Annotated in this window: 35 protein-coding genes and 2 tRNA genes (2 of these 37 only partly in view); 11 read left to right on the top strand and 26 right to left on the bottom strand. The window is 72.4% G+C overall.

The features are described from left to right. The 4 genes from OO60_RS08565 to OO60_RS08550 all read right to left on the bottom strand — a co-directional run. Positions 1 to 1,224, bottom strand: the 5' portion of a protein-coding gene (locus OO60_RS08565; protein ID WP_004560857.1) for an amidohydrolase. The gene continues 225 nt to the left of window position 1, outside the view; 1,224 of the gene's 1,449 nt are visible here — the first part of the coding sequence; its start codon is at positions 1,222 to 1,224; the stop codon falls past the left edge of the window. 312 nt (positions 1,225 to 1,536) lie between these two features. Beyond that, positions 1,537 to 3,096 carry an ABC transporter permease gene (locus OO60_RS08560; protein ID WP_033261153.1) on the bottom strand — a complete coding sequence of 520 codons (1,560 nt, stop codon included), beginning with the start codon at positions 3,094 to 3,096 and terminating at the stop codon, positions 1,537 to 1,539. Further along, positions 3,093 to 4,001, bottom strand: coding sequence for an ABC transporter ATP-binding protein (locus OO60_RS08555; protein WP_004561093.1), 909 nt, complete (start codon positions 3,999 to 4,001; stop codon positions 3,093 to 3,095). The genes OO60_RS08560 and OO60_RS08555 overlap by 4 nt, the downstream gene beginning before the upstream one ends. Positions 4,002 to 4,003: 2 nt before the next feature. Continuing rightward, complete coding sequence (locus tag OO60_RS08550; RefSeq protein WP_004561094.1) at positions 4,004 to 4,618, bottom strand: TetR/AcrR family transcriptional regulator; 615 nt, start codon at positions 4,616 to 4,618, stop codon at positions 4,004 to 4,006. Positions 4,619 to 4,854: 236 nt separating this feature from the next. Here OO60_RS08550 and OO60_RS08545 point away from each other — a divergent pair, with 236 nt between their 5' ends. Further along, a complete protein-coding gene (locus tag OO60_RS08545; RefSeq protein WP_004561095.1) occupies positions 4,855 to 8,088 on the top strand; it encodes a S8 family serine peptidase in 3,234 nt (1,077 codons plus the stop codon). A gap of 64 nt (positions 8,089 to 8,152) precedes the next feature. Here OO60_RS08545 and OO60_RS08540 read toward each other — a convergent pair whose 3' ends face one another. Beyond that, positions 8,153 to 9,310: an ROK family transcriptional regulator gene (locus OO60_RS08540; protein ID WP_004561096.1), complete on the bottom strand. Its 1,158-nt coding sequence runs from the start codon at positions 9,308 to 9,310 to the stop codon at positions 8,153 to 8,155. 97 nt (positions 9,311 to 9,407) lie between these two features. On the opposite strand from OO60_RS08540, the gene xylA reads away from it, so the two are divergent. After that, positions 9,408 to 10,556: a xylose isomerase gene (gene xylA / locus OO60_RS08535; RefSeq protein WP_004561097.1), complete on the top strand. Its 1,149-nt coding sequence runs from the start codon at positions 9,408 to 9,410 to the stop codon at positions 10,554 to 10,556. Positions 10,557 to 10,602: 46 nt separating this feature from the next. On the opposite strand, the gene OO60_RS08530 is transcribed toward xylA, so the two are convergent. The 10 genes from OO60_RS08530 to OO60_RS08485 all read right to left on the bottom strand — a co-directional run bounded on the left by OO60_RS08530 (position 10,603) and on the right by OO60_RS08485 (position 20,137). Further along, on the bottom strand, positions 10,603 to 11,604 hold the full coding sequence (locus tag OO60_RS08530) for a sugar phosphate isomerase/epimerase family protein (protein WP_004561098.1): 1,002 nt from the start codon (positions 11,602 to 11,604) through the stop codon (positions 10,603 to 10,605). Positions 11,605 to 11,626: 22 nt separating this feature from the next. Next, positions 11,627 to 13,000, bottom strand: a complete 1,374-nt coding sequence (locus OO60_RS08525) for an alkaline phosphatase family protein (RefSeq protein ID WP_004561099.1) — start codon at positions 12,998 to 13,000, stop codon at positions 11,627 to 11,629. After that, on the bottom strand, positions 12,997 to 14,124 hold the full coding sequence (gene eboE, locus OO60_RS08520; RefSeq protein ID WP_004561100.1) for a metabolite traffic protein EboE: 1,128 nt from the start codon (positions 14,122 to 14,124) through the stop codon (positions 12,997 to 12,999). The genes OO60_RS08525 and eboE overlap by 4 nt, the downstream gene beginning before the upstream one ends. After that, positions 14,121 to 14,972, bottom strand: coding sequence for a TatD family hydrolase (locus tag OO60_RS08515; RefSeq protein WP_004561101.1), 852 nt, complete (start codon positions 14,970 to 14,972; stop codon positions 14,121 to 14,123). Before OO60_RS08515 ends, eboE begins: the two co-directional genes overlap by 4 nt. Beyond that, the gene (locus tag OO60_RS48330) at positions 14,972 to 15,517 is read right to left on the bottom strand and encodes an EboA domain-containing protein (protein WP_004561102.1); all 546 of its coding nucleotides are present in this window, start codon (positions 15,515 to 15,517) and stop codon (positions 14,972 to 14,974) included. Before OO60_RS48330 ends, OO60_RS08515 begins: the two co-directional genes overlap by 1 nt. Next, positions 15,514 to 16,335 (bottom strand): sugar phosphate isomerase/epimerase family protein, encoded by an 822-nt coding sequence (locus tag OO60_RS48325; RefSeq protein ID WP_004561103.1) that lies wholly within the window; start codon positions 16,333 to 16,335, stop codon positions 15,514 to 15,516. The genes OO60_RS48330 and OO60_RS48325 overlap by 4 nt, the downstream gene beginning before the upstream one ends. Next, the gene (locus tag OO60_RS08500; RefSeq protein ID WP_033261221.1) at positions 16,332 to 17,159 is read right to left on the bottom strand and encodes an SCO3242 family prenyltransferase; all 828 of its coding nucleotides are present in this window, start codon (positions 17,157 to 17,159) and stop codon (positions 16,332 to 16,334) included. The genes OO60_RS48325 and OO60_RS08500 overlap by 4 nt, the downstream gene beginning before the upstream one ends. Continuing rightward, positions 17,156 to 18,265 carry an inositol-3-phosphate synthase gene (locus OO60_RS08495; RefSeq protein ID WP_033261152.1) on the bottom strand — a complete coding sequence of 370 codons (1,110 nt, stop codon included), beginning with the start codon at positions 18,263 to 18,265 and terminating at the stop codon, positions 17,156 to 17,158. Before OO60_RS08495 ends, OO60_RS08500 begins: the two co-directional genes overlap by 4 nt. Before the next feature lie 20 nt (positions 18,266 to 18,285). Next, positions 18,286 to 19,452: a Gfo/Idh/MocA family protein gene (locus OO60_RS08490; RefSeq protein WP_004562159.1), complete on the bottom strand. Its 1,167-nt coding sequence runs from the start codon at positions 19,450 to 19,452 to the stop codon at positions 18,286 to 18,288. 226 nt (positions 19,453 to 19,678) lie between these two features. Beyond that, on the bottom strand, positions 19,679 to 20,137 hold the full coding sequence (locus OO60_RS08485) for a MarR family winged helix-turn-helix transcriptional regulator (RefSeq protein ID WP_033261151.1): 459 nt from the start codon (positions 20,135 to 20,137) through the stop codon (positions 19,679 to 19,681). Positions 20,138 to 20,268: 131 nt separating this feature from the next. On the opposite strand from OO60_RS08485, the gene OO60_RS08480 reads away from it, so the two are divergent. Beyond that, positions 20,269 to 21,453, top strand: coding sequence for an MFS transporter (locus tag OO60_RS08480; RefSeq protein ID WP_004562163.1), 1,185 nt, complete (start codon positions 20,269 to 20,271; stop codon positions 21,451 to 21,453). Positions 21,454 to 21,476: 23 nt separating this feature from the next. Continuing rightward, positions 21,477 to 22,310 carry an aldo/keto reductase gene (locus OO60_RS08475; protein WP_004562165.1) on the top strand — a complete coding sequence of 278 codons (834 nt, stop codon included), beginning with the start codon at positions 21,477 to 21,479 and terminating at the stop codon, positions 22,308 to 22,310. A 65-nt stretch (positions 22,311 to 22,375) separates the two neighbouring features. On the opposite strand, the gene OO60_RS08470 is transcribed toward OO60_RS08475, so the two are convergent. The 3 genes from OO60_RS08470 to OO60_RS08460 all read right to left on the bottom strand — a co-directional run bounded on the left by OO60_RS08470 (position 22,376) and on the right by OO60_RS08460 (position 25,175). Next, the gene (locus tag OO60_RS08470) at positions 22,376 to 23,215 is read right to left on the bottom strand and encodes an SAM-dependent methyltransferase (RefSeq protein WP_004562167.1); all 840 of its coding nucleotides are present in this window, start codon (positions 23,213 to 23,215) and stop codon (positions 22,376 to 22,378) included. A 140-nt stretch (positions 23,216 to 23,355) separates the two neighbouring features. After that, the gene (locus tag OO60_RS08465; RefSeq protein WP_205624286.1) at positions 23,356 to 24,453 is read right to left on the bottom strand and encodes a sialidase family protein; all 1,098 of its coding nucleotides are present in this window, start codon (positions 24,451 to 24,453) and stop codon (positions 23,356 to 23,358) included. 296 nt (positions 24,454 to 24,749) lie between these two features. Next, positions 24,750 to 25,175, bottom strand: a complete 426-nt coding sequence (locus tag OO60_RS08460) for a helix-turn-helix domain-containing protein (RefSeq protein ID WP_033261150.1) — start codon at positions 25,173 to 25,175, stop codon at positions 24,750 to 24,752. A 153-nt stretch (positions 25,176 to 25,328) separates the two neighbouring features. On the opposite strand from OO60_RS08460, the gene OO60_RS08455 reads away from it, so the two are divergent. Next, the gene (locus OO60_RS08455) at positions 25,329 to 25,739 is read left to right on the top strand and encodes a hypothetical protein (protein ID WP_033261149.1); all 411 of its coding nucleotides are present in this window, start codon (positions 25,329 to 25,331) and stop codon (positions 25,737 to 25,739) included. A gap of 53 nt (positions 25,740 to 25,792) precedes the next feature. On the opposite strand, the gene OO60_RS08450 is transcribed toward OO60_RS08455, so the two are convergent. The 3 genes from OO60_RS08450 to OO60_RS08440 form a co-directional block, all read right to left on the bottom strand. Further along, a complete protein-coding gene (locus OO60_RS08450) occupies positions 25,793 to 25,957 on the bottom strand; it encodes a hypothetical protein (protein WP_156081299.1) in 165 nt (54 codons plus the stop codon). Between the two features lie 128 nt (positions 25,958 to 26,085). Then, complete coding sequence (locus OO60_RS08445; RefSeq protein WP_033261147.1) at positions 26,086 to 26,628, bottom strand: type 1 glutamine amidotransferase domain-containing protein; 543 nt, start codon at positions 26,626 to 26,628, stop codon at positions 26,086 to 26,088. An 87-nt stretch (positions 26,629 to 26,715) separates the two neighbouring features. Continuing rightward, positions 26,716 to 28,269 (bottom strand): SpoIIE family protein phosphatase, encoded by a 1,554-nt coding sequence (locus tag OO60_RS08440; protein WP_033261146.1) that lies wholly within the window; start codon positions 28,267 to 28,269, stop codon positions 26,716 to 26,718. A 139-nt stretch (positions 28,270 to 28,408) separates the two neighbouring features. Between OO60_RS08440 and OO60_RS44950 the strand changes: the two genes are divergently transcribed. Continuing rightward, entirely contained in the window at positions 28,409 to 33,103 is a 4,695-nt protein-coding gene (locus tag OO60_RS44950) for a HAMP domain-containing protein (RefSeq protein ID WP_051767663.1), read from the top strand. Here OO60_RS44950 and OO60_RS08415 read toward each other — a convergent pair. Next, positions 33,058 to 33,128 (bottom strand) — tRNA-Gly (locus tag OO60_RS08415). The two genes, OO60_RS44950 and OO60_RS08415, sit on opposite strands and share 46 nt — an antisense overlap. An 80-nt stretch (positions 33,129 to 33,208) precedes the next feature. On the opposite strand from OO60_RS08415, the gene OO60_RS08410 reads away from it, so the two are divergent. Together OO60_RS08410 and OO60_RS44945 are read left to right on the top strand one after the other, a co-directional pair. Then, positions 33,209 to 33,282, top strand: a tRNA-Pro gene (locus OO60_RS08410). Between the two features lie 68 nt (positions 33,283 to 33,350). Then, complete coding sequence (locus OO60_RS44945; RefSeq protein ID WP_156081298.1) at positions 33,351 to 35,237, top strand: pentapeptide repeat-containing protein; 1,887 nt, start codon at positions 33,351 to 33,353, stop codon at positions 35,235 to 35,237. A gap of 7 nt (positions 35,238 to 35,244) precedes the next feature. Here the strand turns inward: OO60_RS44945 and OO60_RS08400 are convergent, their stop codons facing one another. Then, on the bottom strand, positions 35,245 to 35,628 hold the full coding sequence (locus OO60_RS08400; protein ID WP_003089060.1) for a winged helix-turn-helix transcriptional regulator: 384 nt from the start codon (positions 35,626 to 35,628) through the stop codon (positions 35,245 to 35,247). Positions 35,629 to 35,676: 48 nt separating this feature from the next. On the opposite strand from OO60_RS08400, the gene OO60_RS08395 reads away from it, so the two are divergent. The 3 genes from OO60_RS08395 to OO60_RS44940 all read left to right on the top strand — a co-directional run bounded on the left by OO60_RS08395 (position 35,677) and on the right by OO60_RS44940 (position 37,924). Further along, entirely contained in the window at positions 35,677 to 36,468 is a 792-nt protein-coding gene (locus OO60_RS08395) for a Rossmann-fold NAD(P)-binding domain-containing protein (protein WP_033261140.1), read from the top strand. Further along, positions 36,465 to 37,259, top strand: a complete 795-nt coding sequence (locus tag OO60_RS08390; protein ID WP_003089062.1) for an alpha/beta fold hydrolase — start codon at positions 36,465 to 36,467, stop codon at positions 37,257 to 37,259. Before OO60_RS08395 ends, OO60_RS08390 begins: the two co-directional genes overlap by 4 nt. A gap of 122 nt (positions 37,260 to 37,381) precedes the next feature. After that, complete coding sequence (locus tag OO60_RS44940) at positions 37,382 to 37,924, top strand: Peptidase S53 propeptide (RefSeq protein ID WP_003089063.1); 543 nt, start codon at positions 37,382 to 37,384, stop codon at positions 37,922 to 37,924. A 52-nt stretch (positions 37,925 to 37,976) separates the two neighbouring features. Here OO60_RS44940 and OO60_RS08380 read toward each other — a convergent pair whose 3' ends face one another. From OO60_RS08380 to OO60_RS47715, 3 genes are all read right to left on the bottom strand, one after another. Further along, complete coding sequence (locus OO60_RS08380) at positions 37,977 to 39,545, bottom strand: carbohydrate-binding protein (RefSeq protein WP_003089065.1); 1,569 nt, start codon at positions 39,543 to 39,545, stop codon at positions 37,977 to 37,979. Between the two features lie 110 nt (positions 39,546 to 39,655). Further along, positions 39,656 to 48,172, bottom strand: a complete 8,517-nt coding sequence (locus OO60_RS08375; RefSeq protein WP_425304645.1) for an SDR family NAD(P)-dependent oxidoreductase — start codon at positions 48,170 to 48,172, stop codon at positions 39,656 to 39,658. A 23-nt stretch (positions 48,173 to 48,195) separates the two neighbouring features. Next, positions 48,196 to 57,671: the 3' portion of a type I polyketide synthase gene (locus tag OO60_RS47715; protein WP_051767656.1), read on the bottom strand. It continues 5,755 nt past the right edge of the window; only the last 9,476 of its 15,231 coding nucleotides appear in the window; its start codon lies beyond the right edge, outside the window — the gene reads right to left on this strand; it ends in the stop codon at positions 48,196 to 48,198.

Genomic DNA, 57,671 nt, shown 5'->3' with positions numbered 1-57,671 from the left:
CGCCGAGGCCATGCCGTCCCACGGGTCCAGCGGGGCCACCGGGGCGTCCGAGCCGAACTCCAGCCGGGCGCCCGACTCCAGCAGCGCGCGGTACGGGAAGGCCCGCTCCGTGCGCCCGTGCCAGTGGCGGTCCGCGACGTCGCGGTCGTCCGGCTGGTGGGCGGGCTGCACGGCCGCGATGATGCCCAGCGCGGCGAACCGGGGGACGTCGGCCGGGGCCAGCAGCTGGGCGTGCTCGATCCGGCCCGGGCAGCCGACCTGCTCGAACGCGTCCAGCGCGATCGTGTTCGCGTGGTCGCCGATCGCGTGCACCGCGGGCAGCAAGCCGTGGTCGAAGGCCCGCTGCAGCAACGGGATCAGCTCGGCGGGCGGGAGTTCGAGCTGCCCCGGGGAGTCGCTGCCGGGGTACGGGTCGTGGCAGTAGGCCGTGCGGGTGTTGAGGGAACCGTCCACGAAGAGCTTGAACGGCCCCACCGTCAGCAGCCCGCCGGAGTCCGGGAGGACGTCGCCCGTGCGGTGGCCGCGTTCGATGGTCTGGTCCAGCAGGTGCTTGGCGACCACGCACGAGATCCGCGCCGCCGGGGCGCCGCGGCGGGTCCAGTCCGCCACCGTGTCCGCGTACTCGTAGTCGACGATCTGCGTCACGCCCCGGGTGGCCGCCGCGGCCACGGCGTCGGCCACCCACTGGTCCTGGACGTCGATCGCCGCCGTCGGGAGCTGGGCCGTCGCGCTCATGCAGTCGCCCTCCAGCAGGACGCCGGTCGGGTGCTCGCGGCCGATCAGCTTCAGCGCCGCGGGGCTCAGCCACAGCGTGTGCAGGTCCGCGCTGAACAACGCGACCGCACGCCCGGGCAGCGCGCGCTGCAGCAGGTCCTTGTGCGGCTTGTCCGGCCACAGCCCGTCGCGGAACCCGGCGCCCACGACGAGTTCGGTCTGCGGGGCGGGTGTCGCCAGCAGGTGCGCGAGCAGCAGCTCGATGGCCTCCCCCGCCGAGCGCGCCGCGTCCAGGGGGATCCGCCGCCGGAACGTCGCCCACTGCACGAGGTGGACGTGCGCGTCGACCAGGCCCGGCAGCAACGTTCCCCCGTGGCCGTCGACGACCCGCGCCGCAAAACCCGTGGACCCGGGTTCGGTGATCGCGGTGACCCGGCCGTCGTTCACCCGGACGTCCGCGAGGTCGCCACCGAGACCCGGCCGCACGCGGCGCAGCAGGAGATCATCCATGCGGACAACCATGCCAGCCCGACCCGTCCGGGTGAAGCACGGCTTGAGATGAGGAATAGCTGGGTATTCCGTTAGCGTTGGAACAGATGGCAGCCGTCGCCCGCCGAAGGGTCAGGGCCGGTTCAGGAGCGCCGCCTTCACAAGCCGCGCAGGGTTCGACTCCCTCGGTTGCCACGCGAGCCTCGGGGCGAGGTCTGTCCGCGGAAAGCGCGGACCGGCCTCGCCCCGAGGTGTTCCCCGGGGGTCGAACCCCCGGACCCCCGCCAGGGGGGGCAAGCCCCCTGGACCCCCGGCCGTGGTTGCGTTTCGCGGTCATCCCACCGGGATGTCCCGCCGCCGCAAGGCGAACAGGCCGCCTATCACCGCCGCCGCCGCGATCAGCAGCAGCCAGAGCACCGGTGTGGTCGAGAACGGGCCGCCCGGCAGGCGCGGGATGTGCTGGAACGGCGAAATTCCCAGCACCACGTCGTTCCACCGCAACGCCGTCCCCACCAGCGACAACACCAGGAATCCCGCGAGCAGTCCCCACGCTCCCGCCGCGAACCGCGGGAGGACTCCGATCAGCGAAGCCGCGAGACCCGCGAGCACCCACACCGCCGGCAGCTGGGCCAGCGCCGCCGGGACCAGACCGGAACCGCTCCCGTACGCCAGGCCCGTGGCCCAGCCCGCCACCGTCAGCACGAAAGCCGATCCGAAGAACGCGAACGTCAGGTGGGCCAGCGCCCAGCCGACGCGCCCGGCCGCCGTCGCCAGGACCGGTTCCGCGCGGCCCGCCGTCTCCTCCGCGCGCAGCTTCAGCGCTGCCTGCACCGCGTAACCCGCCGCCGCCAGGCCGAACAGCGTCATCGTCCCCGCCAGGTACGCGTCCGTCACCGCACCGCCGCCGCCCAGGCGGGACAGCACCTCCGCGACCGCCCGGTTGTCCCGCATCGTCTCCGCGACGTTCTGCGCGACCCCGCCCATCAGCAGCCCGACCAGCGCCAGGCAGACGGTCCAGACCAGCAGCGTTCCCCTCTGCAGCCGCCACGCCAGCGCCAGCGGCGAGCGCAGCGATGCCTTGGCGCCGGAACGCCCCAGCCGCGCCGGCAGCAGCGCCGCCCCGAGGTCGCGACGAGCGGACAACCCCACCGCCGCCGCCACGAGCACCCCCGTCGCGAAGAGGCCCACCGCGAGCACCCACCACTGCTCGCCCGCGAACGGCCGCAGGCGGTGTGCCCAGCCGATCGGCGACAGCCACGCGAGCCAGCCCGCCGGGCTGCCGTCACCCGCCGCGCGCAGCAGGAACGCCAGGACCAGCGCGCCGATCCCGAGGCCGCGTGCGCCGCTCGCGCCCCACGTCAGCTGGGCGGCGACCGCGCCCACCCCGGCGAACACCCAGCCCGTCGAGGAAAAGCCGAGACCGAGCGCGAACGCACCGGCCAGCGGAACGCCCTGTGCGGCGACACCGAGCCCGGTCAGCAGGCCGAACACCAGGCAGGCGCCGCAGGCGGCGAGCACCGCCGCCGCCAGCCCGGCGTGCCGGCCGACGACCGTCGCGCCGGTGAGTTCGCGGCGGCCCGCCTCCTCCTCGGTGCGGGTGTGCCGGACCACGGTGAGCAGCGCGATCAGGCCGACGACGACCGGGACGAACCCGCACTGCCAGGCCAGCAGGTTCCCCACCGACGAACCGTACAGCGGGCCGTTGCGCACGACGAAGGTCGCGCTCGAGGCGTTGAGGTCGTAGAAGTGCTGCCGGGCCGCGGCATCCGGGTATGCGGCCTCGATCGACGACAGGTAGCCGACCGGCGCGAGCGCGAGACCGAGGATCCAGACCGGCAGCAGCCACCGGTCGCGGCGCAGCACCAGCCGCAGCAGCGCCCCGGTCCCGGTCATCGCGCCGCTCCGGCCGGCTCATCCTGCCGGTAGTGGCGGAGGAACAGCTCCTCCAGCGTCGGCGGACGGCTCACCAGGCTCCGCAGCCCGGCCCCGGCCAGGTGCCGCATCACGTCGTCCAGTGCCGGCTGGTCGACGGACAGGTGGACGTGCGAGCCGTACGAGCTCAGGTCGTGCACGCCGGGCAGGGCCCCGAGGTCCGCCGGCACGTGCGCGAGCGACGCGTCGATGGTGATCCGGCCCAGGTGGCGCAGCTCGTCCAGGGTGCCGGACTCGACCGTGCGCCCGGCCCGGACGATCGTGACGCGGTCGCACAGCGCCTCGACTTCGGACAGGATGTGCGACGACAGCAGCACCGTGCGGTCCCCGCGTTCGCGCTCCTCCGCGACGACCTCCCGGAACACCTCCTCCATCAGCGGATCGAGCCCGGACGTCGGCTCGTCGAGGACCAGCAGCTCCACATCGGACGCCAGCGCGGCGACGAGCGCGACCTTCTGCCGGTTGCCCTTCGAATACGTGCGGCCCTTCTTGCGCGGGTCGAGGTCGAAGCGCTCGACGAGGTCCGCGCGCCGCTTGGCGTCGAGGCCGCCGCGCAGCCGGCCGAGCAGGTCGATCACCTCGCCGCCGGTGAGGCCGGGCCAGAGCGTGACGTCGCCCGGCACGTACGCGAGCCGCCGGTGCAGCTCGGTGGCGTCGGTCCACGGGTCGCCGCCGAGCAGGGTGGCGTGGCCGCCGTCGGCCCGCATCAGCCCCAGCAGCACGCGGATCGTGGTGGTCTTGCCGGCGCCGTTGGGCCCGAGGAACCCGTGCACCTCGCCGGTGTGGACGGTCAGGTCGAGCCCGTCGAGGGCGCGCGTCCGGCCGAACGCCTTGGTGAGGCCGGCGGCGGTGATCGCTTCGGCCATCGTCAGTCCTTCCTTCGGTAGGCGGCCAGCGCTTCGCGGGCCTTCTCGAGAACTTCGGGCGTGGCGAGCGGGTTCGTGAACAGGTGCGCGGCGGCCGCCGACATCCGCAGCATCGCCTCGTTCGTGCCCGGCTCCTCGCCGAGCGCGCGGGCGACGTGGTCCTGCAGGATCATCAGCCCGCCGGTCATCGCGGCGAGCGCGGCGGCGGCGCCGCGCGCGTCGGGCAGGTCCATGCCCTGCTCGCGGAAATAGCGCTCGGTTTCGTCGACGATGCCGGTGAACTGCGCCTGGGCGGCGTCGGAGCCGTCGACCATGGCGCGGCCCAGGTACCGGCGGTACAGCAGCTGGCGGGCGTCGAACGTGGGCAGGAACCCGGGGTTCGCGGCTCCCTTCGCCAGCACGTCTTCCTTGAACCGCACCAGTTCGTCGAAGACGTGCGCGTCGCACGCCTCGCGCAGGCCCTCCTTGGACCCGAAGTGGTGGCGGATCAGGCCGCCCGACACCCCGGCTTCCCGTGCGATGTCGAGGATCGACGTCTTTTCCATGCCGCGCTCGGTGAAGAGCTCGATGGCGGCGTCGCGGATGCGGGCGCGCGCGGTGAAGTCTTCGGTGGTCATCCCGGTCCTATGCGTGCGTGTAGCTGACTACACGTGAATATAGTCCGCTATACGCGCGTATAGCAATGGTGAGATCTGGCGGCTCCCCAGGCGTTTCCGGTGACCGCCTAACCGCCGAGCCCGTTACTCCATTTGGCTCGCAACCAATTGCGGTCTTTGGGCTAACTGTCTGATTGCTGCCGAAGATCTCACCCTGTGTACTTCTCGGACGCATATCTTCACGAAGGGTCGTTTCAGTGACACAGCACAGATCGCGCTGGAGACGGCGGGCCGGGATCACCGTCCTCGCCACCGCACTCGGCGCCTCCGTCCTCGGCGTCGCCGTCCCGGTGGCTTCCGCCCAGCAGGCCCCGCCGACCAACGGCGCGGCCGACGGCAAGACCCTCGACGAGCACGACCGCGCGCTCGTCGCCGAAGCCGAAAAGGCCGGCAAGCCCGACGTCACCCTCCTGATCGCCGCGGAGAAGGGCCAGACCGGCACCGCGGTCGACGAACTCAAGGCGCTCGGCGGCGTCGTCCAGTCCACCGACACGAAGCTCGACTACGTCAAGGTCACCATCCCGCCGGAGAAGGCGGAAAAGGCCGCGAAGCTCAAGTCCGTCAACGCGGTCGACGTCGACGGCCTCATCGTGCGCGACGACCCGAAGCCCGACGGCGCGACCACCCCGCTGCCGCAGCCGGCCCCGGGCAAGAACACCCCGCGCGTCAACCCGTACCTGCCGACCGGGGACACCTACGCGGCGCAGTTCGGCCAGGTCCTGCCCAACTGGGACGGCAAGGACACCACGGTCGCGGTGCTCGACTCCGGCGTCGACCTCGACTCCCCCGCGCTGGCCACCACCAGCCACGGCGAACGCAAGATCGTCGACTGGTACAACGCCAACGCCACCAACTCCGGTGACGGCACCTGGGTCAAGCAGTCCACCCAGACCTACACCGGCACCTTCACCGCGAACGGCCGGACGTGGACGGCCCCGGCGACCGGTGGCCCGTACACCTTCGGCGTGTTCGGCGAGACCGCGGGCGACCTGGGCGCCGCGGACAGCGAGACCGGCGGTGACATCAACCGCGACGGCGACCGGGCGGACTCCTGGGGCGTCCTGCTCGACAGCGCGACCAAGGAGGTCCGGGTCGACCTCAACGGCAACGGCGACTTCACCGACGAGAAGCCGATGACCGACTACAACAAGAAGTACGACGTCGGCTACTTCGGCACCGACAACCCGGCGACCGACATCGCCGAGCGGATGGCCTTCGTGGTCCAGACCGACAAGCCGGGTTACGTCGGCATCGGCATCGCGGGCGCGGAGCACGGTTCGCACGTCGCCGGCATCGCCACCGGCAACGACCTGTTCGGCGGCAAGATGGACGGCGCGGCCCCGGGCGCGAAGGTCCTGGCGGTCAAGGTCTGCCTCACCGGCAGCGCCTGCACCTCCTCCGGCCTGATCGACGGTGTCGTCTACGCGGCCAGCCACGGCGCCGACGTCATCAACATCTCGATCGGCGGCCTGCCGGCCCTCAACGACGGCAACAACGCCCGTGCGGAGCTCTACAACCGCACGATCGCCGAGTACAACGTCCAGATCTTCATCTCGGCCGGCAACAGCGGCGCCGGGGCGAACACCGTCGGCGACCCGTCGGTGGCCACGGACGCGATCTCGGTCGGCTCGTACATCACCAAGGAGACCTGGCTGTCGAACTACGGCTCGGTCACCAAGAACCCCGAGTCGCTGCACCCGTTCTCCTCGCGCGGCCCGCGTGAGGACGGTGGCTTCAAGCCGGACATCATCGCGCCCGGCGCGGCCATTTCGACCGTCCCGCGGTGGGAGCAGCCGAGCCCGGTGGCCGGCACCTACACCCTGCCCGCCGGCTACTCGATGCTGCAGGGCACGTCGATGGCGGCGCCGCAGGCGACCGGCGCGGCGGCCTTGCTGGTGAGCGCGTACAAGGCGACGCACAACGGCCAGCGGCCGCCGGTGGCGCAGCTGCGTTCGGCGATCAAGTCGACCGCGCGGTTCGTACCGGGCATCGGCGCGTACGCCCAGGGCGCGGGCCTGTTCAACGTCCCGGCCGCGTTCGTCGCGCTGTCGCTCAACCCGAAGCCGGACGTCGTTTCGACGTCGGTCGAGGTGCACACCGCGCTGTCGGGCCTGCTGGCCAAGCCGAACACGGGTGTGGGCATCCACGACCGCGAAGGCGTCACCACGGGTAAGGCGTACACGCGCACCTACACGATCACCCGGACCACGGGCTCGACGCACCCGGTGCCGTACTTCGTGCGGTGGGTCGGCAACGACGGCACGTTCTCCTCGGGGTCGACGGTGGCACTGCCGCTGAACACCCCGGTGAAGTTCGACGTGAAGGTCAACCCGAAGAACGCCGGCGTGCACTCGGCCCTGCTCTACCTGGACAACCCGCTGACCATCGGCATCGACGTGCAGACCCTCAACACGGTCTTCGCGCCGCAGGAGTTCGTCGCCGGCAAGGGTTTCCAGGTCGACAACTCGGGCAAGATCGCCCGCAACCAGGCGACCAGCTACTTCGTGCGGGTGCCGCAGGGCGCCAGCGCGCTGAAGGTGGACATCGACGCCGGCGGCGGCGCCGCGGGCAAGGGCCAGGTGCGGTTCCTGCGGTACGACCCGACCGGTGTCCCGGCCGAGGCCAGCACCGCGACGACCGCGTGCTACCTGCCCGACGCGGGTGCGGGCTGCGCCGGCGGCACGCCGACCAGCCGGACCATCGCCAACCCGCTGCCGGGTGTGTGGGAGATCGTCGTCGAAGCACGCCGGACGTCCGATGTGGACGAAGCGGCGTACAAGCTGTCGGCGTCGGTGCTGGGCACGGCGATCTCGCCGAACCCGGACACGATCGCCTCGGCCACGCTGGGCACGCCGATCTCGCGGTCCTACACCGTGCAGAACACGCTCGGCGCGTTCACCGGCAAGCTGACCGGCGCCACGCTGGGCAGCGCGAAGACGCAGCGGCCGTCGATCGCCGAGGGCACGCAGCAGCAGTACCAGATCGCGGTGACGCCGGGTTCGACGTCGCTGACCGCCACGATCGGCAACCCCGCCGTGGTGGGCACGGACCTCGACCTGGTGCTGTACAACTGCACGACCGGTTCCTGCGTGCAGGCGGGCATCAGCGCGGACGGTGACTCCGAGGAGTCGGTGACCGTGCCCAACCCGGCGCCGGGTGTGTGGGTCGCCCTCGTCGACGGCTACGCGGTACCGGGCGGCACGACGGCGTACGACTACCTCGACGTGTTCACCAACCCGGCGTTCGGTTCGGTCGCGGTGACCGACGCGAACGCGCTGCGGGCCTCGGGCAGCTCGTGGACGGTCCCGGCAACGGTGACGGCCACGGCGGCCCCGGCGGCGGGCCGGACCCTGCGCGGCCAGCTGGCCGTGCAGACCGACACCGGCGTCACGGTCGGCACCTCGCTGGTGCAGATCACCGCGGTGAGCTAGCCGCAGGTCAGGTTCGGCGCAAGTTGTCGTGAGTGGTAAGGCGAGTTCTAACTCGCCTTACCACTCACGACGCCCGGGTGACGAAGGGTGCCGGGTCCGCCAGTACGCGGTGGATGACCCGGCCCGCCGCGCCGAGGGTGGCCGCGTCGCCGCCCAGGCGGGACGCCGTCAGGACCGGGGGTGTGCCGCGCAGGCCGCCGAGGCGGGCGGAAAGCACTTCGGACACCGGGCCGGACAACCACGGGTACAACGGCGTGAACACCCCGCCCAGCACGATCCGGTCCAGGTCCAGCAGGTTCACCGCCGACGTCAGCGCGATCCCGAGGGCGTGCCCCGCCGCCGCGCACGCCGCCAGTGCCGGGCCGTCGCCCCGCTCGAGGGCGGCGAGTAAAGCCGGGACCGAAGGGGCCTTTCCCGCCGCCAGCAACGCTTCCTGGCCCGCGTACGTCTCCAGGCACCCGCTGCCGCCGCAGCGGCACTGCACCCCCTCCGGGGCCACGACGACGTGGCCGAGCTCGCCGGCCAGGCCGGTCGCGCCCGAGAACAGGGTGCCGCCCACCACCAGGCCCGCGCCGATGCCGATTTCGCCGGACACGTAGAGGAAGTCGCGCTCGCCGTCGCCGTACCAAAGTTCGCCCTGTGCCGCGAGGTTCGCTTCGTTGTCCAGCTCGACCGGGACCGGCAGGCGCAGCAGGTCGGCCGGGCGGACGTCCTGCCAGCCGAGGTTGGGGGCGCTGAACAGCACGCCGTCGCCGACCGGGCCGGACACCGCCAGCACCGCGCCCGCCACCTCCAGCCCCAGCCGGTGGGCCTCGGTGAGCGCTTCGGTGGCCAGTGCCTGCAGTTCGCCCAGGACCTTCTTCGGCCGCGAGCCGCGGTTGTCGCGCTCGCGGCGGGCGGCGAACCGGACGCCGCCGGTGAGGTCGAGCACGCGCACCGCGAGGTAGTCGACGTTGATCTCCAGCCCCAGCGACGCCACGCGCGCACCGCTGAGCACGACCGCCACCCCCGGCCGGCCGCGTTCGCCCGGCCGCGCGGGCCCGATCTCCGCGAGCAGCCCCGCGTCCACCAGGTCGCCGACGAGCTTCGAGACCGTCGACTTGGTCAGCCCGGTGACCTCGGCGAGCGCGGCGCGGGTCAGCGGGCCGCCGCGGCCGACCGCTCCCAGCACGACCTCGAGGTTGCGGGCGCGCATTTCTTCGTGCCGCACGGCCTGGGTCATCGCGTCCTCCTGCGAAGCACTCTAACCGTCCCCCTTGACGCCCGGGACCCCGCGGCGCATATTTAGTCTACAACGTGAACTAAATGAAGGGACAGTCATGAGCGACTACGCTCCCCAGCCGGCCGACAAGTTCACCTTCGGCCTCTGGACCGTGGGCTGGCCCGCGGCCGACCCGTTCGGGGTGGCGACGCGGCCGCCGCTGGACCCGGTGGAGAGCGTGCACCGGCTCGCGGAGCTGGGCGCCTACGGCGTGACCTTCCACGACGACGACCTGCTGGCCACCGAACCGGACCGCGACCGGGCGATCGAGCGCTTCCGCAAGGCGCTCGCCGAGACCGGCCTCAAGGTCCCGATGGCGACGACGAACCTGTTCACCCACCCGGTGTTCAAGGACGGCGGCCTGACCAGCAACGACCGTGACGTCCGCCGGTACGCGCTGCGCAAGGTGCGCCGCAACCTCGACCTCGCCGCCGAGCTCGGCGCCGAGACCTACGTCGTCTGGGGCGGCCGCGAGGGCGCCGAGTCCGACGCCGCCAAGGACGTCCGCGCAGCGCTGGACCGCTACAAGGAAGGTCTGGACCTGCTCGCCGACTACGTCGTCGAGAAGGGTTACCACCTGCGGTTCGCGCTGGAGCCGAAGCCGAACGAGCCGCGCGGTGACATCCTGCTGCCGACGATCGGGCACGCGCTGGGCTTCATCTCGCAGCTGTCGCGCTCCGAGATGTTCGGGCTGAACCCGGAGGTCGGGCACGAGCAGATGGCCGGGCTGAACTTCGTGCACGGCATCTCGCAGGCGCTGTGGCAGGGCAAGCTGTTCCACATCGACCTCAACGGCCAGCACGGCCCGAGGTACGACCAGGACCTGATCTTCGGCCACGGCGACCTGAAGAGCGCGTTCTTCCTGGTCGACCTGCTGGAGAACGGCGGCTACGACGGCCCGCGGCACTTCGACTACAAGCCGCTGCGCACCGAGGACACCGAGGACGTCTGGGTGTCGGCGGCGGCGAACATGCGGACGTACCTGATCCTCAAGGAGAAGGCGGCCGCGTTCCGGGCCGACCCCGAGGTCGCCGAGGCACTGGCGGCTTCCCGCGTCCCGGACCTCTCGACGCCGACGCTGGCGCCGGGCGAGACGTTCGACGACGTCCTGAACGACGAGTTCGACCTCGACGCGGCGGCCGCGCGCGGTTACCACTTCACCCGGCTCAACCAGCTGGCCCTGGAGCACCTGCTCGGCGTCCGCTGACCGTCGTGAAGGGCACCCTCGAAGCCACGAGGGTGCCCTTCACCGGCTATTTCGAGGAGAAAGCCGCGTCGAACGCCGCCGCGGGCGGGGTGAAGTTGAGCTTCCGGACGAACTCCAGGGCCTCGGGCGCGCCGATCAGGCGGTCCATCCCCGCGTCCTCCCACTCGATCGAGATCGGGCCGTCGTAGCCGATCGCGTTGAGCATGCGGAAGACGTCCTCCCACGGCACGTCGCCGTGGCCGGTGGAGACGAAGTCCCAGCCGCGGCGGGGATCCGCCCACGGCAGGTGCGAGCCGAGCCGGCCGTTGCGGCCGTCGAGCCGCTTGCGGGCCTCCTTGCAGTCGACGTGGTAAATGCGGTCCTTGAAGTCCCAGAGGAAGCCCACCGGGTCGAGGTCCTGCCAGACGAAGTGCGACGGGTCGAAGTTCAGCCCGAACGCCTCGCGGTGCCCGATCGCCTCCAGGGTGGCGACCGTGCTCCAGTAGTCGTAGGCGATCTCGCTCGGGTGCACCTCGTGTGCGAAGCGGACGCCGACCTCGTCGAACACGTCGAGGATCGGGTTCCACCGGGTGGCGAAGTCGGCGTAGCCGCGCTCGATCATCGACGGCGGCACCGGCGGGAACATCGCCACCGTGTGCCAGATGGACGAACCGGTGAACCCGACCACAGTGGACACCCCGAGCTTCGCCGCGGCCCGGGCGGTGGCCTGCATTTCCGCCGCCGCCCGCTGCCGGACGCCCTCGGGCTCGCCGTCGCCCCAGATCCGCGCGGGCAGGATGGCTTCGTGCCGCTCGTCGATCGGGTGGTCGCAGACCGCCTGGCCGACCAGGTGGTTCGAAACCGCCCACACCTTCAGGTCGTACTTGGCGAGCGTTTCGAGCTTCGCGGGGACGTAGCCGTCGTCGGCGAGGGCTTTGTCCACTTCGAAGTGGTCGCCCCAGCAGGCGATCTCCAGGCCCTCGTAGCCCCAGCCGCTCGCCAGCCGGCACACCTCTTCGAACGGCAGATCGGCCCACTGCCCGGTGAACAGGGTCAACGGTCGTGCCATGTCCTGACCTCCTCGGTGAGATTCACCCGTTGCCGGCGACGGCGGCCGCCAGCAGCAGTTCCTTGACTTCGGTCGCGTGGAACTTCTCCCGGGCGAGCGCCGGGTCCGAGCAGAGCAGCACCGGCCCGTCCGCGGCCGAGTCGGGCAGCCGTCCGTGGCTGCCGCGCACCGGCGCGGGGTCGAGCGGGACCACCTGCATCGAATACCGCAGGCCGAGCTTCTTGCGGGCCAGCGCCGACGCCGCCTTGAGCTTGACCATCGGGTCGTCCGGGTCGAAGAACAGCTCGGCCGGGTCGTAGCCGGGCTTGCGGTGGATCTCGACGGTCTTCGCGAAGTCCGGCGCGCGGTCGTCGCTCAACCAGTAGTAGTAGGTGAACCAGGCGGCCGGCTCGGCGACGGCGACGAGCTCGCCCGCCCGTTCGTGGTCGATGCCGAGCCCGGCCTGCCCCGCCCGGTCGAGCACGACGTCCACTCCGGACAGTCCGGCCACGATGTCCCGCACCCGCGGGACATCCGCCGGGTCGGCGACGTAGACGTGCGCCACCTGGTGGTCGGCGACGGCGAACGCGCGGGACGTCCACGGGTCGAGGTACTCCATGCCCGCCTGGACGTACACGTTGAGCAGGCCCGCGCGGCGCAGTGCCCGGTTGACGTCGACCGGGCGGTTCGCGTTCGTGATCCCGTACTCCGACAGCGCGACGACGGTGTGCCCGCCCGCGGCCGCGAAGTCCAGCAACGGCTTCAGCGCGGTGTCGAGCTCGCGGGCGGCGGCCGCGGCCTGCGGCGCGTCCGGGCCGAAGCGCTGCAGGTCGTAGTCCAGGTGCGGGACGTAGACGAGGGTGGTGTCCGGCCGGTCCTGCGTCATGATCTGCTGCGCGGCGGCGATGATCCATTGCGACGACGCGATCGACGCCGTCGGGCCCCAGTAGGTGAACAGCGGGAACTCGCCGAGGCTGCCGACCAGGCGGTCGTGCAGCTGCGGCGGGTACGTGTAGGCGTCCGGTGACTTCTTGCCGTCGGCGTGGTAGATCGGCCGCGGGGTGACGGTGAGGTCGGTGTCCGCGCCCATCGCGTACCACCAGCAGACGTTGGCCACCCTGTGCCCGGTCTGCGCGCGGCGGACGGCGTCCCAGAACTTGTCCCCCTGCACCAGTTTGTTGTGCTGGCGCCAGAGGAACACCTCACCGAGTTCGCGGAAGTACCAGCCGTTGCCGACGATCCCGTGTTCGGCGGGCTTCAGCCCGGTCAGGAACGTCGACTGCACCGAACACGTCACCGCCGGGAACACCGTGTCCAGCTGCGCGGTGAACCCGGGTTCGGCCATCTTGCGCAGGTTGGGCATGTGCGGGAGCAGCCGCGGCGTCAGCCCCACGACGTCGAGGACGAGCAAACTCATGCGGAAACCTCTTCCAGGCCCAGGGTGGTCAGTGCGTGCCGGGTCCAGTCCAGCTCGGCCGCGATGCCCGCGACCAGCCCGGCGTCGTCGGCGGGCGCGTCCGGGAGCACCTGCCAGGTGTAGGTCTCGACCTCGACGTGGTCGGTGCGCGCGGTGGCGCCGCCGAACAGCTCGGCCAGCGTCGCGGCCAGTACCGGCCGGGTCGAGGTCAGCGGCGGCGCCGGGTCGGCGTGCAGCGGCACGTGGAAGTGCACCCGCCACGGTGCCTCCCCCGGCAGGCCGCCGCCGAGCGCGAGGTCGAGGTCGTCGGCGCCCGGCGGGGCGCCTTCGTTGCTCTGGTGCAGGAACCGCGGCTCCACAAAGGACTCCAGCGCCCGCCGGGTCGCCGGATCCTTCGGTTCGGCAGCCTCCAGCGCCGCCGACGCCTGCAGCTTGACGACGTCCAGTCCCGCGTCTTCGAGACGCCCCAGCGCGGCCGCCGGGTCCTCGAACCCGACCGCCAGGTGGCACGTGTCGAGGCAGACACCCAGCCAGTCGGTGTCCACTTCGGACAGCAGGGCCGCGGCCTGCGCGGTGGTTTCGATGGCGCAGCCCGGCTCGGGCTCGAACGCCACCCGCACCGGGCGGTCCTGCTCCGCCAGTCCCTTGGCCAGCAGGTCGAGCTGTCCGCCATCCCCCCGCCAGTCCGTGCGCCAGCCGAGCGGCAACGTCGACACGCTGCCGCGCACGGCGTCGTCCGGCAGCAGCTCGGCGAGCAGCCGCGCGAGGTCCAGGGTGTACCGCGTGCGTTCGGGCGCCGCCCAATCCGGCCGGTAGACCTTGTGCTTGACGACCGGGTCGTGGAAGCCCTGGTACGGGAACCCGTTGAAGGTGACGACCTCCAGGCCCCGCGCGGCGAGTTCGGCCTTCAGCTTCGTCACCGCCGCCGGGTCCGCGACCAGCTCGCTCGCCACCGGCCGGGCCAGCCAGAGGCCGAGCCCGAGCCGGTCCACGCCGAGGCGCTCCCGGACCGGCTCGCCGAAGCGGGCCAGCTGGGCGAGCACGCCGTCGAGGTCCTCCGCCTGGTGCACGTTGGTGCAGTAGGCGAGGTGGACGACCGTGCCGTCCGGGTGCCGGAACCTCATGCGCGGGCCCCCCGGAGGATCGAGTTGCCCGCGAATTCGGCCGCCGCGGTACCGGATTCCAGCGAAAGCCGCCCGCTCTGGCCGTAGAACTCGACCGGGTTGCGCCACAGCACCCGGTCGACGTCGTCGTCGGTGAACCCGGCGGCCAGCATCGCGTCGCCGGTCTTGCGGGTCTTGAGCGGGTCGCTCTTGCCCCAGTCGGCGGCGGAGTTGACCAGCACGCGCTCGGTGCCGTACTCCTTCAAGATCGCCACCATCCGGTCCTCGTCCATCTTCGTGTCCGGGTAGATGGAGAACCCCAGCCAGCAGCCGGACTCCTCGACCATCCGCACGGTCAGCTCGTTGAGGTGGTCGAGCACCACGCGTTCCGGCGCGATCCCGGACTCGCGGACGACGGCGATGCTCCGCTCGGTCCCGGCCGCCTTGTCGCGGTGCGGGGTGTGCACGAGCGCGGGCAGGTCGTGGTCGATCGCCAGGGCGAGCTGCGCGGCGAACGCCTTGTCCTCCTCGGCGGTCATCGAGTCGTAGCCGATCTCGCCGACCGCGACCACGCCGTCCTTCTCCAGGTACCGCGGCAGCAGGTCGAGCACCGGCGTGCACCGCGGGTCGTTGGCCTCCTTCGGGTTGAGCGCGATCGTGCAGTGGTGGGCGATGCCGTACTGGCTCGCCCGGAACGGCTCCCAGCCGACGAGCGCGTCGAAGTAGTCGGTGAAACTGCCGACGCTCGTGCGCGGCTGACCGAGCCAGAACGCCGGTTCGACGAGCGCGCGGACGCCGGCGGCGTGCATGGCCGCGTAGTCGTCGGTGGTCCGGGAGCTCATGTGGATGTGGGGGTCGAAGATGCGCATCAGGCGTCCTGTTCGGTCAGCAGCGGGAGGAGATCGGCGGGGACCTCGCGGCCGGCGGCGGTGCGCTCGGCGGCGAACGACCGCAGCATCCGCCGCAGCTCCTCGTCGGTCCGGCGGTCCAGCCCGGCCACCTCGGCCAGGGGGATGCCCATGAAGACGCACTTGAGGACGCCGTGGCGGTACGCGGCGGCGTCCAGGTGCGTGGCGGCGTACTCGCCCATCGCCGCGGCGACGAGCCGGGTGTCGTTGGTGCGGAGCGCGTCCGCGACCAGCGCCACCCCGGCGTCGCCGGTGTCCACAACGGACAGTCCACGGAGGGCGGCCCGTTTCTCCGCCGCGTCGCCGTAGCGGTAGAGGCCGGGCAGCTCCGCCGCGGCGCCCGGAGCGGCCCGCAGCAGGGCCACGCGGGCCACGTCGTCGACCGTCCACCCCGGCCTTTCCGACGGTCCCCGGCCGACCCGGCGGCCGACGGCGGGGAAGACCGTGCGCAACGCCGTCGCGTCGGCGGCCACCTTGGTCAGGGCTTCGTCGAGCCAGGCGGTCACGCGGCCACCGCCTGGCGCAGGAAGTCCAGAGACTCCCGGGCGATCCGGGGCGCCGCGTGGCTGTCCCGCGGCAGTTCGACGGCCACCAGCCCGCCGTAGGGCGCCAGCGCGGCCAGCACCGGCGGGAATTCGATTTCCCCGCGGCCGAATTCGAGGTGCTCGTGCGTGCCGCGGCGCATGTCGTCGATCTGGACGTTGACCAGCCGCGGCAGGGCGCGGCGGACGCAGTCGGGCACGGACGCGGATTCGTTGCACCGGCAGTGCCCGATGTCCAGCGTCAGCCCGAACCGTTCCGGATCGCCGAGCCGCCGCGCCAGCTCGAAGTAGCCGTCGAGGTCCTCGACGAGCATCCCCGGCTCCGGCTCGAAGCCGAGCCGGACGTCGTGCTCTTCGGCGGCCTTGAGCACGTCGGCGCAGCCGTCCACCAGGTACGTCCAGGCGTCCTCAGTGGACAGTTCAGCGGGCTTGTTCCCGCTCCAGAAGGACACCGCTTCGGCGTCGAGGTCCGCGGCGATTTCGACGGCCCTGGTCAGGAACTCGACACGGCGTGCGCGGCCGGGGTCGAGGAACGTCGGCGAGTGCTTGCGCCACGGGTCGAGCAGGAACCGCGCCCCGGTCTCGATCACGACGGCGAGGCCCAGCCGGTCCAGGTCCGCCGCGACGCCGGACACGCGCCGGGCGAGGTCCGGCCCGAACGGGTCCAGGTGCTGGTGGTCGAGGGTGAGCGCGACGCCGTCGTACCCGAGGTCGGCCAGCACGCGCAGGGCGTCCCCGAGGCGGTGGTTGGCGAAGCCGTTGGTGCCGTACCCGAACCTCATGTCGGCGACACCTTCCGGCCCAGCGCCCGCGCGAACGGGAACGCGGCGGCGACGGCCAGCGCCGAGCGCCACGCGCCGGTGCGCGCGATCAGCCCGGCCTGCAACGGGATCATGCCGTGGATCCCGGCCCCGACCGCGCGCCGGACCTTGCCCGCGGCCGGGTCGCGCACGGCGTCGTACTGCGCCCCGCCGGTGGTCACCGCGTAGGTCCCGAGCAGTGCCGAGGACAGCAGGCCGCCCCGGCCGGCCGCGATCCCCACGCCGGCCGTCGCGGCCAGGGTGGCCGCCGGCAGCGCGGGTTTCGCACCGTCCACTTCGGACCGCGAGAGTGCGGTGACGGCGTAGGTGTGCGCCCCGACCGTCAGCGCCGCGGCCAGCGCGGGCCGGGCCCCGCCCGCGCCGAGCAGGACGTCGAGGGTGCGGGCCGCGGCCATCGCGGCCGGCCCGAACACCGTCTCCTTGAGCAGGAAGTCGTACGCCCAGACGGTCGCGGCCAGCGGCACGGCCACCCGCAGCGCCCGCCGTCCGCCGGCGGCCGCGGCGATGCCCAGCCCGCCCGCGGTCAGCCCGGTCGCGACGCCGAGCGCGGTCGCCGGGGCCACCCGCCCGGACGGGATGGGCCGCTCGGGCCGCTCCATCGAATCGAGGTGGCGGTCGGCGTAGTCGTTGAGCGCCATGCCGGCCCAGTAGATGCAGACGGACGCGCCGGTCAGGGCGAGCGTGCGGCGGCCGAACGGCCAGCCCGCCGCGGCGGCCCCGGCGACGGCGTCCCCGGGCACGGTCAGCGCGGCGGGCGCGCGGACGAGTTCGACGAGCGCCTTCACCGGTGCGCCCACTCGCGCAGGGCCGCGTACTGCGACGCCAGGTCGTGCGGGCCGTCGCCCACGGGATCCTTGAAGAAGAAGCCGAATTCGGCGACCGGCCCGGCCACGCCGTCGCGGCACGCCTTGCCGGTCAGCCGGGCGAGGTCGAGCACGAGCGGCGCGGCGAGCGCCGAGTCGCAGCCCTGCCAGGTCAGCTGCAATGTCATCCGCGCGCCGAGGAACCCTTCGAACAGCACGTGGTCCCAGGCGGTCTTCCAGTCGCCGAGCGACGGCACGTAGTCGATGTGCACCTCGCCGTCGACGTCCCGGCCCAGGTTGCGCGAAAGCACCTGCTGCTTCGACGCGTTCTTGCTCGACGCCGCCCCGGGGTCGGCCAGCGTGGCGCCGTCACCGCCGCCGAGCAGGTTCGTGCCCGACCAGGCCAGCACGTTCAGCCCGCGCTGGGCGAACATCGGCGCGAGCACCGACCGCAGCAGCGTCTCGCCGGTCTTGCCGTCCCGGCCCGCGTAGGGCTGCCCGGTGCCGCGGGCGAGCTCGTCGAGCGCGGGCAGCCGCGCCCCCGTGGACGGCGTGAAGTCGACAAAGCCACAACCCGCGCGAAAGGCCGCGTAGGCGTACAGCGCACTCGGCGGCAGCACGTCCAGATCCGCTTCCATCGCGGCCAGTGACGCGTGGGCCGGGTGCGGCTCGCACGGCGGCTCGGTGGAGCTGACGTTCACCACGACGACGTGGTCCACCCCGGCGCGGAACTCGGCCAGGTCCGCGGCGATCCGGTCGGCCGCCGCGCGTCCGCCCCCGGACGGCGCCGGGCGCAGCCGGGCCTCGGCCGCCTCCAGTTCGGCCGTCACCGGGCCCGGCAGCGCGGCGGGCAGCACCCCCGCCGCCGCCAGCTGTTCCGCGCGCTTGACCAGCGGTGTGTCCACGACGTCGTGGCCCCCGAAGACCAGGTCCCCCAAGCCGGGCAGTGCCGCCCCGGCGAAGTCCGGCAGCTCGGTCACGCAGCCCGTGCGCGCGGCGAGTCCCGCGCGCAGGGCGGCGGCCCCGGCGATGGCCGTGGTGGCCACCGATCCCCGGGCGCCGATCAGCCAGACACCGATCTTCCCCATGTTTTCCCTCCGGTTTTCCCTCAGCCCGTGCCGTGTGCTCCGACGCGGGTCCAGACACTGCTCGCCGCGGCGCTTTCCTCGACCGCGGCGAGCACCCGCTGCACCTGCAGCCCGTCCGCGAAGGACGGTTCCGGGTCCTCGCCCGCGGCCAGCGCGGCGAGCAGATCACGCACCTCGTGGGTGAACGTGTGCTCGTAGCCGAGCCCGTGCCCCGGCGGCCACCAGGCGCCGACGTACGGGTGTCCGGGCTCGGTGACCTGGATCCGGCGGAACCCGCCGAGTTCCGGGTCTTCGGTGTGGTCGTGGAAGGCGAGCTCGTTCATCGCCTCGAAGTCGAACGCGAGGCTGCCGGCGGCGCCGTTGACCTCCAGGCGCAGCGCGTTCTTGCGGCCGCTCGCGAACCGCGTCGCCTCGAAGGTGCCGACCGCGCCGCCGTCGAACCGGGCCAGGAACAACGCGGTGTCGTCGACCGTCACCGGCCCGCGTCCGGCCCCACCGGGCAGCGGCCGCTCGCCGACGAACGTCTCGGTCAGGCCGGAGACGCCGGTGATCGCCGCTCCGGTGACGAACTGGGCGAGGTCGACCGCGTGCGCGCCGATGTCCCCCAGCGCCCCCGAGCCCGCCTTGTCCTTCCGCAGCCGCCAGACCAGCGGGAACTCCGGGTCGACGATCCAGTCCTGGAGGTACTGGGCGCGCACGTGCCGGATCTCTCCCAGCCTGCCCTCGGCGACGAGCCGGCGCGCGAGGGCGACCGCGGGCACCCGCCGGTAGTTGAAGCCGACCATGGACCGCACGCCCCTGGTCGCCGCCTCGGCCGCCGCCGCGGCCATGGTCTCCGCTTCGGCGACCGTGTTGGCCAGCGGTTTCTCGCACAGCACGTGCTTGCCCGCGGCGAGCGCGGCCAGCGCTATCTCCGCGTGCGAGTCGCCGGGCGTGCAGATGTCCACCAGATCTACATCGCCGGACTCGATCAGGTGTTTCCACTCCGTCTCCACCGAAGCCCACCCGAGCTTCGCCGCGGCGGCCTCCGCGGCCGCCCGGTCACGGCCGCAGAGCACCGCCATCCGGGGTGTCAGCGGGAGGTCGAAGGCCCGGTGCACGGTCCGCCACGCCTGGGAGTGGGCGGCCCCCATGAAGGCGTACCCGACCATGCCGATCCCGATCGTCGCGCCGCGGGTGCTGGTCATCGCGGATTCCTTTCGGTCCGATACCGGCGCCGGACGAGGAAGGGTCTGCCGGGCGCCGCCCCGGTTCGCCTGGTGGAACCCAAATTAGGTGCGGCGGAACAAGCGGGTCAACGAAGTCGAAGCCGCCACCGAACGAGATCGCCGGAAGCCCCTGTGGCGCAGGGGCTTCCGGCGATCCGGCGGCGAAAGGGTTTTCAGCTGTGACTTGCGTTCGATGCGGCCCAGGTCAGGCCGAGGCGCCGCGGAAGCTGAGCGTGCCCAGCGCGGCGACGAGCGGCGAGAGTTCCGGCAGTGTTTCCGCTTCGGCCAGGGCTTCCGCCAGCGCCGTGTCGTGCGTCGGGCGGGCCGCGGTCAGCAGCGCCTGGCCCGCCGGCGTCACCTCGGTGTAGATCCCGCGGCGGTCGTCCGCGCACAGGTACCGGGCCAGCAGGCCGCGGCCCTCCAGGCGGGTGACCAGCCGGGTCGTCGCCGACTGGCTGAGCACCACCGCGTTGGCGAGCTGGTTCATCCGGAGGTGGAAGCCGTCCTGGCGGGCCAGCACGTCCAGCACCGTGTACTCGCTCACCGACAGCTCGTGGTCGCGCTCGAGCGCGCGCTGCAGCCGGTCCTCGATCCGCGCGTGGAGCGCGGCCAGCGTCCGCCAGCCCTGCGCGCGGGCTTCGACGGCGTCGTCGTCCAGTGACACGGTTCACCCCTTCCCGGCTTGCGCGGGGAGCCCGCCAAGTCGCAAGCTTGTGCAATATACGGCGTCTGCAACTATCTCGGACGCTTGTAGTTGCCAACGCCCTCAGTCTACCCCGGAAAGAAGTGAAGTCCATGCCCGCCGCTCTGCTCGCACTGGCGATCAGCGCTTTCGGGATCGGCACCACCGAGTTCGTGATCATGGGCCTGCTGCCCGAGGTCGCAGCCGGCTTCGGCGTCTCGATCCCGGCCGCAGGCCTGCTCATCTCCGGCTACGCGCTCGGCGTCGTCGTCGGTGCCCCCGTGCTCACCGCGCTCGCCTCGCGGGTGCCGCGCAAGACCGTCCTGGTCGCCCTGATGGGCCTGTTCATCGCCGGGAACGTGCTCTCGGCGCTGGCACCGAGCTACGGACTGCTGATGACCGGCCGGGTCGTCGCCGCGCTGAGCCACGGCGCCTTCTTCGGCGTCGGCTCGGTCGTCGCCGCCTCCCTGGTCGCCCCGGCCAAGCAGGCCAGTGCCATCGCGCTGATGTTCACCGGGCTGACCGTGGCGAACGTCCTCGGCGTGCCCGCCGGCACCGCGCTCGGCCAGGCCTTCGGCTGGCGGTCGACGTTCTGGGTGGTCAGCGCGCTCGGCGTGGCCGGCGCGATCGGCATCCTCGCGCTGGTGCCGCACCAGGCCCCTTCGCCGGGCGCGGGCCTGCGCGGCGAGCTCGCCGTGTTCCGCCGCCCGCAGGTGTGGCTCGCGCTGGTCATGACCGCGCTCGGCTTCGCCGGCGTGTTCGCGTCGTTCACCTACATCGCGCCGATGATGACCGAGGTCGCCGGCTTCTCGAGTGGCGCCGTCACCTGGCTGCTCGTGCTCTTCGGCGCCGGCCTGTTCGCCGGCAACCTGCTCGGCGGGAAGGCCGCGGACCGCGCCCTCATGCCGAGCCTGTACCTCATCCTCGCCGCGCTGGCGCTCGTGCTGGTGGTGTTCGTGTTCACCGTGCACGCGAAGGTGCCGGCCGCGATCACCATCGCGCTGTTCGGCGCCGCCGGGTTCGCCACCGTGCCGCCGCTGCAGGCCCGCGTGATGGCCAAGGCCGGTGGTGCGCCCGCGCTGGCGTCGGCGGCGAACATCGCCGCGTTCAACCTCGGCAACGCCGGTGGCGCGTGGCTCGGCGGCCAGGCCATCGACGCCGGTCTCGGCTACACCGCCCCCAACTGGATCGGCGCCGCGCTCGCCGCGGCCGGCCTCGCCGTGGCGCTCGTCTCCGGCCTGCTCGACCGCCGGGCCCCGGCTAGTTTCGACGCCGGGGAACGGGTACCCGCCCGATGAACCACCCACCGAAAGGAACCCTCGTGACCAGCGTGCCCGTGATCGAACTCAACAACGGCGTGCGGATGCCGCAACTCGGCTACGGCGTGTTCCAGGTCCCGGACGACGAGACCGCCGCCGTCGTGAAGACCGCCCTCGAAACGGGCTACCGCAGCATCGACACCGCCGCCGTCTACGGCAACGAAAAGGGCGTCGGCCAGGCGATCGCCGAGTCCGGCATCGCCCGCGACGAGCTGTTCGTCACGACCAAGCTGTGGAACTCCGCCCAGGGCTACGACTCCACGCTGAAGGCGTTCGACGACAGCATGGCCAAGCTCGGCCTGGAGCAGCTGGACCTGTACCTGATCCACTGGCCGACGCCGGAGCGCGGCAAGTTCGTCGACACGTGGAAGGCGTTCGAGAAGCTGTACGCCGACGGCCGCGTCCGCGCGATCGGCGTGTCCAACTTCCAGCCCGCGCACCTCGAACGGCTGATGGACGCGGCGAACGTCGTCCCGGCGGTCAACCAGGTCGAGCTGCACCCGTACCTGCAGCAGCCGGAGGTGCGCGAGTTCGACACGAAGAACGGCATCGCGACCGAGGCGTGGAGCCCGCTCGCCAAGGGCGGCAGCCTGCTCGGCGACCCGGTGGTCGCCGAACTCGCGGTCAAGCACAGCCGCACGCCCGCGCAGATCGTCCTGCGCTGGCACCTGCAGCTCGGCAACGTCGTGATCCCGAAGTCGGTCACGCCGTCCCGGATCGAGGAGAATTTCGACCTGTTCGGGTTCACCCTCACGGAGGAGGAACTGGATTCGCTGACGCCGCTGGACCGCGGCGAGCGCACCGGCCCGGACCCCGACACCTTCAACGCCGCCTGACCCGGTCGTGAGTGTTTAGGCGCGTTAGAACGCGCCTAAACACTCACGACGGGCCGCGGCAGGGCTCACTGCTTGCGGGCGACGCCGCCGAGGGTCAGGAAGTTCAGCTCGCCCAGCTGGTGCAGGCGGGGGCCGTCCGGCCACCACTCGTGCAGGTAGACCAGCCCCGGCCGCAGCAGCTCGGTGCCTTCGAAGAACCCGGCGATCTGCTCGCGCGTGCGGTACACGCTGCCCAGCCCGGTGCCCTGGAAGCTGGTCTCCAGCAGCCGCGCCAGCTCCTGGCGCGGGGAGTCCTCTTCCGGGTCGAAGTTGTGCGTGAGCAGCAGGTACGACCCGGGTGCGAGCGCGGCCACGTACTCCGCGACGATCGCCCGTGCGCGGTCGTAGTCGTCGATGTGGTGAATGATCGAAGTGAGGATCAGCGCCACCGGACGGGTGAAGTCGAGGTACTCCTTGACGACCTCGTCGCCGAGGGTGTCGGCCGGGCGCGTCAGGTCGGCGCCCGTCACGTGGGTCAGGTAGTTCTCTTCGAGCAGCGCCCGGCCGTGCACCTGCACGACCGGGTCGTTGTCGACGTAGACGACCTGCGCGTCCGGGTTGTACCGCTGCGCCACCTCGTGGGTGTTTTCCGCCGTCGGCATGCCGGAGCCGAGGTCGAGGAACTGGTCGATGCCGCGTTTGCCGGCCAGGAACCGCACCGCGCGCACCAGCCAGTCCCGGTGTTCCTTCGCCATCGCGCGCGCGCCGGGCGCGATGGCCAGCAGCCGCCGCATCGCTTCGCGGTCGACCTCGTAGTGGTCGTGGCCCCCGAGCAGTGCGTCGGACAGTCTTGCCAGGCTCGCCTTGCTGAAATCGAGAGCGGCCGCACCGCCCTCGGTTCCGGACCGCAGGTCGCCAGGCGTCATCGGCTGTTCTCCCACTCGTCGGTGGCGGACGCCGCCCCTGCCCGGGCTTGCCCGCCGTGTCCGGCAACGGACAGTGCTCAGCCTACGACATGCGGTGCACCAAGTGAACCGGGCCGAAGGGCCTTACCTGCCAGGGAGAACTACCCGAAAGGCAGTTCGCGCCAGGTGTGTCCCCCGTCCGTGGTCCGGTACACGGCGGAGCCACCGGCTGCGTCCGGCTGGCCGTCGACGACGACGCCGGTACCGCGCCCGGGGAAGTCGAGATCGGTGAGCGCGAGCCCGCGATCGGACAGCGCGAGCGTCGTCCAGGTGCGGCCGCCGTCGGCGGTGTGGTGCAGGAACCCGACACCCCCGCCCACGGCCGCGACGGTCGCGGACGCCGGCGAGGCAGCGGCGAAGCCCTGGTTGATGCCGGTGAACGGCGCGGCGCCGGTCCCGCTGAACGTCCCGCCGAGCTGCGGCGCGTGCCGCAGCTGCCGTTCGGTCGAGCCGGGCTGCGGCGTGCCGGGGCTGCTGCTGCACAGGGCCACGACCTGCCGGTCCCGGACGCCGGCGAGCGAGGCGACTTCCCCGCCGGGGCACGGCGGAGCGGCCGGGGTGAACCGGACGCCGTCTCGCGAGGTCCAGTAGTTTTCGGTGCCGTAGTCCGCGCCGAGCGCGACCTGCAGGCCGCCGCCGACGGCCAGGTCGCCGTAGGTGAGCCCGCCGGTGACGGCGAACCCGGGCACCGGCAGCAGTACCGGGGAGCCGGCGGGCCCCGAGTACAGCCGGGTCGAGCCACGGCCCTCGCCGTAGGTGGTCAGCATGGCGAAGACGCGGCCCCCGGTTTCGGCGATCTTCGAGAGGTAGAACGGCTCCCGCGCACCGATCAGGTTGACCGGGTGCCAACTGGCACCGCCGTCACGGGTCGCGCGCAGGTGGACCCCGTCGCTGACGTACGCGACCCGATCGCTGACGACGGTGAGCGCCACGTGGTTGTGGTTGTCGGGCAGCGGCAGAGAGGGCGCACCCAGCCGCCGCCAGTGCTGCCCGCCGTCGGTGGTGCCCAGCAGCGCGGGACACCACGACCCACCGCACGGCGAGTACCCGAGGACATAGCCGGTGTCGGGCCCGGTCCAGCTGGTCGACGCGGGCCGGAAGCCCGCCGGGACGGCGGTGCCGGCGGTCGCGGGCGAGGCGAACGCGGCCAGCAGGGCGAGGACGGACACCAGCAGCGCACCGCGCCGGGGAGTTCTCATGATCACGTGGACGTCCCGCGCGGAAGGGGGTTGCCACGGCCGGCGGAGTTGCGCCGCGCGGCTCAGCACCCTGCGGCCGGTGGCGGGTTCCGCTGGTCGAAGTGCCGGAACGCACCACGGGCCCGGAGCTGTGCCGGGCGGCTCAGAACTGATCGGTGGGGGCGGGGTTCCGCCGATCGGCCGTGGATTTCGCGGGCCGCCCACGGTTCACCGCCAGGCGGCCGCCGCCGACGGCTCGGCCGGCGCAGCAGGCCACCGGACTCCGGCCGCCCGCAAGCCAGGGCGGCGGACCGCCGTCAGCTCGAGTTCTCCGCAACCGAGGCGACCCAGCGCAGCAGATCAGCCCCGGCGGCCAGGTCGCCGAGCACGATGAGCTTCATCGTGGCGCGCTCGCCGTCGTGAATCGTCTCCACGCGCAGGGGTCGCTCGCCCGCGTCCCAAGGCCCGTTCGCCGACGCCACCACCATCGTGGCCAATCGGTCGGCCGCCGTGCGGTCGATGCCGGTGAGCTCGACGACCGCCGACAGCTCCGCCACGGGCGCCGCGGGCCGGCCGGCGAGGGGCAGGCCGGTGAACTCCTCGAGGTCGGCGGCGGTGATCCGGTACTGCTTGCCGATCCGGACCGCCTTCAGCCGTCCGTCGCGCACGTAGTTCCGGACCGTCCGGACGTGCAGGCCGAGCTTCGCGGCGACCTGCTCGACGGAGAAGACGTCCTGCGGCATGACCCTCCCTGATTCCCCAAACGACCCTATCACCTCGCTCAATAGGGAAGTTTGCGGAACACCTGGTTCGCTCACCCGCGTGACGGGTACTTCCCGCCATATTGCTTTGCCCAGATACGTCCACATCGGACAGTCGAAAGGACGGCGCCGACGATGCCGTATCCCCCGCCCCCGGAGCCGTACGGCACGCCGTACGAGCCCGCACCCACCGAAGAGATCGTGGAGCGCACCCACCCGCGCATCCGGGCCGTGCGCACGGTCAACGCCCTCATCCACCTCGTCTGCGCGGTGTTCGCGCTGGTCCTGGCCGTGCACATCGTGCTGGTGCTGGGCGGGGCGAACTCGGCGAACGGCTTCGCGCACCTGATCACGGAGTGGTCGGCCGGCGTCTCGCTCGGCCTGCGGAACCTCTTCACGCCGGACTCGGCGGGACTGCGGACGTTCCTCAACGACGGCCTCGCCGCCGTCCTGTGGCTCGTCATCGGCGCCATCCTGACCGACGTCATCGCGCGCATCGGCATCCCCGGCCCGCGGCGGGTCTGGTACCGGCGCAGCTACCGCTGACGCACGACGAAGGCCGCCCCCGACGCGATCGCGTCGGGGGCGGCCTTTCTCCGTCAGTGCCGGGGCTGGTCGGCGACCGGTTGGACGGGCTCCGGCTCGGGTTCGGGCAGGGCCTGCTCGGCGGGCTCGCCGCCCCGGGGTGCGGGAACGCCCTCGGCGGCGATCGCGTCGAAGTGTTCACGGCACCAGCGGCCGTAGCGCCTTGCGTGCACAGTCATCGCGTCCACCTCCTCTCCACGGGCGATCCTGGTCACACCCTCAGCGTCCTCCGCGGCGAGGCCGAACGCCAACACATTTAAGCGGGACTTAACAGACACGAACGGGTGACGTCCACAAAGGACGCCAGTCAGCCCGCGAACTCCCGCACGACCGCCTGGCAGAAGGCCGGCAGGTCGTCCGGATTGCGGCTGGAAACCAGTCCGTTGTCCACTACAACCTCTTCGTCGACGACCGTGGCGCCGGCGTTACGCAGGTCCGTCCGGACGCTCGGGTACGACGTCAGCGTGCGGCCACGCACGACATCCGCTTCGACGAGCGTCCACGGACCGTGGCAGATTACCCCGACCGGCTTGCCGGCGCGCACGAAGTCGCCGGCGAACTTGACCGCGGCGGGGTCCGTGCGCAGGTGGTCGGGGTTCATCGTGCCGCCGGGCAGTAGCAGCGCGTCGAAATCGCCGATTTCGACGTCGGCGACCTTCCGGTCCACCGCGAACCGGTCGCCCTTGTCGATGTCGCCGTTCATCGCCTGGATTTCACCGGTGTCCAGGGACACCAGCTCGACCGTCGCGCCCTCGTCGAGGACGGCCTGGCGCGGCTTCTCCAGCTCGACCTGTTCGACGCCGTCCGCGGCCAGGATCGCGACCCGGCGTCCTTGCAGTGCGTTCGCCATGGGGCTCCTCCGTCGGAAAAACTGAATGCACCGGGGTAATTACCCCCTCACCCATGGGTCAAACCAAGTCCTCAATGGACAGTGCAATCAGTCTTCACATTCGATGGCGAGCACAGCGATATCGTCATGTGCCGAGTTGCCGAGCCAGTCCCGCACCGCCTGACGCAGCCGCCGCACGACCTCACGAGCAGGCTCCCCCGCCGCCGCCGCGAGCACAGCGCGCAACCGGTCGTCTCCGAAGAGTTCCGTCGGGTCGTGGCGGTTGCGGGCCTCGGTGATGCCGTCGGTGTACAGCAGGCAGACGTCGCCGCGCTCCAGCCGCACCTCGGCCTCGGCGAACCGGGCCTGCGGCGAGATGCCGACCAGCGTGCCCGGCACCGTGACCTCTTCGACCACGCCCGAGCGCCGGACGATCAGCGGCGCCGGGTGGCCGCCCGAGGCCAGCGTCAGGCCGACACCGCCGTCCGACGGCCGGGCCGTGCCGAGCACCAAGGTGGCGAACCGGCTGCTGCCGCCGGCGATGAGCAGTTCATTGAGCAGGCGCAGCAGCGTGCGGCCGTCGCGTTCGACCATGGCGAGCGCGGTCAGCGCGTGCCGGACCCGGCCGGTGAGCGCGGCGGCCTCCGGGCCCTTGCCGCAGACGTCGCCGAGCACCAGGAACGCGCTGCCGTCGTCGTGGGGCAGGACGTCGAAGAAGTCGCCGCCGACCGCGAGGACCCCGCCCGCCGGCTCGTACCAGGTTTCGAACCGGGCCCCGTCGAGCTCCGGCGGGTCGAGCGGGCGCAGCGTCGTCTCCAGGCCGCGGGTCGCCTCCTCCTGGCGGGCGTAGCGCTGGGCGTTGGCGAGCGCCGTGCCGGCCGCGTGCGCGAACTCCGCCACGGCGCGCGCCTGCTCGGCGCCGAACTCCGGGTCGCCGCGGCGGCCCAGCAGCAGCGCGCCGGTGACGCCCGCGCTCGCGCTCGGCCCGAGCGAGACGACCGAGACGTCGGCGTGCCCGGCGAACCGGTCGGCGACGACCGACGGCAGGGTGGCGACCTCGGCCGCGGGCAGCGGGGCCGGCCGGGGCGGCCCGGCGGCGCCGAACGTCGCCGCCAGCACCGGCGCGGTCTGCGCGGGGACCCGCCGGATCCGGCCGTGGCCCGGCGCGGCGGGGCGCTCGCAGCTCCACCACTCCCACCGGCCGCGGGTGGTCGGCAGCAGCACGAACACGGTCTCGGCCAGCGCGGACGCGGCCAGCTCGGCGATCACCCGCGCGGTGCCGTGCCGTCCGCGCGCGGCGGCCAGCCGGGGCCCGGCCTCGGCCAGGAACTCGCCGACGTGCCGCTGCGGGACGTCCTCCGCGGAGACGGTCCAGGCGTGCCAGCCGCCGGGCAGGGCCCGGATCCGCGCCGGACGCCGGTGTCCGGCCAGTTCGACGTGGCCTGACATTTCCGTCGACGAATGCAGCTGCGGCCCGGCGTCGCCGGCCAGCGCCCGCGCCGCCGGGTTCGCCCAGCGCACCACACCCGCGGTGTCCTGCAGGAACACCGCGTCGCGGACGTCTTCGAGGGCCGCCCGCGCGAAGGCGTCGATGCCAGGCGGCCCGCCGTCACCGGGCATCGGCGGCAGGGCCGTCGAGGCCGGGGCCGGACGTGACACCATGCACGGACCTCCTGCCTCCGGACTGCTGTCGCACGGCTACCGCGTGAGCGGGCGGGCTGGCTCGAAGTGTAGGGCGAAGCATGGCACGCTGGGTCGACGACCATGGCTGGCGCATGCGTGGTGGAGAGGGTCGGCACACATGACAACGGAATCCCAGAGCGAAGCGGCCGCGCTGGAGCGGGTGCTCGTGGCGGTGCGGGATCTGGGGGACGGCAACTTCCGGCGGCGGCTCGTGCCGCACGGCGACGGCATCTCGGCGCAGCTCGCCGTCGCGTTCAACGACATCGCCGAGCGCAACCAGCGGCTGGTCAGCGAGCTGCTGCGGGTCCGCGCGGCCGTCGGCCAGGAGGGCAGGCTCAGCGAGCGGCTCGAAGGCCAGGTCGGCCCGGGTGGCTGGACCACCGCCGTCGACGCGGTGAACGGCCTGGTCGAGGACCTCACCCGGCCGGCGATCGAGCTGGAGCGCGTGCTCGGCGGGGTCGCCGACGGCGACCTGTCCCAGCCGATGACGCTGACCCTCGACGGGCGCCCGCTGCAGGGCGCGTACGCCACGCTGGCGAAGACGGTCAACGGACTCATCGCGCAGCTGTCGCGCTTCGCCGCCGAAGTGACGAGGCTCTCCCGCGAGATCGCGGGTGAGGGACGTCTCGGCGGCCAGGCCGTCGTCCCGGGCGTGTCGGGCACCTGGCGCGACCTGACCGACTCGGTCAACTTCATGGCCGACAACCTCACCGAGCAGGTCCGCAACATCGCCCAGGTCACCACCGCGGTCGCCCGCGGCGACCTGACCCAGAAGATCAACGTCGACGCCCGCGGCGAGATCCTCGAGCTCAAGAACACCATCAACACGATGGTCGACCAGCTCTCGGCGTTCGCCGACGAGGTCACCCGCGTCTCCCGCGAGGTCGGCTCGGACGGCAAGCTCGGCGGCCAGGCCCAGGTCCCCGGCGTCGCCGGCACCTGGCGCGACCTGACCGACTCGGTCAACCTGATGGCCGACAACCTCACCGACCAGGTCCGCGGGATCTCGCAGGTGGCGACCGCGGTGGCCAACGGCGACCTGACGAAGAAGATCGACGTCGACGCCCGCGGCGAGATCCTGCAGCTGAAGAACACGCTGAACACGATGGTCGACCAGCTCTCGGCGTTCGCCGGCGAAGTCACCCGGGTGGCGCGCGAGGTCGGCAGCGAGGGCAAGCTGGGCGGGCAGGCCGAGGTGGCCGGCGCGGCGGGGACGTGGCGCAGCCTGACCGACTCGGTCAACGGGATGGCCGACAACCTGACCGACCAGGTCCGGAACATCTCGCACGTCACCACGGCGGTGGCGAAGGGCGACCTGACCCAGAAGATCACCGTCGACGCCCGCGGCGAGATCCTCGAGCTCAAGACGACCATGAACACCATGGTGGACCAGCTGTCCGCGTTCGCCGACGAAGTCACCCGGGTGGCGCGCGAGGTGGGCACGGAGGGTCAGCTGGGCGGCCAGGCGCAGGTCCCCGGGGTCGCCGGCACCTGGCGTGACCTCACCGGGTCGGTGAACTTCATGGCGAACAACCTGACCACCCAGGTGCGCAACATCGCCCAGGTCGCGACGGCGGTCGCGCGCGGCGACCTGACCCAGAAGATCGCGGTGGACGCCCGCGGCGAGATCCTGGAACTCAAGAACACGCTGAACACGATGGTGGACCAGCTGTCCGCGTTCGCCGACGAAGTCACCCGGGTGGCGCGCGAGGTGGGCACCGAGGGCAAGCTCGGCGGCCAGGCCACCGTCCCCGGCGTCGCCGGGACGTGGAAGGACCTGACCGACAACGTCAACTCGATGGCGAACAACCTGACCGACCAGGTCCGGAACATCGCCCAGGTGACGGCGGCGGTCGCGCAGGGCGACCTGACCCAGAAGATCACCGTCGACGCCCGCGGCGAGATCCTCGAGCTCAAGACGACGCTGAACACGATGGTGGACCAGCTGTCCGCGTTCGCGGACGAGGTCACCCGAGTGGCACGCGAGGTCGGTACCGAGGGCATCCTCGGTGGCCAGGCGCGCGTGCGCGGCGTCGCGGGCACGTGGAAGGACCTGACCGACAACGTCAACGTCATGGCCGACAACCTGACCGACCAGGTGCGCAACATCGCCACCGTGGCGAGCGCGGTGGCCAATGGCGACCTGTCGAAGAAGATCCGGATCGAGGCCCAGGGCGAGGTCGCGGCGCTGGCCGAGACGCTGAACGGGATGGTCGAGACGCTGCGCGCGTTCGCCGACGAGGTCACCCGCGTCGCCCGCGAGGTCGGCACCGAAGGCATCCTCGGCGGTCAGGCGCGCGTGCCCGGTGTCGCCGGGACGTGGAAGGACCTGACCGAGAACGTCAACTTCATGGCGCACAACCTGACCAGCCAGGTCCGCAACATCTCGCAGGTGACCACCGCGGTCGCGAAGGGCGACCTGACGAAGAAGATCGACGTCGACGCCCGCGGCGAGATCCTGGAACTCAAGACCACGATGAACACGATGGTCGACCAGCTCTCGGCGTTCGCCTCCGAGGTCACGCGCGTCGCGCGCGAGGTCGGCACCGAGGGCAAGCTGGGCGGCCAGGCCGAGGTCGACGGCGTGTCGGGCACCTGGCAGCGGCTCACCGAGAGCGTGAACCGGCTGGCCGGGAACCTGACCACCCAGGTGCGCGCGATCGGCCAGGTCGCGACGGCGGTGACCGCGGGCGACCTGACCCGGCACATCACCGTCGAGGCGAACGGCGAGCTGGCCGACCTCAAGGACAACATCAACCAGATGATCGCGAACCTCAAGGAGACGACGAGGACCAACCGCGAGCAGGACTGGCTGAAGACGAACCTCGCGCAGCTGTCGGGCCGGATGCAGGGCCACCGCGACCTGGCCTCGGTGGCGGCGCTGATCCTGTCCGAGCTGGCCCCGCTGGTGCGGGCCCAGCAGGGCGCGTTCTTCCTGGCCCGCGACGACGACCGCGACGGCACGGTGCTGGAGTGCATCGCCGCGTACGGGCTGGCGCAGTCCCGCGCGGGCCTGCGGTTCGCGATGGGCGAGTCGCTGATCGGCCAGGCCGCCGTCGACCAGCGCACGATCCTGGTCCACAACGCCCCGCCGGAGTACGCGCTGGTCTCGTCCGGCCTCGGCTCGGCGGCACCGGTGAACCTGATCGTGCTGCCGGTGCTGTTCCAGGGCGAGGTGCTCGGGGTGCTGGAGCTGGCGTCGGTGAACGAGTTCAGCACGGTCCACCAGGACCTGCTGGAGCAGCTGCGGCACACGATCGGCGTCAACGTGAACACGATCCTGTCGAACTCGCGGACCGAGGCGCTGCTGACCGAGTCGCAGCGGCTGGCGCAGGAGCTGCGGGCCCGGTCGGAGCAGCTGCAGGCCCAGCAGGGCGAGCTGCGGCGGTCCAACACCGAGCTGGCCGAGAAGGCGGCGCTGCTGGCCCAGCAGAACCGCGACATCGAGGTCAAGAACAGCGAGATCGAGCAGGCCCGCCAGGAGCTGGAGGAGCGCGCCGGGCAGCTGACGGTGGCGTCGCAGTACAAGACCGAGTTCATGGCGAACATGTCGCACGAGCTGCGGACGCCGCTGAACAGCGCGTTGATCCTGGCGAAGCTGCTGTCGGAGAACCCGGAAGGGAACCTGACGGAGAAGCAGATCCAGTTCGCGAAGACGATCTACGCGGCGGGGTCGGACCTGCAGCAGCTGATCAACGACATCCTCGACCTGGCGAAGGTCGAGGCGGGCCGGCTGGACATGCAGATGTCCGACATCACGCTGCCGGAGCTGGTGGACTACGTCGAGTCCCTGTGCCGCCCGCTGACGGCGGACAAGGGCCTGGAGTTCGCGGTCCACATCGACCCGCCGGTGCCGGGCAGCGTCCACACGGACGAGCACCGCCTGCAGCAGATCCTCCGGAACCTGCTGTCGAACGCGGCGAAGTTCACCGACGAGGGCGGCGTCCGCCTGCACATCCGCGCGGCGGACCCGGCGGAGGTGGAGCAGGAGGCGCTGCGGAACGCGCCGGGCATCATCGCGTTCGCGGTGGAGGACACGGGCATCGGCATCCCGGAGGAGAAGCTGGCGCTCATCTTCGAGGCGTTCCGCCAGGCGGACGGCACGACGAGCCGCAAGTACGGCGGTACGGGCCTGGGGCTGAACATCAGCCAGCAGCTGACGGAGCTCCTGGGCGGCGAACTCCGGGTGGTGAGCGAGCCGGGCGTGGGCTCGACGTTCACGCTGTACCTGCCGGTGGCGGCGGCCAACCTGGTGGACCCGGCCCTGACGGCGTTGTCCTCACCCCGCCTGCCGCCGGTGCCGAGCACGGTCCTGGTGGCCGCCCCGGACGTCACCCCGAAGCGCTTCCACGGCGAGAAGGTCCTGATCGTCGACGACGACCTGCGGAACGTGTTCGCGCTGGCGGCGGTCCTGGAGCAGGCGGGCCTGGACGTGATCTACGCGGAGACGGGCGTGGACGGAATCCGGGCCCTGGAGCGCAACGAGGACACGGCGCTGGTCCTGATGGACGTGATGATGCCGGAACTGGACGGCAACGCCACGATCGCAGCAATCAGGGCGGAGGCGGCGAACGCGGACCTGCCGGTGATCGCGGTCACAGCCAAGGCCACGGCCGAGGACCGAGCCCGCACGTTGGCGAGCGGCGCGGACGACTACATCACGAAGCCGGTGGACACGGACAAGCTGCTGGACGTGATAGCGGCGAAGCTGGAGGCCGACGCCGCTTCGACGCGCGACGCCGACCCGGCAGGCTCGGCCGGCCTCGGAGCGGGTGACGGGAATCGAACCCGCGTAGCTAGTTTGGAAGACTAGGGCTCTACCATTGAGCTACACCCGCGTTGCCCCCGGAGGTACCCGGGTGCGTCGCTAGCTTAGCGTGACCCGCTAGGCTGATCACACACCCCCCTGGGGGTGTGCCGGGATGTGGCGCAGCTTGGTAGCGCATCCGCTTTGGGAGCGGAGGGTCGCAGGTTCAAATCCTGTCATCCCGACTCAGCTTGGCCAGGGACGCTGTCCCCGGCCAAGGCAGCGCCCGCCGCCCAGGCGGGCCCCTGGGGGCATGGTGATCAAGGGCGGCTGGGAACCCTGCGTCGAGCACTCCGCTCCGGACGAGCGGTGTGCCGGGGTCCGGGTTCGCGGGATGGACCGCTGCCTGCGACACCTGACCCGCGCCGAGCTCGAGGGACACATCGAACAGCTCAGCCGGGACGGGGACAGAGCTTCCCGCCGGAGACCGCTCGCCGAGGCTTATCTGGAACGTGTCGTCACCAACCTGACCGCCACCTCCGAGGGCGGCCAAGCGGCAGGAACGCGCCAGGAGATCAACGTGTCGGCCGGGACGTTCACCGGCGACACCCATATCCGGTGGACCAACGCCAACGAGGGCGACCTCTACTGCATCGGCACCGCCTTCGCGGGCAACACCTACTTCGACGGCACTTCATCCACCAGGAGACTTTACCTCGCTGGCGCGACATTCCTGGGCGACGTCCATTTTTTCGGCACCGACGACGAATTGGCCTTCGCCAGAGAAGCCGACTTTACCGACGCAAGATTCCTGGGAAACACCTACTTCAACAAGATCGCGTTCACCGATGACGTGATCTTCAACGGAACAGCGTTCGAGGGCAGGGTATACTTCAACAACTCCACCTTCCCCGGCTTCACTCAGTTCTTCGACGTAACATTCAAAGACCACACCTACTTCGACGAGTCGAAAATCGAGCATGGCGATTTCACAGGAGCGGTTTTCACCCGAGACATCCACTTCGGCGACACAAAGTTCACGAGCGCAACCTTCGCGGAAGCAACTTTCGTCAAGGGCGCACATTTCGGCGACGTCGAAGCCACTCGCCTCAGCTTCGACAACGCGACATTCGAAGATCTCCAGCGATTGGGACCGCTGCGGGGCGACCGCGTCAGCATGAATCGGGCGACGTTCAAGAACCCCGTGGCCATCGAGGCAGCGCCGACATACCTGTCGTGCGTCGGCACGCGGTTCACCGGCGGAGCCGAGCTCCGCGTCAGGCGCAGCCGCGTGGACCTCGCCGAGGCGTTCTTCGGTTCCGCCTCTTCACTCTCCACGTCCTCCACCGGCTTCTCGGTCGACGACTACCACCCGTATATCGATCACCGGCCGGTGCTGATGTCCCTGCGCAGCACTGATGTCAGCGAGCTGGCACTCTCCGACGTCGACCTCCAGTGGTGCCGGTTCGCGGGCGCACACCACCTCGACAAACTCCGCATCGACGGCTTGAGCCCGTTCCGGAAGCCCCCGGCCGGCAGATGGCGCACCTCACGGCAGGTGCTTTTCGAAGAACATCTCTGGCGCGCCGAACGCCGGCCGCAAGCCGGGTGGCAGAATTCCGCCCCCTGGGACGGGCGTGGCTTCCCGCCCGATGAGGTGAGCGCCGAACGCCTGGCAGCGGTCTACCGCTCACTCAGAAAAGCCCTGGAAGACGGAAAGAACGAAGCCGGAGCCGGTGACTTCTACTACGGCGAACAAGAAGCGCGACGCCACGGCAGCACCGCTTCCCGCGTCGAAAAAACCATCCTGTGGACCTACTGGCTGGTCTCCGGATACGGTCAGCGCGCCTCAAGAGCGCTGGCGGCACTCCTGCTCCTGATAGCCGTCGCCACCGCCCTGCTGATCGGGTTCGGACTACCCGGCCCCGGTCCGGCCGCGCAGTCGACGACGACCACGGCCCCGGGCCGGACGGTGACGACTACCGTCGATCTCCCCGCTCAGCTGCCGCCCGCCGGGCAACGGTGGACCTGGAGCCGGGCCGGCGACGCCACTCGCATCGCCCTCGGTGCCGTCGTGTTCCGGGACGCCGGTCAGAAACTCACCACGGCGGGCACCTGGGTGGTCATGGTCGCGCGGTTCTTCGGGCCGGTGCTCCTCGCCCTCGCGGCCTTGGCGATCCGCGCCCGCGTCAAACGGTAGCCGCGGGCTACCTGGCCGAGCTGCGTTCGTCGTAGCTGCGCCGGGCCGCGTCGACCCTCTCCAGGTTGGCCGACCACTCGGACAGGGACGCGAACAACGGCCCGAGGCTGCGGCCCAGCTCGCTGATCTCGTACTCCACCCGCGGCGGCACCTCGGCGTGGTACGTCCGCACCACCAGGCCGTCGCGCTCCAGCTGCCGCAGGCGCTGGGTCAGGACCTTCGGCGTGATCGTCGTGATGCGGCGCTGCAGCTCGACGAACCGCTGGCGGCCGTACTCGTGCAGGGCCCACAGGATCGGGGTCGTCCAGCGGCTGAACACGATGTCCACCACCGGGGCGATCGGGCAGGCCTGCTCGAGTGTGGTCTCGGTCACTTTGCCGCCTCCAGCCATTACTTTCCTCTAGGTACCTACTATACGGCGGAATGTAGCATCAATCCCATGATCATGGTTGTGGGAGCGACGGGAAACGTCGGAGAACCGCTGGTGCGGATGCTGTCCGCGGCGGGTGAACAGGTGACGGCGGTGTCCCGCCGGATCACCGCGGCTCCCCCGGGAGTCGTTGTGCGGCAGGGAGATCTGTCGTCATTGGACTTCTCGGGAGCGTCGTCGGTGTTCTTGATGGTGCCGCCGGGCTTCGCAGGCCCGCTGGAGCCGGTGCTGGCACGCGCGGACGGTGTCGAGCGGGTGGTCCTGCTGTCCTCGCAAGGCGTCGGAACGGGACGGCACCCGGCGGCCTACGAAGAAGCAGTGCAGGCGTCTGGTCTGAAGTGGACAGTGCTGCGGCCGGCGGGGTTCGCGTCGAACGCCTTTCAGTGGGCGGAAAGCGTGCGTTCGGCGCGTGAGGTGGCCGCGCCCTTCGGCGATGTCGCGTTGCCGGTGATCGATCCGGAAGACATCGCTTCGGTGGCGGCCGCGGCCTTGGTGGACCCGGCGCACGAGGGCAGGACCTACGAGCTGACGGGCGCGGCCGCGGTGTCCCCGCGCGATCAGGCGGCCGCGATCGGCGAAGCGGTGGGTGAGCCGGTGCGGTTCGTGCCGCGGACGCGGGAGGAAGCCCGCGCGGCCCTCCTGGGGTTCATGCCGCCGCACGTGGCGGACGCGACCCTCGACATCCTGGGCTCGCCGACGGCCGCCGAACAGCAGGTGAGCCCGGACGTCTCGCGGGTGCTGGGCAGGCCGCCGCGCTCGTTCGCGGAGTGGGCGTCGCGGTTCGCGGGGGCCTTCAAGTGACGACCCTGGCCTTCCGTTCGTCCGGCACCGGGTCGCCGGTGGTGCTCCTGCACGGCAATCCGACGTCGTCTTACCTGTGGCGCACCGTGATGCCGGTCCTGCCCGGCCGCGTGCTGGCCCCGGACCTGATCGGCATGGGCGGCTCGCCCAGGCCGAACATCGCCTACACCTTCGACGACCACGCGCATTACCTCGACGAGTGGTTCGACGCGCTCGGCCTGGACGACGTGGTCCTGATCGGCCACGACTGGGGCGGCGCCCTGGCGGCGGACTGGGCGTCCCGCCACCCGTCGCGGGTCCGCGGCCTGGCGTTCACGGAAGCGGTGCTGAAGCCGATGACGTGGGCGGAATTCCCGCCGGCGGGCGCGGCGGTGTTCCGCGCGATCAAGGCCGCGGACGAGCTTCCGGCCGGGTTCCTTTCCGGGCTCCCGCCGGAGTACGCGACGACGTTCACCCGCCCGCTGCTGCAGTTCGCCCGCTCGCTGCCCCTGGACGGCGAGCCGCCGGAGGTGGTGGCGCGGATCGAGGCGTTCGGCCGCTGGCTGGCCTCCTCCGCCGACGTTCCCCAGCTGCTGGTGACGTTCGAGCCGGGCGCGGACACGATGCTGACGCCGTCGATGATCGACTGGTGCGTCGCGGAATTCGCGTCCCTGGAGGTGGTGCGGCGGCCGGAGCGGGCGGGCCACCACACGCCGGAGGAGCAGCCGGCGGCCCTGGCGGAGACGCTGGCGGCCTGGCTGGAGCGGCAGAATTGCCGTTCCGATCGCCGTCTTCTTGCCGGACGCGGGTAGTTGCCGCAGGTAGCGGCGCCGGTGGGCGGCGAGGCCGGAGTACCCGGTGCGGGCAGGCGGCGGCAGTAGCGTTCGGCGCCGAGGGGGCGTACCCCACGCTCCCCGGTCAAGGGGGTAGCACCGTGAAATCGTTCTTCGGGGTTCGCCTCGCGCTGCTGGTGTCGGCGTTGACGTTGTCCCTGGCGGCACCGCCCGCGTCCGCCGCGGGCGCGGGCATCCTGGTGGAGTGCTTGGGCTTCCTGCACGGGCGCGTGGGCAAGAGGTTCCTCTACGCGGGCGACTGCATGTCCCCGGACAGTTTCCTGGAGACCCCCTGGCACTGGGTCGACGGCCGGTACGAGCAGCTGACCCTCGCCTACCAGGGCGACGGCAACCTCGTGCAGTACCGCTGGATCCAGGGTCAGGGCTACGGAACGGCGATCTGGTCGACGAACACGTACGGCGTACCGGCCGGCTCGGCCACCTTGCAGCACGACGGCAACTTCGTGCTGTACGACGACGAAGGCGACCCGTACTGGTCGACGAACACGTGGAACTGCCCTGGCCACTGGGACTGGAAGGAAGTGGAGCTGCAGGACGACGAAAACGTGGTCCTGTACATGCAGTCGGTGGGCGGGAACACCCGCTACGCCAAGTGGGACTCGTGGGGCAACGCCCACTGCTGAACCAGCGCGGGGTGGGCGGCTTCCCGCCGCCCGCCCCGCCGCCGCGGGACGCCTACGGGGAAACGTCCAGGTAGTCCAGGTTCGCCGGGCCGTCCGCCGTCGTCGCGGTCACGCGGACCTTGTGCGTGCCCGCCGGCAAGGCGAGCGGACGGCTCACCGTGCTCCACGTCGTCCACGCGCCGGTCGCCGGGAACGGCACGCCGGCGGCGGCCACCGTTCCGTCGATCGAGATGTCCACCGGGCGGTCCGCCGTGGTGCCGTTCGCGTACCCGAACGTCAACGCCGACGCCGGGCCCGTCACCTGCCACTCGACGTAGCTGCCGACGGCGTTGGCGCCGTTCGCGAAGCCGGTACCGGAGAAGCCCGCGTGGTTCGAATCCACCGTGCCGCCCGCCGACAGGGAAGCGGACTCGGCTTCGTAGCGCGTCGCGCCGCCCGCGCGGGACACGCGGTACAACACCGTCGCGTGCGAGGGCACCGACGCGCTGATCGCGCCCGTGGTCGTCCGGGTTGCCTTGCTCCACAGGTCTTTCAGCGTGTACGACGACGCGCTGCCGATGCCGGTCGCGGATGCCGTGGTGCTGATCGTCGCCGTGGCCGCCGTTTCGTTGGACAGCGCCACCGCGCGGTCGCCGTTCGACAGCACCTTGCTGTACACCACCAGGCCCGCGTTCGCGCTCAGCACCGCCGCCTGCTTGCCCAGCGGGTCCTGGTCGAGCGCGATGACGTCGGTGTTTTTGAGGATGGCGAAGTTGTCGTCCGACACCTTGCGCAGATCGCTGCCGATCAGCAGCGGCGCCGCCATCATCGCCCACAGGCTGAAGTGCGTGCGGTACTCCGCCGCCGTCATGCCGCCGTTGCCGACCTCCAGCATGTCCGGGTCGTTCCAGTGGCCCGGCCCCGCGTACTGGGCGAGGCCGCGGTTGGTCTGGGCCTTGGAGATCATGCTCGACCACTTGTCGGAGATGTCACCGGTGGTGCGCCACAGGTTCCCGACCGGCGCGGCCCACGTCCAGGGCTGGTTCTGGCCCCACTCGCAGATCGAGTACGCGATCGCGCGGCCGGACTTCGCGAGCGCGTCCCGCATCGCCTTGTAGCGCTGCTGGGCGTCGACGCCCTGGTTGTTGCAGTTGTCGTACTTCAGGTAGTCGACACCCCAGGAGGCGAACAGGTTCGCGTCCTGCTGCTCGTGGTTCAGCGCACCGGGGAACCCGGCCTTGTTGCAGGTCTTCGTGCCGGCGCTGGTGTAGATGCCGAACTTCAGGCCCTTCGAGTGCACGTAGTCGGCGAGCGCCTTGATCCCGTTGGGAAAGCGGGCCGGGTCGGGCACCAGGTCGCCCGCCGAGTTGCGCGACGGCAGCGCCCAGCAGTCGTCGATGTTGACGTAGGTGTAGCCCGCGTCCTTCAGGCCCTTGCTGACGAAGATGTCCGCGATGCCCTTGATCATCGCCTCGTTGAACTCGGCGCGGCACTGCGTCGAGTTCCAGTTGTTGAAGCCCATCGGCGGTGTGCGCAGCAGGCCGTTTTCGAGGGCCGACGCCGTGGGCGCACCCAGGACGAGACCGCTGGCCGCGATCGCGAACGCGGCGGCCGCGCTCGCGATGCGCCGGAGTGAGGACATGCGTGCTCCCGGAGGTGAGGTGGAGGACCTCCGGTTAGTAAAAGTTCCTTCCAATCGAAACGTCAAGGTTTCATGCACGAAACATCAGATATGACACCGGATCATCCCGGTCACCGGCACGCCGCGGGCAGCTCCTCCACCAGCCAGGTGTGGATCTGCCGGGCCGCGTCCGCCACGTCCTCCCCCGTTTTCAGGGCCAGGACCGGCACCCGCGGCTCGACGGCCGGCGTGCCGAACAGCCGCAGGTACGCGCCGACCGCCATCAGCTCGGCGTCGCCCGCCGTCTCGGGCAGCTCGTCGAACTCCACCTCCGCCGGGTCGGCCAGCACCACGCCGGTGGCGCCGGCCGCGTCCGCTACGGCGGCGGCGAGCAGCGCACCCGAGCCAGCCCCGAGCACGACGAACGGCTCGCCGTCCGCCTGGGCGCGGATCGCCTCGGCCGCCGTAGCGACCAGCACGTCCAGGCCGGCCGGGGCCGGGGTCTCGCCGTCGAAACCCGGGGCGGGCAGCAGCCATGTCTCGCGGACGCCGTCGAAGCGCGCGGTGACGTCTTCGCACCACCGGGTCGAGCCGGTGAGGGTGCCGACCGCGAACAGCAGCGGCCGGGACGCGCCCGTCGTCGCCCGCCGGAGCCGGGGCGTCCACGGGGCGGCGGGCAGGAACTGCGCGGCCGTGCCGAGGAACGTCCGGAACTCGTCCGTGCGGCCGGTGGCCCGGGCCGTCCGCAGGAGCGTGGCCAGCGAGCCGCCTGCCTCGACGGGGGCCAGCGGGACGTTGGCGAGGAGGTGTCCGGCCAGTTCGCCGACCGTCGGGTAGTCCCAGACCAGCGCGGCGGGCAGCTCCAGTCCGGTCGCCGCGCTGATCCGGTTGCGCAGTTCGACGACGCCGAGGGAGGTGAAGCCCAGGTCCGTGAACGCGGACTCCGGCTCGATCGCGTCGGCGGACGGGTGCCCGAGCGTCGCCGCGACTTCCGCCCGGACCCACTCGAGGAGCCACGCGGGGCGCTCGGCGGCCGGGAGGTCCGCCAGCCGCCCGGTGATCGGCTCGGTCTCCGGCGCGTCACTCGCTTCGGGGGCCACCGTCTCGGGCATGACCATGTCCAGCCAGTAGCGGCTCCGCTGGAAGGCGTAGGTGGGCAGGCCGACCCGGGTGGCGCCGGGGAAGAAGGGCGCCCAGCCGACATCGGTGCCGTGGGCGTGAACAGTGCTCAACGCCGAGAGCAGTGCTCTCTCTTCGGAGCGGTCTCGCCGCAACACCGGGACGGCGACGCAGTTCCCGCCCAGGGTTTCCCTGGTCATCGCGCTGAGCACGCCGTCGGGACCCAGCTCCAGGAACGTCGTCACCCCCTCGGTTTCGAGGGTCCGGACGGCGTCGGCGAACCGGACGGCCTCGCGCACGTGCCGCACCCAGTAGTCCGCGGTGAACGGCTCGGCGAGAGCACCGCTCACATTCGAGAGCACCGGTATCCGCGCCGGGTGGTACGTCAGGGTCTCGGCCACCGCGCGGAACTCGTCCAGCATCGGATCCATCAGCGGCGAGTGGAACGCATGGCTCACCTTCAGGCGCTTGGTCTTCGGGAACCGCGCCGCGATCTCCAGCACCGCGGCTTCCTCGCCCGAAACGACCACAGACGCCGGGCCGTTGACGGCGGCGACGGAGACACCGTCGGTCAGCTCGATCTCGGACTCCGCGGCGGCGATCGAGAGCATGGCCCCACCGGGCGGCAGCGCCTGCATCAGCGAGGCCCGGGCCGAAACCAGACGACAAGCGTCCTCGAGCGACAGCACCCCGGCCACGTGCGCGGCGGAAATCTCGCCGATCGAGTGCCCGGCCACGAAATCCGGCCGGACACCGAACGACTCGGCCAGCCGGAACAACGCCACCTCGACCGCGAACAACGCGGGCTGGGTGAACTCGGTCCGGCCGAGGAGCTCGGCGTCGTCGAACGCCTCCCGCAGCTCCGGGCCGAAGTGCGCACACACCTCGTCGAAAGCCCAGGCGTACACCGGGAACCGCTCGTACAGCTCCCGGCCCATGCCCACGCGCTGCGCGCCCTGCCCGGTGAACAGCACCGCAAGGCGGCCGGGCCGTTCGCGCCCGGTGACGACGTTCGGCGCGGAACGTCCCTCCGCCAGCGCCGCAACGCCGCTCCGCAGTTCTTCGGCGGTGGCGCCGTGGACGACCGCGCGGTGCGCGAACCGGCTCCGCGAAGAGACCAGCGACAATCCGACGTCGGCCGGATGCTCGGTCACCGCCAGCAACTGGTCGGCCTGCGCCCGCAACGCAGCCTCGCTGCGACCGGACAACACCCACGGCAGGACACCGGTTTCCCCGCGGTCGGGCACGACCGGCGGCAAGGCAGGCGCCTGTTCGAGGATGGCGTGCGCGTTCGTCCCGCTGACCCCGAACGACGAGACACCGGCCCGCCGCGGCCGATCCACGGCCCACTCCCGCGCCTCGGTCAGCAGCTCCACCGCACCGGCCGCCCAGTCCACATGGGACGACGGCCGGTCGACGTGCAGCGTCGGCGGCAGCACGCCGTGCCGCATCGCCATGATCACCTTGATCACGCCCGCCACCCCGGCCGCCGCCTGCGTGTGCCCGATGTTCGACTTGAGCGAGCCGAGCCACAACGGCGTCGTGCGGTCCTGGCCGTAGGTGGCGAGGATCGCCTGCGCTTCGATCGGGTCACCCAGCGTCGTCCCGGTGCCGTGGCCCTCCACGACGTCCACTTCGGACGGTTCCAGGCCGGCGCCGGCCAGCGCCGCGCGGATCACCCGCTGCTGCGACGGCCCGTTGGGCGCGGTCAGGCCGTTGGACGCGCCGTCCGAGTTCACCGCCGTGCCGCGGACCACCGCGAGCACCGGGTGGCCGAGCCGCCGGGCGTCGGAAAGCCGTTCCACGGCGAGGATCCCGGCGCCTTCGCCCCAGCCGGTGCCGTCGGCCGCGTCGGCGAACGACTTGCACCGGCCGTCGGCGGCGAGGCCGCGCTGGCGGCTGAAGTCGATGAACACGCCCGGCGTCGAAAGCACCGTCACACCGCCCGCCAGCGCGAGGTCGCACTCGTCCTGGCGCAGCGCCTGGCACGCGAGGTGCAGCGCCACCAGCGACGACGAACACGCCGTGTCCACGGTGATCGCGGGGCCTTCGAGGCCGAAGGCGTAGGCGATGCGGCCGGACACCACGCTCGCCGAGCTGCCGGTGCCGAGGAACCCTTCGACGCCTTCGGGCACGGCGAGCGGCCGGGACGCGTAGTCGGAGTACATCACGCCGGTGAAGACGCCGGTCCGGCTGCCGCGCAACGATTCCGGGTCGATGCCCGCGCGTTCCAGAGCCTCCCAGGACGTCTCCAGCAGCAGCCGTTGCTGCGGGTCCATGGCCAGTGCCTCGCGGGGCGAGATGCCGAAGAAGCCCGCGTCGAAGTCGGCGGCGTCGTAGAGGAACGCGCCTTCCTTGGCGTAGCTGGTGCCGGGGTGGTCCGGGTCGGGGTCGTAGAGCGCGTCGGCGTCCCAGCCGCGGTCGTCCGGGAGGCCGCCGACGGCGTCGCGGCCGGCGGCGACGAGGTCCCACAGGTCCTCCGGGCCGCGGACCCCGCCGGGGTAGCGGCAGCCGATGCCGACGACGACGATCGGGTCGCCGTCCACCCGCCGCTCCCGCACCACCACCGGCGCCGCCGCACCGGACCCGCGTTCGACGACGTACCGGGTCAGGGCCTGCGGGGTCGGGTGGTCGAAGACGAGCGTCGCCGGCAGCCGCAGGCCGGTCTCGGCCGCGAGGCGGTTGCGCAGTTCGAGGGCGGTCAGGGAGTCGAAGCCCAGCTCCTTGAACGCGCGCGCCGGTTCGACGGCGGCTCCTGAGGCGTACCCGAGCACCCCCGCGACCAGCTCGCGGACGAGGTCCAGGACCTGCCGGACGCGGTCGTCCTCGCCGAGCGCGGCCAGCCGGTCCGCGAACGAAGTCTGCGCGGCCGCCGCCGTCGCCTGCCGCCGGGCCGGCGGAAGCAGGCCGTGGAACAGCGTGGGCGTCACCGGCTGACGGCGCAGCGCCGCGAGTTCGAGCCGGACCGGCGCGAGCACGGCCCGGTCCGCGGCGACGGCCCGGTCGAACAGCGCCAGGCCGAACTCGGTGTCGAGGGGCGTCATGCCCGCGCCCGCCATGCGGCGCCGGTCGCCGTCGGCGAGGTGGCCGGTCATCGAGCTGGCTTCGGCCCAGAGTCCCCAGGCCAGGGCGACGGCGGGCAGGCCGTGGGCGCGGCGGTGCTGCGCGAGGGCGTCGAGGAACGCGTTCGCGGCGGCGTAACCGGCCTGCCCCGCGCCGCCGGTGGTGGCCGCGAAGGAGGAGAACAGGACGAACGCGGAGAGGTCCGTGGTGAGTTCGTGGAGGTTGAGCGCCGCCTCGGCCTTGGGCCGCAGGACCGCCGCCAGCCGGTCCGGGGTGAGGGATTCGAGGACGCCGTCGTCGAGCACACCGGCCGCGTGGACGACCGCCGACACGTGGTGCCCGGCCAGGACTTCGGCCAGCCGCGCGCGGTCGGCGACGTCGCAGGCGACGGCCGTCGCGGTGGCGCCCAGCCCGGCGAGTTCGTGGGCGAGGTCCGCGGGTTCGCGGCGGGACAGCAGCAGGAGCCGCCGGACGCCGTGGCCGGTGACCAGGTGCCGGGCGACCAGGCCGCCGAGCAGGCCGGACGCGCCGGTGATCAGCACCGCGCCGTCACCCCAGTCCGGCGTGTTGTCCACAATGGATGCCCGCGCGAGCCGCGGGGCGCGCCAGGTCCCGGAACGCAACGCCAGCTGGGGTTCGCCGAGCGGCAGTTCCGCCGGGACCTCGCCGGCGTCCAGCAGCACGAACCGGCCGGGGTTCTCGGTCTGGGCCGACCGCACCAGGCCGGTCACGGCCGCGGCGGCGAGATCGGTGACGTCCTCGCCGTCGGCCGAAACCGCGCCGGTCGTGTGCACCACGAGCAGTCCGTCCGGCCCGCCGAGCCACTCCTGGAGCCGCGCGAGGACGGCCGTGGTCACCTCCCGCACCGAACCGTCCGGCACGCGGAACACCTCGAAGTCGCCGGTCAGTTCGGTGACGGCCACCTCGGTCCAGGTCACCTCGAAAAGGGCGTCGGCACGGGTGGTTTTCGCCGGGGTGCGCAGCGAGAGCGCCCGGACCGCGCCGACCGGGGCACCGGTTTCGTCGGCGAAGGTCAGCGCGACGGTGTCCGCGGACACGGGTGTCAGCGCCACCCGCAGGACGGTCGCCCCGGAGGCGGCTAGAGAGACGCCGCTCCACGCGAACGGCAGCCTCGGCCCGTCCCCCGCCGCCAGCGCGCCGAACCCGGCCGCGTGCAGGGCCGCGTCCAGCAACGCCGGGTGCAGCCCGAACCGGGCCGCCTCCCCGCGCAGGGCTTCGGGCAGCTCGACCTCGGCGAAGACATCGCTGCCCCGGGTCCACACCGCGCGCAGGCCGCGGAACGCCGGGCCGTAGTCGACGCCGGTGGCCGCCATCGCCGGGTAGAAGCCGGCCAGCTCGGCGCGCGACGCTCCGGCGGGCGGCCAGGTCCCGAGTGGTTCGGCGCCACCGGCGTCCTCGGTCAGGAGGCCGGTCGCGTGCCGGGTCCACGGGGTGAACTCGTCCGGGCGCGAGTGGATCGCCAGCTCGCCGTCCTCCGTCACCGAAACCTGGACGTGCACGCCGCCCTGCGCGGGCAGGACCAGGGGCGTCTCCAGGGTCAGCTCTTCGAGGGCCCGGCGGCCGACCTGGTCCCCGGCGCGGAGGGCGAGTTCGACGAACGCCGTGCCCGGCACCAGGATATCGCCGCCGACGCGGTGGTCGGCCAGCCACGGCAGGCCGGACAGCGACAGCTTGCCGGTCAGCACCGCGCCGCCCGAGCCCGCCAGCGCGACCACCGCGCCGAGCAGCGGGTGCTGCGCCGACGTCAGGCCGAGGCCGCTCGCGTCACCGGCGGAGACCAGCCGCGGCCAGTAGCGTTCGTGCTGGAACGCGTAGGTGGGCAGCTCGGTGCGGCAGGCGCCGGGGAACGCGTCGTCCCACCGGACGTCGACGCCGTGCACCCAGGCGTCGGCCAGGGAGGTGTGGAAGCGGGCGAGGCCGCCGTCGTCACGGCGCAGCGAGCCGAGCGCGGTCACCTCGCCGCCGCCGATCGCCATGGTCAGCACGGGGTGCGGCGAGGCTTCGACGAAGGTCCGGAAGCCCTGGCCGGCCAGGGCTTCCACGGCGGTGTCGAGCCGGACCGGGCGGCGGAGGTTGGCGTACCAGTACCCGGCGTCCAGCTCGGGGCCGTCGAGCCAGGTGCCGGTGACCGTCGAGAAGAACCCGGTCGTGGTCCGGCCCGGGCGGATCGGGGCCAGTGCGTCGAGGAGGCGGTCGCGGAGGCGTTCCACCTGCGGCGAATGGGAGGCGTAGTCCACCGGAACCCGCTTCGCGCGGACATCGGTGCAGGCGGCCAGGAGTTCGTCGAGCGCGTCCGGGGCGCCGGAGACGACCACCGCGGCCGGGCCGTTGATCGCGGCGACCGACAACCGCTCGCCCCAGGGCGCGATCCGGGCCGCCACCGCGTCGGCGGGCTCGGCGATCGAGAGCATGCCACCGCCGCCCGCGAGCGCGAGGATCGCCTGGCTGCGCAACGCCACCACGCGGGCACCGTCCTCAAGGGACAGTGCACCGGAGACCACGGCGGCGGCGATCTCCCCTTGCGAATGCCCGACGACCGCGGCGGGCTCGACGCCGTACGAGCGCCAGAGTTCCGCGAGGGAGACCATCACCGCGAACAACGCGGGCTGCACGACGTCGACGCGTTCCAGCATCGCGGCGTCGCGGATTACGTCGGTCAGCGTCCAGTCCACAAAGGACGACAGGGCATCCGCGCAGCCGGCCATCCGCGCGGCGAACACCGGCGACTCCGCCAGGAGGTCCACGGCCATCCCGGCCCATTGGGAACCCTGGCCGGGGAACACCATCGCGACCTTGCCCGCCTCGGCCGTTCCCTTGACGACGGCGGGCGCGGGCACGTCCCCGGCCAGGGCCGCGAGCCCGGCCGTGAGCCCGTCGCGGTCGCCGACGACCACCGCGCGGTGGTCGAACGCGGACCGGGTCGAGGCCAGCGAAAGGCCGACGTCGCCGATCGGCCCGGCGACGCCGGCGAGCGCGGCGGCCTGGGCGCGCAGCGCCTCGGGCGAGCGGGCCGACAGCACCCACGGGACGACCCGGCCGGGCTCGTCGGGGCCGGCGGCCGGGACGTCTTCGGCCTGTTCCAGGATCGTGTGCACGTTGGTGCCGCTCATGCCGAACGCCGAGACCGCGGCCCGCCGCGGCCGGTCCGACGGCCACTCGCGGCGCTCGGTCAGCAGCTCCACCGACCCCGCCGACCAGTCGACCCGCGACGACGGTTCGTCGACGTGCAGCGTCGGCGGCAGGACGCCGTGCCGCATCGCCATGACCATCTTGATCACCCCGGCGACCCCGGCCGCGGCCTGGGTGTGGCCGATGTTCGACTTCACCGACCCCAGCCACAGCGGCGTTTCCCGCTCCTGGCCGTAGGTCGCCAGCAGCGCCTGGGCCTCGATCGGATCGCCCAACGTCGTTCCGGTGCCGTGCGCCTCGACCACGTCGACGTCCGAAGTGGACAAACGAGCGTCGGCCAGCGCGGTCCGGATCACCCGCTGCTGCGACGGACCGTTCGGCGCGGTCAACCCGTTGGACGCCCCATCCGAATTCACCGCCGAACCGCGGACGACGGCCAGCACCGGGTGGCCGTGGCGGCGCGCGTCGGCCAGGCGTTCCACCACGACCACGCCGCTGCCCTCGCCCCACGAGGTGCCGTCGGCGGATTCGGCGAACGCCTTGCACCGGCCGTCGGGGGCCAGGCCGCGCAGGCGGCTGAACGCGATGAACGAGCCCGGTGTCGGCAGCACGGTGACGCCGCCGGCCAGCGCGAGGTCGCACTCCCCCTGCCGCAGCGCCTGCACCGCCAGGTGCAGCGCGACCAGCGACGACGAGCACGCCGTGTCGACCGTGAGCGTCGGTCCCTCCAGGCCGAACGCGTACGCGACGCGTCCGGAAAGGACACTCGCGGCGTTGCTCGTCGCCAGGTGTCCTTCGAGGGCCTCGGCGGAGCCGAGCATGAGGGTGCCGTAGTCCTGGCCGTTGGAGCCGACGAAGACGCCCGTGCGGCTGCCCTTGAGCGACGGCGGCCGGATCCCGGCGTGCTCCAGGGCTTCCCACGACGTCTCCAGCAGCAGCCGCTGCTGCGGGTCCATGGCCAGCGCTTCGCGCGGGGAGATGCCGAAGAACCCGGCGTCGAAGTCCGCGACGCCGTCGAGGAAGCCGCCTTCGCGCACGTACGACGTCCCCGGTGTCTCCGGGTCCGGGTCGTACAGCGAGCCGAGTTCCCAGCCGCGGTCCGCCGGGAAGCCGGAGATCGCGTCCCGGCCGCGCTCGACCAGGTCCCACAGCTGCGCCGGGGTGCGGACGCCGCCCGGGAACCGGCAGCCGAGGCCGACGATCGCGACCGGCTCGGTGGCCTGCGCCTCCTGCAGCCGGCGGCGGGTGTCCTGCAGATCGGCCGTGACCCGCTTGAGGAAGTAGCGGAGCTTCTCCTCGTTGTCCATCGTCTTCACTCCATGCAGTCGCGGGCGCCGGGTCAGGAGATGCCGAACTCTTTGCCGAGGAGGTCGAACATTTCCTCGTCGCTGGCGGTTTCGAGGCTCGGGGCGGCCGGTTCGCCCGCCCAGCCCGCGGTGAGCAGCCGCAGCTGCTCGGCGACGCGGGCCCGGTCGGCCTCGCCCAAGCCGGCCCCGACGCGGCTCAGCTCGTCGAGCAGCCCGTCGACGCCCCGCGGCGCGGGCTCGTCGGCCCGCAGCTCGGCCGTCAGGTGCCGGGCCAGCGCCGAGGGCGACGGGTGGTCGAACACGAGCGTCGCGGGCAGGTTCAGGCCGGTGACGCGGTCCAGGCGGTTGCGGAGCTCGACCGCGGTCAGCGACGTGAAGCCGGTTTCGCTGAACGCGCGGTCCGGGGCGACGTCGGCCGCGCGGCCGTGGCCCAGCACCGCCGCGACGTGCTCGCGGACGACGTCGAGCACGAGGTCGCCTGCGTCGGCCGCGGACAGCCCGGCCAGGCGGTCACCGAGTGAGACCGGTGCCTCGGCGACCGGGGTGGCCGGGGCCAGCTCGGCGTAGAGCGGCCGGGCCGAGGGGTAGGTGTCCCAGTCGATGTCCGCGACGACCTGCGACCGGGTGATCCGGCCGAGTGCCGCCGCGGCCGCCGCCGCGGGCAGCGGGGTGACCCCGGCGCGCCGCATCCGCTCGGCGTTCTCCGCCGCCATGCCTTCGCCCGCCCAGGGACCCCAGGCGATCGAGACGGCCGCGCGACCCGACGCGCGACGGCGCTGGGCGAGGGCGTCCAGCTCGGCGTTGGCGGCGGCGTAGTTCGCCTGGCCCGCCGCACCGACCGCACCGGCGAGCGAGGAGAACAGGACGAAGGCGTCGAGGTCGCCGGTCAGCTCGTCGAGGGTGCGGGCGCCGGTCACCTTGGCCCGCAGGACCGCGGCGAACCGGTCGCCGGTGAGCGTGTCGACGACGCCGTCGTCGAGGACACCCGCCGCGTGCACGACCGCCGAAACCGGGTGTTCGGCCAGCAGGGCCGCGACCGCGTCCCGGTCGGCGACGTCGCAGGCGACCACCGTCACGCGGTCGTCCGGCGCTTCGCCACCGCGGCGGCTCGCCAGGACGACGTGCTCGGCGCCGTGGTCCAGGAGCCAGCGGGTGACGTGCCCGCCGAGCGCCCCGGTGCCGCCGGTGACCAGCACCGTGCCGCGTGGTGTCCACTGTGGACCGACACGGTGGTCGCGGACGAGCCGTCGGGCGAAGACCCCGGCCGGGCGGACGGCGATTTCGTCCTCGCCGCCGGTGGCCAGGACCGCGCAGAGCCGCTCGCCGTCCTCGCTCGTCAGGGTTTCCGGCAGGTCGACCAGGCCGCCCCAGCGGTTGGGGTGTTCCATCGCGACCGTGCGGCCGAAGCCCCAGAACTGGGCCTGGGCCGGATCGGCGACCGGCTCGCTGTCGGCCGTCGCGACCGCGCCGCGGGTGGCGCACCACAGCGGCGCGGTGACGCCCGCGTCGCCGAGACCCTGGACGAGAGCGAGGGTCTGCGGGAGCCCGGCGGCCACCGGCGACGCCGGAGCGCCGGCGGCGAAGGCCAGCAGCGACAGCGCCCCGACCGGCGTTGCGCCTTCTTCGGCCAGCTTGGCCTCGACCAGCTTCGCGACCGTGATGCGGTCGGCGTCCTCGGGTACCCGGACGACCAGGGGCCGCGCCCCCGACGTCGCGAAGGCGCCCGCCACGGCCGTCGCGGCCGAGGGGTCGGCGAGGGTTTCCGGCAGGACGAAGAGCCAGTCACCGGAGACCGCGGCGTGGGTGTCGCGCAGCTTGCGCCAGACGACCCGGTAGCGCCAGGCGTCGGAGCTCGCCCGCGTCTCCCGCCGCCAGCCGGACAGGGCCGGGAGCGCGGAGGCGACGGCGGCGCGCTGGTCGCCGTCCAGGCCGAGCAGCGAGCCGAGCGAGTCCAGGTCCTCGCCTTCGACCGCCTTCCAGAACTCCGTGTCCACTTCGGACATCGGCGCGGCGGGTGCGGGCTCCGGCCAGAACCGCTGCCGCCGGAAGGGGTAGGTGGGCAGGTCGACCGGGCGCGCCGGCGGGTAGAACGCGGCCCAGTCGACGTCCACGCCGTGGACGTGAACAGTGCTCAAAGCCGTGAGCAGTGCTCTCTCTTCGGAGCGGTCGCGCCGCAGCGCCGGGACCGCCGTCGCGCCGCCGACCATCGCGCTGAGCACCCCATCCGGACCCAGCTCCAGGAACACGCTGACGCCCGCGGCTTTCAAGGTCTCGACGCCGTCGGCGAACCGGACGGCCTCGCGCACGTGCCGCACCCAGTACTCCCCGGTGAACGGCTCGGCGAGAGCACCGCTCACATTCGAGAGCACCGGTATCTTCGCCGGGTGGTAGGTCAGGGTTTCGGCCACCGCGCGGAAGTCCTCGAGCATCGGGTCCATCAGCGGTGAGTGGAAGGCGTGGCTGACGGTGAGCCGCTTGGTCTTGACGCCGCGCTCGGCGAACTCCGCGGCGATCGCCAGCACCGCGGCCTCTTCGCCCGAGATCACCACCGACTCCGGGCCGTTGACCGCCGCGATCGAAACACCCTCGGTCAGCGTGACGGCGGACTCGGGGGCCGCGATGGAGACCATCGCGCCTTCGGCGGGCAGCGCCTGCATGAGCGATGCCCGGGCGGCAACCAGCCGGCAGGCGTCGGGCAGGGTCAGCACCCCGGCCACGTGGGCGGCGACCAGCTCGCCGATCGAGTGCCCGGCGACGAAGTCCGGGTACACGCCCCACGCCGTGACGAGCCGGTGCAGCGCGACCTCGACCGCGAACAGCGCGGGCTGGGTGTAGCCGGTCCGGTCGAGCCGGTCGCCGCCGTCGAAGACGACCTCGCGCAGCGGCGCGTCGAGCAGACCGTCGAACTCGGCGCACACGGCGTCGAAGGCGTCGGCGAACACCGGGTACCGGTCGTAGAGTTCACGGCCCATCCCGGCGCGCTGGGCGCCCTGGCCGGTGAACAGCACGGCCAGGCGGCCACCGGGAACGGCGGTGCCGCACACGGCGTCGTCCAGGTCCGCCAGCCCGGCCAGGAGCTGGTCGCGGTCCCCGACGACGACGGCCCGGTGCGCCAAAGCCGCCCGGCCGGTCGCCAGGGTGCGGCCGACCTCGGCCGCCGAAGCGTCCTCGCCGAGCGCGGCGCGGAGGCGCGTGGCCTGCTCGCGCAGGGCTTGCTCGTCCTTCGCCGACAGCGGCCAGACGGTGAGGCCCGGCGGCGCCGGGGACGGGGGTTCGGGCTCGCCCGCTTCGAGGACGAGGTGGGCGTTGGTGCCGCTGACGCCGAACGCCGACACCCCCGCCCGCCGCGGCCGACCGGCCACCCACTCGCGCGTCTCGGTCAGCAGCTCCACCGACCCCGCCGACCAGTCCACTTGGGACGAGGGCGCGTCGATGTGCAGCGTCCGCGGGAGGACGCCGTGGCGCATGGCCATGACCATCTTGATGACCCCGGCGATGCCCGCCGCGGCCTGGGTGTGGCCGATGTTGGACTTCACCGAACCCAGCCACAGCGGCGTTTCCCGGTCCTGACCATAGGTCGCCAGCAGCGCTTGCGCCTCGATCGGATCGCCCAGTTTCGTGCCGGTGCCGTGCGCCTCGACGGCATCGACGTCCGAAGTGGACAGACCGGCGTCGGCCAGCGCGGCCCGGATCACCCGCTGCTGCGACGGACCGTTCGGTGCGGTCAACCCGTTGGAGGCGCCGTCGGAGTTCACCGCCGAACCGCGCACGACGGCCAGCACCCGGTGCCCGTTGCGGCGGGCGTCCGACAGCCGTTCGAGGAGCACCAGGCCGGCGCCTTCGCCCCAGCCGGTGCCGTCGGCGGCGTCGGCGAACGCCTTGCAGCGGCCGTCGGAGGCGAGGCCGCGCTGGCGGCTGAACTCGACGAACGTCGCCGGGGTGGACATCACGGTCGCGCCACCGGCCAGCGCGAGGTCGCATTCGCCGCGGCGCAGCGCCTGCGCGGCCAGGTGGATGGCGACCAGCGACGACGAACACGCGGTGTCGACAGTCAGGGCCGGGCCTTCGAGACCGAAGGCGTAGGCGAGCCGGCCGGACACGACCGCGGCGGCGTTGCCGGTGCCGATGAACCCGCCGACCTCCTCGCCGGCCGCGCCGAGCAGGCCCGCGTAGTCCTGGCCGTTGGTGCCGGCGAACACACCGGTGCGGCTGCCGCGCAGCGACTGCGGGTCGATCCCGGCCCGTTCGAAGACCTCCCAAGTGATCTCGAGCAGCAGGCGCTGCTGCGGGTCCATGGCCAGTGCTTCGCGCGGCGAGATGCCGAAGAAGGCCGCGTCGAACTCCGCGGCGGTGTCGAGGAACCCGCCGTCGCGGACGTAGCTGTGACCGCTCTTGCCCGGGTCCGGGTCGTAGAGGGCGCCGAGGTCCCAGCCGCGGTCCTCGGGCAGGCCAGTCATCGCGTCGACGCCGTCCGCGACGAGCCGCCAGAGGTCTTCCGGCGTGGCGACCGAGCCCGGGAACCGGCAGCCCATGGCGACGAGCGCGATCGGCTCGTCGGCCCGGACGGGCGCCGGGCCGGCGGCGGCCGGTTCCGGGTGCCTGCCGAGCAGTTCGCGGTGCAGGTGCCGGGCCAGCGCGGCCGGGGTCGGGTGGTCGAACACCAGCGTCGCGGGCAGGCTCAGCCCGGTCGCCGCGTCGAGGCGGTTGCGCAGTTCGACGGCGGTCAGCGAGGTGAAGCCGCTGTCGGAGAACGCGCGTTCGGCGTCAACGGCGGCCACGTCGGGGTAGCCGAGGACGGCGGCGACGTGCGTGCGGGTCAGCTCAAGGACCTTCCGGTCCGCGTCCTCTTCGGACAGTCCGGTGAGGAGCCCCGCGGTCTCAGTCTCTTGTGGACTTTCGAGCGACTCGCCGAATCCGGCGAACAGCGGCCGGGGGCGGACGGCCCGCAGGGCCGGGAGGTAGACGTCCCAGTCGAGATCGGCCACCACGGCCACCGGCGCATCGGCCGCCGCTTCGAGGGCCAGGGCGTCGAGGGCGAGGCCGGGTTCCAAGGCGCCGACGCCCGCGGCGCGCAGCCGTCGCCGCGTGTCGGCGTCGCCCGCGGCCATCCCGTCGCCCGCCCAGGGTCCCCAGGCGATCGAAACGGCGGGCAGCCCGGCGGCGTGGCGTTGCTGAGCGAGCGCGTCGAGGTGGGCGTTGGCGGCGGCGTAGGTGCCCTGGCCCGCCGCGCCGAACGCGCCGGCCATGGAGGAGAACAGGACGAACGCGTCGAGGCCGGAGGTGAGCGCGGACAGGTTCTCGGCCGCGGTCGCCTTCGCACGCAGGACGGCGTCGAAGCGCTCGGGGGTCAGGGAATCGATGACGCCGTCGTCCAGGACGCCCGCGGCGTGCACGACCGCGCGGAGGTCGGCGGGGAGCACCGCGGCCAGCGCGTCCCGATCGGCGGCGTCGCAGGCCACGATCTCGGTTTCGCAGCCGAGGGCGGTGAGTTCGCGTTCGAGTTCGGCGGCGCCCGGGGCGGCCGGCCCGCGGCGGCTGAGCAGCACCAGCCGCTCGGCGCCCCCGGCGGCCAGGCGGCGGGCGACCTGCGCGCCGAGAGCCCCGGTGCCCCCGGTGACCAGCACAGTCCCCCGCGGCTGCCACGCCTTGGCGGGGGTCGCGGAGCGGCGCTCCAGCCGTCGCGCGAAGACGCCTGAGGGGCGTAGCGCGACCTCGTCTTCGGTGCCGGTGAGAACGGCGGCGAGCCGAGCGCGGGCGCGGTCGTCGAGCTCGGCGGGGAGGTCGACCAGGCCGCCCCAGCGCTGCGGGTATTCCATGGCCGCGGTGCGGCCGAGGCCCCAGACCTGGGCTTGGGCCGGAGCATCGACGCGGTCGGCGCGCCCGGCCGCGACGGCACCACGGGTCAGGCACCAGAGGCGGCCGGTGGTTTCGAGGTCGCCGAGGGCTTGGAGGAGGGTGGCGGTGCCTGCGGCCGCTCCGTGGCCAGCTTCGGTGAGGGCCAGGAGGGAAAGGATGCCGTCCACGGCCGGGGCTGCCGCAGTGCCGCGGCCGTCGTTGGGCGGAATCGGGGCACCGTCCACCGCCGCGCCCGCCGCAGCTCCGCCGCCGTCGGCGGCCAGAATCGGCCCACTCTCCAGTGCCGCGCCCGCCGCAGCTCCGCGACCGTCGGCCGGAATCGGAGCACCATCCACTTCGGACCCCGCCAGAACTTCGCGGAGGCGGCTGGTGAACTCCGCGCGGGGCAGGAGCGGGTCGATCCGTACCGGGGTGATCCGCGCGCCGCGTTCGATGATCGTCCGTGCGATTTCTGCCACTACTCCTGGCTCGGCTGCCTCCGGTACCACCAGCAGCCAGTGGCCGGTGAGCGCGGCCTTTTCGGCCGGTACCGGACGCCAAGTGGTCCCGTAGCGCCATGAGTCCACCGTGGATTCCTGGGTGCGGCGCCGGTACCAGGCCGACAGGGCCGGGGTCACCGCCTCGGCGACTTCCTCGGCCAGTTCGAGCTCCGCCGCCAGCTTGCCGCGGCGCACGACCTCCCAGAACCCGGAGTCACTCCCGGTCGCCGCGCCGGGTTCTGCGGCGAGCCAGTAGTTCCGATGCCGGAACGCGTACGTGGGCAGGTCGACGCGCCGGCCGCCGGCAACGAGTGGCGCCCAGTCGACCTCGACTCCATGCACGTGAGCAGTGCTCAATGCCGAGAGCAGTGCTCTCTCTTCGGAGCGGTCGCGTCGCAGGGCGGAGATCGCGATGCCGTCGACCATCGCGCTGAGCACGCCGTCCGGGCCCAGCTCCAGGAAGACGTCGGCACCCGCGGCCTTCAGCGTGGTGATGCCGTCGGCGAATCGGACGGTTTCGCGTACGTGCCGGACCCAGTAATCGGCACTGAACAGCGGAGCGAGAGCACCGCTCACATTCGAGAGCACCGGTATCTCCGCCGGGTGGTACGTGAGGGTCTCGGCGACCGCGCGGAAGTCGGCCAGCATCGGGTCCATCAGCGGCGAATGGAACGCATGGCTCACCGGAAGCCGCTTGGTCTTCGGGAACTGTGCCGCGATCGCCAGCACCTCAGCCTCGTCGCCGGAAATGACCACCGACTCGGGCCCGTTCACCGCCGCGATCGAAACACCCTCGGTCAACGTGATGGCCGACTCGGGAGCCGCGATGGACACCATCGCACCACCGGACGGCAACGCCTGCATCATCGACGCCCGCGCGGACACCAACCGGCAAGCGTCCTCAAGGGACAGCACACCGGCCACATGCGCCGCCGTGATTTCCCCGATCGAATGCCCCGCCACGAAATCCGGGCGCACACCGAAGGACGAAACCAACCGGAACAACGCCACCTCGACCGCGAACAACGCAGGCTGGGTGAACTCGGTCCGGTCCAAAAGCTCGGCATCCTCGAACGCCTCGCGCAGCGAAGGCGAGAAGTGCGCCAGCACCGCATCGAAAGCCGCCGCATAAACCGGGAACCGCTCGTAGAGACCAGAACCCATCCCGGCCCGTTGCGCGCCCTGCCCGGTGAACAGCACGGCCAGCCGCCGGTCCGGGCGCGCGATCCCGGTCACCGCCAGGTTTTCCAACGCGGCAAGGAGTTCCGCACGATCACCGCCGAGCACGACCGCCCGGTGTTCCAGGGCCGCCCGCCCGGTCAGCGAGAAGCCGATGTCGACCGGCGCGAGCTCCGGCCGAGCCTCGACGTGCGCGCGAAGGCGCTCGGCCTGCGCAGCGAGGGCGTCGGCATCGCGGGCCGACAGCAGCCACGGAACCACCCCGGACGGCACCGCGGGCTCCGCCTCGGGAGGCGCGGGCGGGGCCTGTTCGATGATCGTGTGGGCGTTCGTACCGGAGATGCCGAACGACGAGATCCCGGCGCGGCGCGGCCGTCCGGTCTCGGGCCAGCGCCGGGCTTCGGTGAGCAGCTCGATCGCGCCGGACTCCCAGTCGACGCGTGACGACGGTGCGTCGACGTGCAGCGTCTTGGGCAGGACGCCGTGCCGCAGCGCCATGACGACCTTGATCACGCCCGCGACCCCGGCCGCCGCCTGCGTGTGGCCGATGTTCGACTTGAGGGAGCCGAGCTGGAGCGGTTCCTCGCGGTCCTGGCCGTAGGTGTCCAGGAGGGCCTGGGCCTCGATCGGGTCGCCGAGGGTGGTGCCGGTGCCGTGCGCCTCGACAGCGTCCACTTCGGACGGAGTCAGGCCCGCGCCGGCCAGTGCGGCGCGGATGACCCGTTGCTGGGACGGGCCGTTCGGGGCGGTGAGACCGTTGGACGCGCCGTCGGAGTTGACCGCGGAACCGCGGACGAGCGCCAGGACTTCGTGGCCGTGGCGGCGGGCGTCGGACAGCCGTTCCAGCAGGACCAGGCCGGCGCCTTCGCCCCAGCCGGTGCCGTCCGCGGCCTCCGCGAACGCCTTGCAGCGGCCGTCGGAGGCGAGGCCGCCCTGGCGGTCGAACTCGACGAACATGCCGGGCTGCGCCATCACCGCGACGCCGCCCGCGAGCGCCAGGTCGCACTCGCCGCGGCGCAGCGCCTGGACCGCCCAGTGCAGCGCGACCAGCGACGACGAGCACGCGGTGTCGACGCTGACGGCCGGCCCTTCGAAACCGAAGGTGTAGGAGACACGGCCGGAGACGACGCTCGTCGCGTTGCCGGTCAGCAGGTGCCCTTCGACGCCGTCGGCCACCTCGGCCACGCCGCTGCCGTACGCCTGGTGCGCGGCGCCGACGAAGACGCCGGTGCTGCTGCCGCGCAACGAGCGCGGGTCGATCCCGGCGCGTTCGAGCGCCTCCCAGGAGATCTCCAGCAGCAGCCGCTGCTGTGGGTCCATGGCCAGGGCTTCGTGCGGGGAGATGCCGAAGAACTCGGCGTCGAAGCCGCCGGCGTCGTGCACGAACCCGCCCTCGGCGGCGCCCAAGGCGGCGAGGTCCCAGCCGCGGTCGGCGGGCAGCGGCGTGAGGGCGTCGCCGCCGGTCTCGACCAGCCGCCACAGGTCCTCCGGCGACGTCACGTCGCCCGGGTAGCGGCAGCTCATCGCGACGATGGCGATCGGGTCGCCGTCGACGACCGCGGTGACCGCCTTCGCCGCGGGCCGGTCGTCGCCGGCGAGCTCGCCCTGCAGGAGCGCGGCCAGTGCCTGGGGGTTCGGGTGGTCGAAGACGACCGTCGCGGGCAGGCGCAGGCCGGTCACCGCGGTGAGCCGGTTGCGCAGTTCGACGGCGGTCAGGGAGTCGAAACCCAGGTCCTTGAACGCTTTCTGCGGCTCGACGGCGTCGGCGCCGTCGTGGCCGAGGACCGCCGCGACGTGGGTGCGGACGAGGTCGAGCAGGAATCGGCGGACGTCGTCTCCGCCGAGCCCGGCCAGCCGGGCGGCGAGCCCGTCGGTGCCCGACGCCGGCCCGGCCGCACGGCGCGTGCGCACGCGGACCAGGCTGTGCCACAGCGCGGGCAGGTGCTCAGCCTGGGCGCGCAGGGCGGCGAGGTCGACGCGGACCGGGACCACGC

Origin of the sequence: Amycolatopsis vancoresmycina, assembly GCF_000716785.1 — a bacterium.
In the GTDB taxonomy this organism is placed as follows: Bacteria; Actinomycetota; Actinomycetes; order Mycobacteriales; family Pseudonocardiaceae; genus Amycolatopsis; species Amycolatopsis vancoresmycina.
The sequence above is the reverse complement of the archived record's forward strand: the minus strand, read 5'-3'. Positions and strand labels throughout refer to the sequence as shown.

Excerpts from the sequence above, each read along its gene's own strand:
- OO60_RS08455 (WP_033261149.1), top strand. The coding sequence starts at position 25,329 with ATGCCGTATCCCCCGCCCCCGGAGCCGTACGGCACGCCGTACGAGCCC.
- OO60_RS08445 (WP_033261147.1), bottom strand. The coding sequence starts at position 26,628 with ATGGCGAACGCACTGCAAGGACGCCGGGTCGCGATCCTGGCCGCGGAC.
- OO60_RS08470 (WP_004562167.1), bottom strand. The coding sequence starts at position 23,215 with ATGACGCCTGGCGACCTGCGGTCCGGAACCGAGGGCGGTGCGGCCGCT.
- OO60_RS08400 (WP_003089060.1), bottom strand. The coding sequence starts at position 35,628 with ATGGCTGGAGGCGGCAAAGTGACCGAGACCACACTCGAGCAGGCCTGC.
- OO60_RS08460 (WP_033261150.1), bottom strand. The coding sequence starts at position 25,175 with ATGCCGCAGGACGTCTTCTCCGTCGAGCAGGTCGCCGCGAAGCTCGGC.
- OO60_RS08530 (WP_004561098.1), bottom strand. The coding sequence starts at position 11,604 with ATGGCACGACCGTTGACCCTGTTCACCGGGCAGTGGGCCGATCTGCCG.
- OO60_RS08525 (WP_004561099.1), bottom strand. The coding sequence starts at position 13,000 with ATGAGTTTGCTCGTCCTCGACGTCGTGGGGCTGACGCCGCGGCTGCTC.
- OO60_RS08450 (WP_156081299.1), bottom strand. The coding sequence starts at position 25,957 with ATGACTGTGCACGCAAGGCGCTACGGCCGCTGGTGCCGTGAACACTTC.
- OO60_RS08440 (WP_033261146.1), bottom strand. The coding sequence starts at position 28,269 with ATGGTGTCACGTCCGGCCCCGGCCTCGACGGCCCTGCCGCCGATGCCC.
- OO60_RS08490 (WP_004562159.1), bottom strand. The coding sequence starts at position 19,452 with ATGACCAGCACCCGCGGCGCGACGATCGGGATCGGCATGGTCGGGTAC.
- OO60_RS08515 (WP_004561101.1), bottom strand. The coding sequence starts at position 14,972 with ATGCGCATCTTCGACCCCCACATCCACATGAGCTCCCGGACCACCGAC.
- OO60_RS44945 (WP_156081298.1), top strand. The coding sequence starts at position 33,351 with ATGGTGATCAAGGGCGGCTGGGAACCCTGCGTCGAGCACTCCGCTCCG.
- OO60_RS08480 (WP_004562163.1), top strand. The coding sequence starts at position 20,269 with ATGCCCGCCGCTCTGCTCGCACTGGCGATCAGCGCTTTCGGGATCGGC.
- OO60_RS08540 (WP_004561096.1), bottom strand. The coding sequence starts at position 9,310 with ATGACCCAGGCCGTGCGGCACGAAGAAATGCGCGCCCGCAACCTCGAG.
- OO60_RS08555 (WP_004561093.1), bottom strand. The coding sequence starts at position 4,001 with ATGGCCGAAGCGATCACCGCCGCCGGCCTCACCAAGGCGTTCGGCCGG.
- eboE (WP_004561100.1), bottom strand. The coding sequence starts at position 14,124 with ATGAGGTTCCGGCACCCGGACGGCACGGTCGTCCACCTCGCCTACTGC.
- xylA (WP_004561097.1), top strand. The coding sequence starts at position 9,408 with ATGAGCGACTACGCTCCCCAGCCGGCCGACAAGTTCACCTTCGGCCTC.
- OO60_RS44950 (WP_051767663.1), top strand. The coding sequence starts at position 28,409 with ATGACAACGGAATCCCAGAGCGAAGCGGCCGCGCTGGAGCGGGTGCTC.
- OO60_RS08465 (WP_205624286.1), bottom strand. The coding sequence starts at position 24,453 with ATGAGAACTCCCCGGCGCGGTGCGCTGCTGGTGTCCGTCCTCGCCCTG.
- OO60_RS08495 (WP_033261152.1), bottom strand. The coding sequence starts at position 18,265 with ATGGGGAAGATCGGTGTCTGGCTGATCGGCGCCCGGGGATCGGTGGCC.
- OO60_RS08560 (WP_033261153.1), bottom strand. The coding sequence starts at position 3,096 with ATGACCGGGACCGGGGCGCTGCTGCGGCTGGTGCTGCGCCGCGACCGG.
- OO60_RS08380 (WP_003089065.1), bottom strand. The coding sequence starts at position 39,545 with ATGTCCTCACTCCGGCGCATCGCGAGCGCGGCCGCCGCGTTCGCGATC.
- OO60_RS08550 (WP_004561094.1), bottom strand. The coding sequence starts at position 4,618 with ATGACCACCGAAGACTTCACCGCGCGCGCCCGCATCCGCGACGCCGCC.
- OO60_RS48325 (WP_004561103.1), bottom strand. The coding sequence starts at position 16,335 with ATGAGGTTCGGGTACGGCACCAACGGCTTCGCCAACCACCGCCTCGGG.
- OO60_RS08395 (WP_033261140.1), top strand. The coding sequence starts at position 35,677 with ATGATCATGGTTGTGGGAGCGACGGGAAACGTCGGAGAACCGCTGGTG.